This window comes from Aquibium sp. A9E412 (genome assembly GCF_030398335.1).
Lineage (GTDB): Bacteria > Pseudomonadota > Alphaproteobacteria > Rhizobiales > Rhizobiaceae > A9E412.
The window spans coordinates 55,494-109,674 of record NZ_JAOAOP010000006.1 but is presented as its reverse complement, the minus strand read 5'-3'; the positions used below and the strand labels follow the sequence as shown (position 1 = coordinate 109,674).

At 71.8% G+C, this 54,181-nt stretch carries 55 protein-coding genes (1 of these 55 running past the window's edge); 26 read left to right on the top strand and 29 right to left on the bottom strand.

Translation table 11 applies throughout. From position 1 onward, the window contains the following. The 4 genes from N1F89_RS04850 to N1F89_RS04835 form a co-directional block, all read left to right on the top strand. A partial coding sequence (locus N1F89_RS04850) for an ABC transporter permease subunit (RefSeq protein WP_290082043.1) occupies nt 1–179 on the top strand: 179 nt, incomplete at its 5' end. Then, nucleotides 176–1,045 carry an ABC transporter permease gene (locus N1F89_RS04845; RefSeq protein WP_290082038.1) on the top strand — a complete coding sequence of 290 codons (870 nt, stop codon included), beginning with the start codon at nt 176–178 and terminating at the stop codon, nt 1,043–1,045. The genes N1F89_RS04850 and N1F89_RS04845, both read left to right, overlap by 4 nt. Then, the gene (locus N1F89_RS04840) at nt 1,042–2,022 is read left to right on the top strand and encodes an ABC transporter ATP-binding protein (RefSeq protein WP_290082035.1); all 981 of its coding nucleotides are present in this window, start codon (nt 1,042–1,044) and stop codon (nt 2,020–2,022) included. The genes N1F89_RS04845 and N1F89_RS04840 overlap by 4 nt, the downstream gene beginning before the upstream one ends. Continuing rightward, nucleotides 2,019–2,996 (top strand): oligopeptide/dipeptide ABC transporter ATP-binding protein, encoded by a 978-nt coding sequence (locus N1F89_RS04835; RefSeq protein WP_290082032.1) that lies wholly within the window; start codon nt 2,019–2,021, stop codon nt 2,994–2,996. The genes N1F89_RS04840 and N1F89_RS04835 overlap by 4 nt, the downstream gene beginning before the upstream one ends. A gap of 22 nt (nt 2,997–3,018) precedes the next feature. Here N1F89_RS04835 and N1F89_RS04830 read toward each other — a convergent pair whose 3' ends face one another. From N1F89_RS04830 to N1F89_RS04795, 8 genes are all read right to left on the bottom strand, one after another. Next, the gene (locus N1F89_RS04830; protein WP_290082028.1) at nt 3,019–3,963 is read right to left on the bottom strand and encodes an ABC transporter permease; all 945 of its coding nucleotides are present in this window, start codon (nt 3,961–3,963) and stop codon (nt 3,019–3,021) included. Between the two features lie 2 nt (nt 3,964–3,965). After that, the gene (locus tag N1F89_RS04825) at nt 3,966–5,054 is read right to left on the bottom strand and encodes an ABC transporter permease (RefSeq protein ID WP_290082026.1); all 1,089 of its coding nucleotides are present in this window, start codon (nt 5,052–5,054) and stop codon (nt 3,966–3,968) included. Then, nucleotides 5,054–6,598: an ABC transporter ATP-binding protein gene (locus tag N1F89_RS04820; protein ID WP_290082024.1), complete on the bottom strand. Its 1,545-nt coding sequence runs from the start codon at nt 6,596–6,598 to the stop codon at nt 5,054–5,056. The genes N1F89_RS04825 and N1F89_RS04820 overlap by 1 nt, the downstream gene beginning before the upstream one ends. Before the next feature lie 67 nt (nt 6,599–6,665). Continuing rightward, entirely contained in the window at nt 6,666–7,619 is a 954-nt protein-coding gene (locus N1F89_RS04815) for a BMP family protein (protein WP_290082022.1), read from the bottom strand. A gap of 49 nt (nt 7,620–7,668) precedes the next feature. Further along, on the bottom strand, nt 7,669–8,469 hold the full coding sequence (locus tag N1F89_RS04810) for a creatininase (RefSeq protein WP_290082019.1): 801 nt from the start codon (nt 8,467–8,469) through the stop codon (nt 7,669–7,671). After that, complete coding sequence (locus N1F89_RS04805) at nt 8,466–9,296, bottom strand: arylmalonate decarboxylase (protein WP_290082018.1); 831 nt, start codon at nt 9,294–9,296, stop codon at nt 8,466–8,468. The genes N1F89_RS04810 and N1F89_RS04805 overlap by 4 nt, the downstream gene beginning before the upstream one ends. 47 nt (nt 9,297–9,343) lie before the next feature. Then, on the bottom strand, nt 9,344–10,354 hold the full coding sequence (locus N1F89_RS04800) for a hypothetical protein (RefSeq protein ID WP_290082015.1): 1,011 nt from the start codon (nt 10,352–10,354) through the stop codon (nt 9,344–9,346). Nucleotides 10,355–10,491: 137 nt separating this feature from the next. Beyond that, complete coding sequence (locus N1F89_RS04795; protein ID WP_290082012.1) at nt 10,492–11,508, bottom strand: LysR family transcriptional regulator; 1,017 nt, start codon at nt 11,506–11,508, stop codon at nt 10,492–10,494. Between N1F89_RS04795 and N1F89_RS04790 the strand changes: the two genes are divergently transcribed. After that, nucleotides 11,507–12,712 carry a hydantoinase/carbamoylase family amidase gene (locus N1F89_RS04790; RefSeq protein ID WP_290082010.1) on the top strand — a complete coding sequence of 402 codons (1,206 nt, stop codon included), beginning with the start codon at nt 11,507–11,509 and terminating at the stop codon, nt 12,710–12,712. The two genes, N1F89_RS04795 and N1F89_RS04790, sit on opposite strands and share 2 nt — an antisense overlap. A gap of 237 nt (nt 12,713–12,949) precedes the next feature. Here the strand turns inward: N1F89_RS04790 and N1F89_RS04785 are convergent, their stop codons facing one another. Next, nucleotides 12,950–13,984 carry an aldo/keto reductase gene (locus N1F89_RS04785; protein ID WP_290082008.1) on the bottom strand — a complete coding sequence of 345 codons (1,035 nt, stop codon included), beginning with the start codon at nt 13,982–13,984 and terminating at the stop codon, nt 12,950–12,952. A gap of 259 nt (nt 13,985–14,243) precedes the next feature. On the opposite strand from N1F89_RS04785, the gene N1F89_RS04780 reads away from it, so the two are divergent. The 9 genes from N1F89_RS04780 to N1F89_RS04740 all read left to right on the top strand — a co-directional run bounded on the left by N1F89_RS04780 (nt 14,244) and on the right by N1F89_RS04740 (nt 22,990). Next, entirely contained in the window at nt 14,244–14,594 is a 351-nt protein-coding gene (locus tag N1F89_RS04780; protein WP_290082007.1) for an NADH-quinone oxidoreductase subunit A, read from the top strand. Beyond that, entirely contained in the window at nt 14,585–15,628 is a 1,044-nt protein-coding gene (locus N1F89_RS04775; RefSeq protein WP_290082006.1) for a hypothetical protein, read from the top strand. Before N1F89_RS04780 ends, N1F89_RS04775 begins: the two co-directional genes overlap by 10 nt. Beyond that, entirely contained in the window at nt 15,625–16,542 is a 918-nt protein-coding gene (locus tag N1F89_RS04770; RefSeq protein WP_290082004.1) for an NADH-quinone oxidoreductase subunit H, read from the top strand. Before N1F89_RS04775 ends, N1F89_RS04770 begins: the two co-directional genes overlap by 4 nt. Beyond that, nucleotides 16,539–17,165, top strand: coding sequence for an NADH-quinone oxidoreductase subunit J (locus tag N1F89_RS04765; protein ID WP_290082002.1), 627 nt, complete (start codon nt 16,539–16,541; stop codon nt 17,163–17,165). Before N1F89_RS04770 ends, N1F89_RS04765 begins: the two co-directional genes overlap by 4 nt. Continuing rightward, on the top strand, nt 17,162–17,467 hold the full coding sequence (gene nuoK / locus N1F89_RS04760; protein ID WP_290082000.1) for an NADH-quinone oxidoreductase subunit NuoK: 306 nt from the start codon (nt 17,162–17,164) through the stop codon (nt 17,465–17,467). The genes N1F89_RS04765 and nuoK overlap by 4 nt, the downstream gene beginning before the upstream one ends. After that, nucleotides 17,467–19,350, top strand: a complete 1,884-nt coding sequence (locus tag N1F89_RS04755; RefSeq protein ID WP_290081998.1) for a proton-conducting transporter membrane subunit — start codon at nt 17,467–17,469, stop codon at nt 19,348–19,350. Before nuoK ends, N1F89_RS04755 begins: the two co-directional genes overlap by 1 nt. Then, the gene (locus N1F89_RS04750) at nt 19,350–20,849 is read left to right on the top strand and encodes an NADH-quinone oxidoreductase subunit M (RefSeq protein WP_290081995.1); all 1,500 of its coding nucleotides are present in this window, start codon (nt 19,350–19,352) and stop codon (nt 20,847–20,849) included. Before N1F89_RS04755 ends, N1F89_RS04750 begins: the two co-directional genes overlap by 1 nt. A 1-nt stretch (nt 20,850) precedes the next feature. Next, a complete protein-coding gene (locus N1F89_RS04745; protein WP_290081993.1) occupies nt 20,851–22,254 on the top strand; it encodes an NADH-quinone oxidoreductase subunit N in 1,404 nt (467 codons plus the stop codon). A gap of 130 nt (nt 22,255–22,384) precedes the next feature. Further along, nucleotides 22,385–22,990 (top strand): DedA family protein, encoded by a 606-nt coding sequence (locus N1F89_RS04740; protein WP_290081991.1) that lies wholly within the window; start codon nt 22,385–22,387, stop codon nt 22,988–22,990. A gap of 146 nt (nt 22,991–23,136) precedes the next feature. Here the strand turns inward: N1F89_RS04740 and N1F89_RS04735 are convergent, their stop codons facing one another. The 13 genes from N1F89_RS04735 to N1F89_RS04675 all read right to left on the bottom strand — a co-directional run bounded on the left by N1F89_RS04735 (nt 23,137) and on the right by N1F89_RS04675 (nt 39,715). Then, nucleotides 23,137–23,580, bottom strand: a complete 444-nt coding sequence (locus tag N1F89_RS04735) for a hypothetical protein (protein ID WP_290081988.1) — start codon at nt 23,578–23,580, stop codon at nt 23,137–23,139. Between the two features lie 72 nt (nt 23,581–23,652). Then, nucleotides 23,653–24,525, bottom strand: a complete 873-nt coding sequence (locus tag N1F89_RS04730; RefSeq protein WP_290081985.1) for an SMP-30/gluconolactonase/LRE family protein — start codon at nt 24,523–24,525, stop codon at nt 23,653–23,655. Nucleotides 24,526–24,632: 107 nt separating this feature from the next. Continuing rightward, entirely contained in the window at nt 24,633–27,980 is a 3,348-nt protein-coding gene (locus N1F89_RS04725) for a caspase family protein (RefSeq protein ID WP_290081982.1), read from the bottom strand. 141 nt (nt 27,981–28,121) lie between these two features. Continuing rightward, entirely contained in the window at nt 28,122–29,786 is a 1,665-nt protein-coding gene (locus tag N1F89_RS04720; protein ID WP_290081979.1) for an alpha/beta fold hydrolase, read from the bottom strand. After that, nucleotides 29,783–31,063, bottom strand: a complete 1,281-nt coding sequence (locus N1F89_RS04715; RefSeq protein ID WP_290081977.1) for a TRAP transporter large permease — start codon at nt 31,061–31,063, stop codon at nt 29,783–29,785. The genes N1F89_RS04720 and N1F89_RS04715 overlap by 4 nt, the downstream gene beginning before the upstream one ends. A 4-nt stretch (nt 31,064–31,067) precedes the next feature. Continuing rightward, entirely contained in the window at nt 31,068–31,577 is a 510-nt protein-coding gene (locus N1F89_RS04710; protein ID WP_290081974.1) for a TRAP transporter small permease, read from the bottom strand. A gap of 4 nt (nt 31,578–31,581) precedes the next feature. Then, nucleotides 31,582–32,574, bottom strand: coding sequence for a TRAP transporter substrate-binding protein (locus N1F89_RS04705; RefSeq protein ID WP_290081972.1), 993 nt, complete (start codon nt 32,572–32,574; stop codon nt 31,582–31,584). 175 nt (nt 32,575–32,749) lie between these two features. Then, complete coding sequence (locus N1F89_RS04700; protein WP_290081969.1) at nt 32,750–34,180, bottom strand: amidohydrolase family protein; 1,431 nt, start codon at nt 34,178–34,180, stop codon at nt 32,750–32,752. A 162-nt stretch (nt 34,181–34,342) separates the two neighbouring features. Continuing rightward, nucleotides 34,343–35,500, bottom strand: a complete 1,158-nt coding sequence (locus N1F89_RS04695; protein ID WP_290081966.1) for a metal ABC transporter permease — start codon at nt 35,498–35,500, stop codon at nt 34,343–34,345. Further along, a complete protein-coding gene (locus tag N1F89_RS04690; protein ID WP_290081963.1) occupies nt 35,500–36,630 on the bottom strand; it encodes a metal ABC transporter permease in 1,131 nt (376 codons plus the stop codon). The genes N1F89_RS04695 and N1F89_RS04690 overlap by 1 nt, the downstream gene beginning before the upstream one ends. Before the next feature lie 2 nt (nt 36,631–36,632). Next, the gene (locus N1F89_RS04685) at nt 36,633–37,490 is read right to left on the bottom strand and encodes a metal ABC transporter ATP-binding protein (protein WP_290081960.1); all 858 of its coding nucleotides are present in this window, start codon (nt 37,488–37,490) and stop codon (nt 36,633–36,635) included. Nucleotides 37,491–37,522: 32 nt separating this feature from the next. Then, complete coding sequence (locus N1F89_RS04680; protein ID WP_290081957.1) at nt 37,523–38,512, bottom strand: zinc ABC transporter substrate-binding protein; 990 nt, start codon at nt 38,510–38,512, stop codon at nt 37,523–37,525. Between the two features lie 198 nt (nt 38,513–38,710). Then, nucleotides 38,711–39,715 carry a 2-dehydropantoate 2-reductase gene (locus N1F89_RS04675; protein ID WP_290081954.1) on the bottom strand — a complete coding sequence of 335 codons (1,005 nt, stop codon included), beginning with the start codon at nt 39,713–39,715 and terminating at the stop codon, nt 38,711–38,713. Nucleotides 39,716–39,881: 166 nt separating this feature from the next. On the opposite strand from N1F89_RS04675, the gene N1F89_RS04670 reads away from it, so the two are divergent. Beyond that, nucleotides 39,882–40,175: an HlyU family transcriptional regulator gene (locus N1F89_RS04670; protein ID WP_290081952.1), complete on the top strand. Its 294-nt coding sequence runs from the start codon at nt 39,882–39,884 to the stop codon at nt 40,173–40,175. Nucleotides 40,176–40,275: 100 nt separating this feature from the next. Here N1F89_RS04670 and N1F89_RS04665 read toward each other — a convergent pair whose 3' ends face one another. Next, the gene (locus N1F89_RS04665; RefSeq protein ID WP_290081950.1) at nt 40,276–40,743 is read right to left on the bottom strand and encodes a peptidylprolyl isomerase; all 468 of its coding nucleotides are present in this window, start codon (nt 40,741–40,743) and stop codon (nt 40,276–40,278) included. Nucleotides 40,744–41,009: 266 nt separating this feature from the next. Here N1F89_RS04665 and pyrC point away from each other — a divergent pair, with 266 nt between their 5' ends. From pyrC to N1F89_RS04635, 6 genes are all read left to right on the top strand, one after another. Beyond that, a complete protein-coding gene (gene pyrC, locus N1F89_RS04660; RefSeq protein ID WP_290081949.1) occupies nt 41,010–42,059 on the top strand; it encodes a dihydroorotase in 1,050 nt (349 codons plus the stop codon). 39 nt (nt 42,060–42,098) lie between these two features. Continuing rightward, nucleotides 42,099–42,806: an orotate phosphoribosyltransferase gene (locus N1F89_RS04655; protein WP_290081948.1), complete on the top strand. Its 708-nt coding sequence runs from the start codon at nt 42,099–42,101 to the stop codon at nt 42,804–42,806. 316 nt (nt 42,807–43,122) lie between these two features. Next, nucleotides 43,123–43,989, top strand: a complete 867-nt coding sequence (locus N1F89_RS04650) for an NAD(P)-dependent oxidoreductase (RefSeq protein WP_290081946.1) — start codon at nt 43,123–43,125, stop codon at nt 43,987–43,989. A gap of 130 nt (nt 43,990–44,119) precedes the next feature. Beyond that, nucleotides 44,120–45,226, top strand: a complete 1,107-nt coding sequence (gene nirK / locus N1F89_RS04645) for a copper-containing nitrite reductase (protein ID WP_290081943.1) — start codon at nt 44,120–44,122, stop codon at nt 45,224–45,226. 78 nt (nt 45,227–45,304) lie between these two features. After that, nucleotides 45,305–46,210, top strand: coding sequence for an SUMF1/EgtB/PvdO family nonheme iron enzyme (locus N1F89_RS04640; protein ID WP_290081942.1), 906 nt, complete (start codon nt 45,305–45,307; stop codon nt 46,208–46,210). 66 nt (nt 46,211–46,276) lie between these two features. Then, nucleotides 46,277–46,549, top strand: a complete 273-nt coding sequence (locus tag N1F89_RS04635; RefSeq protein WP_290081940.1) for a DUF6455 family protein — start codon at nt 46,277–46,279, stop codon at nt 46,547–46,549. A 45-nt stretch (nt 46,550–46,594) separates the two neighbouring features. Here N1F89_RS04635 and N1F89_RS04630 read toward each other — a convergent pair whose 3' ends face one another. Both N1F89_RS04630 and N1F89_RS04625 read right to left on the bottom strand, forming a co-directional pair. Beyond that, nucleotides 46,595–47,773, bottom strand: a complete 1,179-nt coding sequence (locus N1F89_RS04630; RefSeq protein ID WP_290081938.1) for an NnrS family protein — start codon at nt 47,771–47,773, stop codon at nt 46,595–46,597. A gap of 273 nt (nt 47,774–48,046) precedes the next feature. Continuing rightward, nucleotides 48,047–48,487, bottom strand: a complete 441-nt coding sequence (locus N1F89_RS04625; RefSeq protein ID WP_290081935.1) for a pseudoazurin — start codon at nt 48,485–48,487, stop codon at nt 48,047–48,049. Between the two features lie 150 nt (nt 48,488–48,637). Here N1F89_RS04625 and N1F89_RS04620 point away from each other — a divergent pair, with 150 nt between their 5' ends. After that, nucleotides 48,638–49,339, top strand: a complete 702-nt coding sequence (locus tag N1F89_RS04620) for a Crp/Fnr family transcriptional regulator (RefSeq protein WP_290081933.1) — start codon at nt 48,638–48,640, stop codon at nt 49,337–49,339. 160 nt (nt 49,340–49,499) lie between these two features. On the opposite strand, the gene N1F89_RS04615 is transcribed toward N1F89_RS04620, so the two are convergent. Further along, complete coding sequence (locus N1F89_RS04615; RefSeq protein ID WP_290081931.1) at nt 49,500–49,718, bottom strand: DUF1858 domain-containing protein; 219 nt, start codon at nt 49,716–49,718, stop codon at nt 49,500–49,502. 165 nt (nt 49,719–49,883) lie between these two features. On the opposite strand from N1F89_RS04615, the gene N1F89_RS04610 reads away from it, so the two are divergent. The 3 genes from N1F89_RS04610 to mntR all read left to right on the top strand — a co-directional run bounded on the left by N1F89_RS04610 (nt 49,884) and on the right by mntR (nt 51,502). Next, the gene (locus N1F89_RS04610) at nt 49,884–50,264 is read left to right on the top strand and encodes a hypothetical protein (protein ID WP_290081929.1); all 381 of its coding nucleotides are present in this window, start codon (nt 49,884–49,886) and stop codon (nt 50,262–50,264) included. 90 nt (nt 50,265–50,354) lie between these two features. Then, nucleotides 50,355–50,909, top strand: coding sequence for a copper chaperone PCu(A)C (locus tag N1F89_RS04605; RefSeq protein ID WP_290081927.1), 555 nt, complete (start codon nt 50,355–50,357; stop codon nt 50,907–50,909). A 125-nt stretch (nt 50,910–51,034) separates the two neighbouring features. Further along, a complete protein-coding gene (gene mntR, locus N1F89_RS04600) occupies nt 51,035–51,502 on the top strand; it encodes a manganese-binding transcriptional regulator MntR (protein WP_290081925.1) in 468 nt (155 codons plus the stop codon). Between the two features lie 44 nt (nt 51,503–51,546). Here the strand turns inward: mntR and N1F89_RS04595 are convergent, their stop codons facing one another. Next, nucleotides 51,547–51,969, bottom strand: a complete 423-nt coding sequence (locus tag N1F89_RS04595; protein WP_290081923.1) for a secondary thiamine-phosphate synthase enzyme YjbQ — start codon at nt 51,967–51,969, stop codon at nt 51,547–51,549. 68 nt (nt 51,970–52,037) lie between these two features. Beyond that, nucleotides 52,038–52,613, bottom strand: a complete 576-nt coding sequence (locus tag N1F89_RS04590; RefSeq protein ID WP_290081921.1) for a Uma2 family endonuclease — start codon at nt 52,611–52,613, stop codon at nt 52,038–52,040. Between the two features lie 170 nt (nt 52,614–52,783). Here N1F89_RS04590 and N1F89_RS04585 point away from each other — a divergent pair, with 170 nt between their 5' ends. Continuing rightward, entirely contained in the window at nt 52,784–53,179 is a 396-nt protein-coding gene (locus N1F89_RS04585) for a cupin domain-containing protein (protein WP_290081920.1), read from the top strand. Between the two features lie 87 nt (nt 53,180–53,266). On the opposite strand, the gene rpoD is transcribed toward N1F89_RS04585, so the two are convergent. Beyond that, nucleotides 53,267–54,181, bottom strand: partial view of an RNA polymerase sigma factor RpoD gene (gene rpoD, locus N1F89_RS04580; RefSeq protein WP_290081919.1) — the 3' portion only. Its footprint extends 1,092 nt past the window's final position; only the last 915 of its 2,007 coding nucleotides appear in the window; its start codon lies beyond the right edge, outside the window; the stop codon is at nt 53,267–53,269.

The window sequence follows — 54,181 nt, the reverse complement described above, 5'->3', positions numbered from 1 at the left end:
TCGAGACGGTGTTCAACTGGCCGGGCATGGGCCGGCTCGCCTTCGATTCCATCCTGCGGCGCGACTATCCGACGGTGATGGGCGTGCTGTTCTTCGCCGCGGCGATGGTGGTCGTCGCCAATCTGCTGACCGACCTGAGCTATCGCCTCGCCGACCCGAGGCTGAGGGGAAAATCATGACCGACCGCACGGCGCCGCAAGCCGAAAGCCCGGCGCGCGAGGCCTGGCGCATGTTCAGCCGCAACGTGCCGGCGCTGATCGGCCTGGCCATCCTCACCGCCATCGTGGCGATGACGCTCTACGGCCAGTTCGTCTATGCCGGCGACGCCTTCGAGATCGTCTGGGCGCCGCACGAGCCGCCCGGCGTGACGCCCGACTTCCCGCTCGGCACCGACTATCTGGGCCGCGACATCGTCGCCGGGCTGATGACCGGCGGCGGCCCGACGCTGGCGATCGGCGCGGCGGCCGCCGCGATCACCATGGTGATCGGCATCACGCTCGGCGCCTTCGCCGGCTACTACGGCGGCTGGGTCGACAACCTGCTGATGCGGCTGACCGAGTTCTTCCAGGTGCTGCCGGCGCTGCTGTTCGCCATGGTGCTGGTCACGCTGTTCTCGCCCTCGCTGGTCACCATCGCGCTGGCCATCGGCATCGTCTCCTGGCCGCAGACGGCGCGTCTGGCGCGCGCCGAGTTCCTCAAGATCCGCGAGCTCGAATACGTCACGGCGGCACGCGCCGTCGGTGCGCGCAACGGGCGCATCATCTGGAAGGTGATCCTGCCCAACGCCGCGCCGCCGCTGATCGTCTCGGCCACGCTGACGGTCGGCGTGGCGATCCTGTTCGAGGCGGGGCTCTCCTTCCTCGGCCTCGGCGATCCCAACACCATGTCCTGGGGCCTGATGATCGGCGCCAACCGCCAGTACATCCTCGATGCCTGGTGGCCGGTCACCTTTCCCGGCCTGATGATCTTCCTGACCGTCTTCGCCGTCTCGCTCGTCGGCGACGGCCTCAACGACGCGTTCAACCCGAAACTGAGAGGCCGATGAGCGCGCTTCTGGAAATCGACGACCTGAAGGTCACCTTCGACACGCGGCACGGTCCGGTCACCGCGCTCGATTCGGTATCGCTGCACGTGGCGGCCGGCGAGACGCTCGGCGTGGTCGGCGAATCGGGCTGCGGCAAGTCGATCACTGCGCTGTCGGTGGTGGGGCTGATCCCGTCGCCGCCCGGCCGCATCGCCGGCGGCTCGATCCGGCTCGCCGGAGAGGAGCTGGTCGGCGCCGCCCCGGCCCGCCTGCGCGCCCTGCGCGGCGCCGAGGCGGCGATGATCTTCCAGGAGCCGATGACCTCGCTCAATCCGGTCTTCACGGTCGGCGCGCAGATCGCCGAGGCGATCATGCTGCATCAGAAGGTCGGCCGCGACGAAGCGCTGCGCGAGGCGGTCGCCCTGCTCGAGCGCGTCGGCATCCCCTCGCCCGGGCAGCGCGCGTCCGACTACCCGCACCAGCTGTCCGGCGGCATGCGCCAGCGCGTCATGATCGCCATGGCGGTGAGCTGCCGGCCCAAGGTGCTGATCGCCGACGAGCCGACGACCGCGCTCGACGTCACCGTGCAGGCGCAGATCTTCGACCTGCTCAACGAGATCCAGCGCGACTTCGGCGCCGCCATCATCCTGATCACGCACGACATGGGGGCCATCGCCGAGATGGCCGACCGGGTGGCGGTGATGTATGCCGGGCGCGTCATCGAGGAGGGGACGGCCGACGACGTCCTCGATCACCCGCAGCACCCCTACACCAGCGGCCTGATCGCCTGCATTCCCGCCCTCGGCAAGGACGACGCCGCCGGCCGGCTGGAGGAGATTCCCGGCGTCGTGCCGCCGCTGCACCTGCTCGGCGACAGTTGCGCCTTCGCCGAGCGCTGCGCCCACCGCTTCGCGCGCTGCGACCGCGAGAAGCCGCGGCTCGTCGCGCACCGGCGCCATCCCGCAGCCTGCCATGCCGTCGCGGAGGGGCGGATATGAGCGCGCTGCTCGACGTCCGCGACCTGACGGTGCGCTTCGCGCTGCCGCGTCCGTCGCTGTTCGCCCCGCGACCGCATCTCGAGGCGGTGCGCGGCGTCTCGTTCCGGCTCGGCGCAGGCCGCGCGCTCGGCCTGGTCGGCGAAAGCGGCTCCGGCAAGACGACGACCGCCATGGCCACCATCCGGCTCGTTCCGGCCGCCGGCGGCAGCGTGCGCTTCGACGGCGACGACCTGCTGCAGCTCGCCCCCGAGGCGATGCGCCGGCGCCGGCGCGACCTGCAGCTCATCTTCCAGGACCCCTACTCCTCGCTCAACCCGCGCACCCGCGTCGAGGAGATCGTGCGCGAGCCGATGGAGCTGATGGAGATGGGCACGCCGCAGGAGCAGCGCGAGCGCGCCCGCGAGCTGTTCACCCTGGTCGGCCTGCGGCCCGACCAGCTCGCCCTCTTTCCGCACCAGTTCTCCGGCGGCCAGCGCCAGCGCATCTCGATCGCCCGGGCGCTGACCACCAATCCCAGGCTGCTGGTGTGCGACGAGCCGGTCTCCGCGCTCGACGTCGCCATCCAGGCGCAGATCCTCAACCTGCTGGCGCGGCTCAAGGACGAGTTCGGCCTCGCCTATCTGTTCATCAGCCACGACCTCGGCGTGGTGCGCCATGTCTGCGACGACGTCGCGGTGATGTATCTCGGCAAGATCGTCGAGATGGCGCCGCGCGCGCGGCTGTTCGACGCGCCGCAGCACCCCTACACGCAGGCGCTGCTGTCGGCCGCGCCGTCGCTCGCCAGGCGCAAGTCGCGCGGCTATGTGCGGCCGCTCAAGGTGAGCGGCGATCCGCCGAGCCCGATCGCCCCGCCGCCGGGCTGCGCCTTCGCCGAGCGCTGCCCGCGCGCCCGCGCCCCGTGCCGCAGCACCGAACCGCCGCTCGACCCGCTCGGCGACAGCCGCGTCGCCTGCCACTTCCCCGGCCCCGCCTAAGCGGAACCGCGCCGAACCACCCTCAGCGCATCTCCCGGTCGTAAGGCCGACCGACGGCGGCAGGCGGCTGCGCGCGGCCGATCAGTCCGACCAGGGCCATGATGCTGATCACGTAGGGCAGCGCAGCGAACACCTGGAAGGGCATATCCGGGCTCTGGAACTGCAGCCTGAGCTGGAAGGCGTCGAACAGGCCGAACAGCAGGCAGGCGAGCAGCGCCAGCACCGGGTTCCAGCGCCCCAGAACGATTGCCGCCAGGCCGATGAAGCCCTTGCCTGCGCTCATGTTGTCGGAAAACAGAAAGACTTGCGACAGAACGATGTACGCGCCGCCCAGGCTAGCGATCATCGAGCCGGCAACGATGACCCCGTAGCGCAGCGTGAAGACCGGGACGCCGGCCGCGTCCGCCGTCGCCGGGCTTTCGCCGACCGCGCGGATGCTGAGCCCTAGCCCGGTGCGAAACAGCACGATCTGGATCGCCGCGACGACGGCCAGCATCAGATAGAACAGAAGGTCCTGTGCGAACAGCACCGGCCCGATCACCGGAATGTCGGACAGGATCGGGATATCGATCGGCCGGAAGCCATCAAGCCGCAGGCTGTTGCCGCCGCCCTCGAAGGCGACCCGCGACATGAAGGAGGTGAAGCCGATGGCAAACAGGATGACGGCGATGCCGACGACGATCTGGTTGACCCGCAGCGTGACACCGAGCAGCGCGAGCCCCAGGCCGGACGCCGCGCCGAAGACGAGCGCGACCGCCACGCCTCCACCGGCCATGCCGGTCAGATGAGCACCGAGCGCGGCACCGAAGGCGCCGAGCAGGAGTTGACCTTCGAGCGCGATGTTGAAGACGCCGGCGCGCTCGCATAGAAGTCCGCCCATCGCGGCGAAGATCAGCGGCATCGACAGCCTGAGGCCGGTGGCCAGGAACTCGCCGAATTGCGCGGCATCGAAGACGAAATCGAACATCCCTACCCCTCGGCCGACTTGGCCGCCGTCTCGGGTACCGCAGCCGCCGGCGCGCCGGCCGGCGGTTTGCCGGCGGTGCGACCGGGACGGTAGCGGAACGCGAGCCCCACGGCGACGAACAGCACGATCAACCCCTGCAACGCCTCGACCATGGTGGTGTCGACGCCGACGGCGCGCTGCATCGCGCCCGCACCCGCCTGCAGCCCGGCCAGGAAAAAGGCGGCGACGATGGCGAGCAGCGGGCTGAGACTCGCCAGGAAGGCGACGATGATGCCCTGCAAGCCGTAGCCCGGGCTGAAATGGTCGAACAGCCGGTACTTCAGGCCGATCACCTCGAAGGTGCCGGCCAGGCCGGCCATCGCGCCGCCGATCGCGAAGGAGGTGAGGATCAGCCGCTTGACGTTGATGCCGGCGTAGCTCGCCGCGGCCGGATTGTGGCCGACCACGGTTATCGACTGGCCAAGGGTCGTGCGCCGGAGCACGATGCCGAGCACCACCGCGCAGGTGAGCGCGATAAGGATGCCGGCATGCGCTTCCGTGCGCGGCAGGAAGACCGGCAGCAGGACGTCATAGGGCACCTCGCGCGAGTAGGGATAGGGCGCGCCCGGCTCCATCAGCCAGACATGGATGACAGCGCCGACGAGGTAGATCGCCACGTAGGACAGAAGCAGCGACGTGATGATCTCGTTAATGCCACGATAGGCCTTGAGCAGCGCCGGGATCAGCGCCCACAGCGCACCGCCGAGCGCGCCCGACAGCACGATCAGCGGCAACCTGAGGGCGGCCGGCAGCGCTTCCGGCAGGTAGAGCGCGGCCACCGTGCCGGCCAGCGCACCGATGTAGATTTGCCCTTCGCCGCCGATGTTGAACAGCCCCGCCCTAAGCGGCACGATGACGGCGAGACCGGCGAGCAGCAACGGCGACATACGCACCAGCGTGCTGGCGAGCCCGTAGTAATCGAAGAAGGCTCCGGAAAACAGCGCGCCGTAGGCGGCCAACGGATCAGCCCCGGCCAGTACGACGAGAAAGGCGCCGACGACGAGCGCCGCGAGCACCGCCCACACGCCCTTGAACAGGAAGACCAGCCGCATCACGCCGCCTCGCCCTGCACGGTGCCGGCATGCCCCGCCATCATCAGGCCGAGGCGCTCCGCCTGGGCCGCTCCGCGCGGCATCTCGCCGACAATTCGACCTCGGAAGACGACGGCGACACGGTCGGCAACCTGGAGCAGGTCCTCGAGTTCGGTGGAGATGTAAAGGATGGCGCAGCCGCGCTCGCGGGCGGCCAGCAGCGTCTTCTGAACGAACTCGATGGCGCCGACGTCAAGCCCCTTGGTCGGTTGCGAAACAACGAGCACGTCGGGATCGGCGTCGATCTCGCGCGCCAGGATGATCTTCTGCTGGTTGCCGCCCGACAGGTCGCGCACGCGCTGGCTCAGGCTGCGCATGCGCACGTCGTAGCGCCGAGCGAGCCGCTCGGCATGGGCAGCGATAGCACCGAAACGCATCCAGCCGAGACGCGAGAATGGCGGGTGGCGGTAGCTGCGCAGCGCCATGTTGAAAGCGATGCTGCTGTCAAGGTCGAGCCCAGTGCGCTGCCGGTCCTCCGGTACGTAGCCGAGCCGGAAGCGGCGCCGGCGCCGATCCGGTGACACGCCGTCGAGCGACGTCCCACGGATGGCGATCGACCCGCCACGCACCGGGCAGAGTCCTGCAATCGCCTCGGCGAGCTCGCGCTGGCCGTTGCCGTCGACCCCGGCCAGGCCGACGATCTCGCCCGCACGCACGGCAAGCGACAGGCCGTCGACCGCCGTCACCCCGCGCGCGCCGATGACCTGAAGGTCTCGAAGCTCGAGCACCGTCTCGCCGACGTGCCCTTCGCCGGCACTGATGTCGACGACGATATCGCGGCCGACCATCAGCCGCGCCAGTGCGCGCTGGTCGGTCTCGCAGGTCTCCACGTCGGCGACCTTGCGGCCATGCCGCATGACGCTGACCCGATCGGCCATACCCATCACCTCGTCGAGCTTGTGGGTGATCAGCACGACCGTGCGGCCGCTCTGCTTGAGCTTGCGCAGCAATTCGAAGAACGGACCGACTTCGCTCGGAGTCAACACACTGGTCGGCTCGTCGAAGATCAGCAGGTCGGCCTCGCGGTAGAGCAGCTTGAGAATCTCGACACGTTGTTGGGCACCGACCGGCAGGTGCCAGAGCTGTTCGTGCGGGTCGATCTCGAAACCGAGCGTTTCGGCAAGTGCACGGATGCGTGCGCCGTGGCCGGCAAGGTCGAGACGCGCGCCCGGCAGGCCGAGGATGACGTTCTCCGTCACCGTCATCGTCGGCACCTGCTTGAAGTGCTGATGCACCATACCGATGCCGAGCGCCAGCGCCTGGCGCGGCGTGTTGATGCGCACCGTCTCGCCGCGCACGCGGATGCGCCCGCCGTCCGGCTGGTAGAGCCCGTAGATGATGTTCATCAGGGTCGACTTGCCGGCGCCGTTCTCGCCCAGGATGGCATGCACGGAGCCTTCCTCGACCGACAGGTCGACCGCATCGTTAGCCGTGAAGCCGCCGAAGCGCTTGGTGATTCCCTCAAGCGCCAGCCGTGGCGCCGGACGGTCGGCACGCCCGCTCATCGTCCCTCTCCTGCCAAGCTTGCCGGCACGGCCGGACACCGAGGTCCGGCCGGCCCAAAGCGGCGGTCTACTCGGCGCTCGGGTCGAGTTCGCCCGCCTGCATCTTCTCGACCGCGGCGGCCACCGCATCGCGCATCTCCTGCGAGGCCTCCGCGTTGAAGCCGCCGAGATAGCCGGCGTCGGTGCCGATGCCGAAGCGGTAGTCCCTGGGCTCGATCGCCTCGTTCTGTGCCAGCTCGACGGCCTGGTAGAGCGCACCACCGAAGTCGAGCACGGTCGACAGCAGGTTGACCTCGGGATACTCGCCCGACAGGTCGCGCACCACGCCGACGACGTGGACGTCGCGCTCCTCCGCCGCCTGCACGACGCCGAGGAACCCGGCGTCGAGATAAGGCAGCAGCACGTCGGCGCCCTGCGAGATCACGTTGAGGCTCGCCTCCTTGGCCTTGGCGATATCAGCCCAGTCGTTGGTGTAGGCGACGAGCACCTCGCCGTCCGGCCGCACCGCGTTGAAGCCGGCGCGGTAGCCTTCCACCACCTGCTCGAAGGCCGGCACCTGCTGCGCCGACAGTGCGGCAATCTTGCCTGTCTCGCTGCCGTGACCGGCTGCCAGCCCGAGCACGTAGCCGAACTGCTGGTTGTCGTAGTTGATCGTCGCCACACCATCCGTCGGCGCGCCGTTGAGCACAATCACGTCGATGTCGGGAAACTGCCGCGCCACGCGTTTGGCGGCGTCGGTGTACTCGGCGCCGGCGCCCACCACGACGTCGTAGCCGCGGCGCGCATAATCCGACATCACCTCGACCTGCGAGGGCTGCGGCACCTTCTCGGTATAGGCAATCTCCACGCCGAGCTCGTCACGGGCCCGGGTGAGGCCCTGATAGACGTTTTCGTTGAACGACTTGTCGGTGACGACTCCGGGCAGCACGACGGCGACCTTGAGCGCCTCGGCTAGCGCCGTACCCTGCATCACCGCCGCCACGCCGATGGCGGCCAGACCGATGGCCAGCTTGTTCTTCATGCCATGCTTCTCCCATTTTTGGCGGGCCCGGCGGACCCGTTGCCGCATCTCATTTGCCTGTACCGAACTCGGCGCTGACCGCGTCCGAGACCAGCTCGACGAACTCTTCGACGAGCAGCTTTCCCGCTTCCCGCGTCGCCGCCCGGCCCGACGACAGCGCACCGGAGGCCGGCACCCAATCGGGATTGGCCGGAAACACGTCGTAGGGCGGGAAGTCGGGGGTCGGCTCGTCGGCGATCTTCGAAAGATCGACGAGTTCAGGATGACAGTAGAGCATCATCGCGGTCTCCAGGATGCCGCCGTGCTCAAGGTCCAGACCAGGGAAATCGAGGCCCGCATAGACGCGCTCCATCGTCTCCGGCCGCATCTTCTCTGCGTAGAGCATCTTGAGGATTCGAAGGTCTTCGGCGCCGCGCAACGCGCTGTCGCGCTGCGCCCGGTAGCACGCCTCGTCGAGGAAGAACCGGTTCTCGAAATGGCCGTCGATCACCGCGATTCGCCGCGCGCCATGCCGGGAAAGCTCGCACAAGATATTGGCGAGCAGGCCGATCAGCACCTCGGCATCGAGGCTCGTGGTGCCGCAGCGGTGCGGTCCGCCGCCGGTGCGCACCTGCGAACGCGCGGCATAGGTGACCGGAGGCGCGACGATGCCGCCGAGGCGCTCGGCCGCGCGACGCGCCACGTAGCTCGCCATCATCCAGTCGGTGCCGAGCGGCAGGTGATAGCCGTGCTGTTCGACCGCACCGACCGGCACGAATACGACGGCGCCCTCATCGCGGATACGGCGCTGGTAAACGTCCCAGGTCAGCTCGGACATCATCACCGTGTCGCGGGTGGCCTGTTCACTCATGCCGCAGTGTCTCCTTCGTCCTGCAGATCACCGAGTCGTGCCACGGCAGCCCGATGCGCATCGCACCCCAGATGCATCAACTGGCCGAAGCCGGCCACCGCGTCGTCGATGCCGGCCAGGCGCAGGCAGTCCCACATCATCGCCTGATTGGACACGACGACCGGCTTGCCGAGTTCGTCCTCCAGCGCCTGTGCGATGTCGAGCGCTCGCAGCGCGCCGCAGCACACGAAGACCGCGTCGGCCTCGGGCTGGTCGACGGACCTGGCGTAGTGCTTGATGAAAGCCGGATCGACGGTGTCGATCTCCATGTTGGTGCGCAGGTTCATGCCCTGCAGCGCGACGATCTCGAAACCGTAGCCGGCAAGGAAGTCGAAGACGGTGCCGTTGACCTCGTCAATATAGGGCGTGGCGACGGCGATCCGCCTGGCGCCGAGCGCTGCCAGTCCGCGCACGACGCCGGTCATCACCGTGGTCGGCCGTGCGCCGGGACGCGCGGCGGCGAGCGTTCGTGCCACCGCCTTCTCGCCGATCACCATGGCGCCGCTGTTGCAGGTGTAGCACACCACGTCGAGCCGATCGTCCGGGAGCAAGAGCGCCGCACTGGCGCCAATGTCCGGCGCCATCGAGGCGAGGCTCTCGAGCGTCGCTACGTTGCTCATCGGCATGCGCGAGACATGCACGCCGACACCGTCGGGCGCCATGCGGAAGACGTCGTCCTCGACCGTCTGCTCCATCGCCAGCACGACGAAGCCGAGCTTTCCCTTCCAGTGGCGTCCGCGGTCGAACGCGACGTCGACGGGGCGGGAGCGGATTTCGGTGGCTGGCACGGTTGCCTCTCCGTTTCGCGTTGTCAGGCGACGGTCCGCCTGATGCCTCAGACGCGCACCAGCGGCTGGTGGGCACAGCGGAACGAGCCGCCCACCATGCAGGGAACACGATAGGGGATGCGGGTGACCTCGAAGCGGCGCTGCTTCAGCGCCTCGGCGATCGGATCGAGCGCCTCCTCCGACGGCACCACCACATGAGCGTCGTCGAGCACCAGGTTGTTGCAGGCCATATGTGCCTTGGCCATCGCCTTGGGCACGGCGACCACGTCCCAATCCTTCATGAAGTCCGGCAGACCATCCGGCAGCGCCTCGAGGCTCGCCACGGCAACGCCCTCGCGCGGTGTCATCAGAACGCAGTCGAGATGCGGGAACATCGGGTCGATCGGCACGGTCTCGACCGTGTAGTCGGAGCCGAGCATGTGCTGCAGCCAGCGTGCGCCTTCCGGATTGGAGCAGCCGCCGGAATGGCCGACCAGAACGCGCTTGCCGAGTACGAACACGTCGCCGCCCTCGAGGTATCCCCAGCCCGGACCTTCGTTGTAGTCATCGGCGCCGCTGTCGGGCTGCGCGAAGTAACGTGCGCCGCGGGTCATCGTGCCGGCCAGGATCTCGCGGATGGCGAAGCGCTGCCGCCGGTGGAACAGGCTGCGCGGCGCCAACTCGATAACGTTGTTGCCGATCGTCACGAAGGGATCGCGCATCCAGCCAGTCGACACGCCATGATCCTCGCCGCGCGGGTACTTGCGGTTCGCGGGGCTGATCTCGCCGGCCACCTGCACGCGCACGCCGAGGCTCTCCAGCAGGTCGATGGCGCCCTGGATCTGGCCGCTATACTCGGCGAACAGCTCGGGGTCCGCCTCCTTCACATCGCGCCCTTGGTTCTTCGCCCAGAATTCGCCGAAGGTTCCCTGCGCCCGCAGCTTCGCGTCAGACAAGAAGACCGGCAGCACCCAGGCGTCGGGTGAGCCGTAGACGCACTCCTTCAGGGGCGCCCATTCCGATTCCACATGGATGTCGTGAAGGGCGGGCTTCGCCTCGGCCGTCAGGGTGTCGTTCATGCGCTGTCTCGTGCCGCTTTCATTGCCGTAGTTACTCGTCCGTCACATTAGCCGCGGCCGGCAGCGGAAACAGGACAAGAGTCGCAAGCAAGCTTGCAGCGATGGCGAAGAATGTTGCGCGCCGGCGACGGCTGCCGTCAGCCGCGGAAGGCGTTCAGCAGCGCATCGATCGCCCGCCGGTTGGCGGCGTCGCGGCGGAACACGTAGAAGAACTGCACCGGCAGCGGCGTGCAGGGAGTGGCGATCTCCACGAGATCGGACTCGCCCACCGTGCGCACGAAATGCGCCGGCAGAAGCGCGCAGCCGATACCGGCCAGCGCCGCGGCGAGAATCGATTCCAGCGTACTGGCGCGAGCCACCACGTCGAGCTTGTAGCGCCATTCGAAGTCGTGAAAGGAATCGGTTCGGAAGTCGCGGGAAATGTAGGGAATGCCGGCACCGTCGCCGTCCGCCTGTTGGCACACTGCGCGGCGCGTCGCCTGCAGATGCGGCGAGCGGGCGCTCATGTAGAGCCGGTGCTCCTCGACGAAGGCCGGTGCGTATTCGAGCGGTGCCAGCCGCTCCGGCTGCGCCGTCACGCCGATATCGATGCGCCGCTCGCGCACCTGCACCTCGATCATCGGCGCGGCGTGCACGCTGACGTTGATCAGCATGTCGGGAAACAGTCGATGCATCTCGCGGATCGCCGCCACGATGCGCGCCTCGGGGTTTGTCACCACGTTGTCGATGATACCGAGGTTGAAGCCGCCGCCGAGCGTCTGCCGCGTCGTCTGGATCGTCTGCTCGAACGACTGCAGTTCGGAGAACAGCCGCACCGCCGCGCGATGCACGTCCTCGCCCTGCGGCGTCAACGTGAAGCCTGAGCGCCCGCGCCGGCACAGATGGATGCCGAGGCGCTTTTCCAACGCCGACAGGTCGCGGCTGACCGTCGAGAGGCTGAGGCCGAGCCTGTAGGCCGCCGCCGACACGCCGCCGCATTCCACCACCTTGAGAAAGATGCGCAGCTGGCGCAGGTCGTAGTTGGAAAGGGCGAAGCTGGCCAGGATCGGTCTCACTTGCAGGATCTCGCAAGTGAGATAATCACAGTTCGCCTTTCCCGGCAACGCGCGCGGCGCTAGCGTGCGGCCTCCCGCAACGATCAGGACCGATGCCATGGCCGCCATCGCGATCAGCCCCGAGCGCCTGCTCGCCGACCTCGACACCCTGCGCGGCATCGGCCGCCGCGGCACCGGCGTGGTGCGGCCCGCCTTCTCGCCGGCCGACCTGGAGGCGCGCGGCTGGCTTGCCGGGCGCATGCGCGAGGCCGGCCTCGCGGTGGCCGTCGATCGCATGGGCAACCTGTTCGGCCTGCCGCCGGGCGACGCGCCCTGCCTGCTCGTCGGCTCGCATTCCGACAGCCAGCCCGAGGGCGGCTGGCTCGACGGCGCCTACGGCGTGATCGCCGGGCTCGAGATCGCCCGGGCCAGCCTCGAAGGCGGCGGCCCGCCGGTCGCCGTCGTCTCCTTCCAGGACGAGGAGGGCCGCTTCTGCCCGCTCGCCGGCAGCCGCGTGTGGAGCGGCCGCATGCCGCTCGCCGAGGCCGAGGCGCTGGTCGACCTCGACGGCGTGCGGCTCGCCGATCTCGACCGCCTGCCGCCGGGCATCGACGCGCCGGCCGCCGTGCCGCACGGGCGCTTCCGTGCCTTTCTCGAGATGCACATCGAGCAGGGGCCGGTGCTCGACCGCAGCGGCGAGCGCATCGGCGTGGTGGAGAACATCTTCGGCATCTGCGGCGAGCGGCTCTCCTTCACCGGCGAGCAGAACCACGCCGGCACGACGCCGATGGCGCTGCGGCGCGACGCCTTTCAGGGGCTGGCGCGCTTCGCCACGCTGCTCGACGCGCGCTTTACCGCGCTCGCCGTGCCCTCGACCGTGTGGACGATCGGCCACGTCGCGGTGCATCCCAACGCGGTGTCGATCGTGCCGGGCCGGGTCGACTTCTCCGTGCAGTGGCGCGACGCCGACGCCGCGCGGCTCGCGGCGATGACGCAGGCGATGCGCGAGACCGCCGACGCGGTCGCCGCCGAGCGCGACCTGACGCTCGAGCGCTCGGGCTTCGTGACGATCCCGCCGAGCCGCTGCGAGCCATCGCTGGTCGCGGCGCTGGCCGACGCGGCCGAGGCGCTGGCACCCGGCGCCTGGCGGCGCATGCCGTCCGGCGCGCTGCACGACGCGGCCAACGTGTCAACGCTGATGCCGATGGCGATGCTCTTCGTGCCGTCGATCGGCGGCATCAGCCACAGCTTCGACGAGGACACCGACCGCGCCGACCTGGTGCTCGGCGCCCGGGTTCTGGCGCGCGCCGTCGCGGCGATCTGACGCCGCGCCGGCCGCGCGCGCCGGGCGCCGCGGCCAGAGCCGGCCGGCCTGGCGTGCGAGCGCGGACCGGCGCCGGCCCGGTGTCTCGACGCATCGGCGGACGGCGACCCGGCCGCCGCCGCGCCTATAGCGTTTCCAGGCGAAGTGGAAACCGGTTCGCCGTTCGGAAACGTGGGAAAACAATGAGTTAGAGCCGGTTTGCGATTCCGTGAAACGCAGAACGGCTCTAACGACGCGCTACCCCGCCTGGCCCGCCTCTTCGGCGAGCCGCACATGGCGGCCGTCGAACGGGTAGCGCGGGTCGAAATGCGCCGGCACCGGCGTGGCGCCCGGCGCGCACAGCCCCGACAGGAACGTCTCGTCCTCGCCGTCATAGGCCTCGCGCGCGGCCGCCAGATAGCCGTCGAGCTGCGCCGTCGACTTCGGCCCGATCAGCACGCTCGACACCTGCTGATTGGCGAGCACCCAGCGGATGGCGAGCCCGGACGGCGTACGCCCGCGCCGCTCGGCGTGGTCTGCCGCCTCGGCCGCCCGCGCCAGCGTCTCGGGCAGGAACTCGGTCTCCATGAGCCGCGCATCGCCGCGCGCCGCGCGCGAGCCTTCCGGCGTGCCGCCGCGGTACTTGCCCGTCAGCACGCCGCGGCCGAGCGGCGAATAGGGCACCACGCCGATGCCGAAATGCCGGCAGGCGGGAATCGTGTCGGCTTCCGCCACGCGGTTGAGCATGTGGTAGTAGGGCTGCGCCACGACCGGCCGCGCGACCCCCAGCCGGTCGGCCACGCGCACCATCTCGGCGATCTTCCACGGCCGGAAGTTGGAAAAGCCCCAGTGCCGGATCGCGCCGGCCGACAACAGCCCGCCGAGCGCGCCGATCACCTCGTCGAGCGGCGTGTGGTTGTCGTCGACATGCAGGTAGTAAAGGTCGATGCTGTCGGTCGCCAGCCGGTCGAGCGACATCGAGGCGGCGCGCTCGATCCACTCCGGCGACAGGCCGCCGGAGCCGGCGACGCCGGCGACCGGGTTGCCGACCTTGGTGGCGACGAAGACGTCCTGGCGCACCGGCTTCAAGAGCCGGCCGAGGATCGTTTCCGAGGCGCCGCCGGCATAGACGTCGGCGGTGTCGAAGAAATCGCCGCCGGCCGCCAGATAGGCCTCGACGATCCGCCCGGCCTCCGCCTCGTCGGTCTGGTCGCCGAACATCATCGTGCCGAGGCACAGCCGCGCCACGCGCGGTCCGTCCCGGTAAAGCGGCGTCTTGTGCAGGTCGCTCACAGTCTGTGCTCCGTCTTCGTCCGTTTCCGGGTTCATGCGCCGGATTGGCCGCCCAAGGCAAGACGGTGTCGCCCGCGCATGCACGCCGTGCGCGATCATGCGCGCGCGGCAAAACCGCAGCGGGTGCAGGAACGCCACGCTGGCTGGCGAGTTGACGAAAGGCTTTTGGCAAAACCCGGAAGCCGGCTTGACGTTCTAGCAACTGGAACCCTTAGCAGTCCTCGTCAAGCCGGACCGATCCGGCGGCGGAGGGACCCCGATGTCGGCGTTCTTGATCATCGCTTGCGTGGCCGTGGCCGCGGCCTTGCTCGCCTTCGCCGTCGAGCGCGCCGCGCTCGTCCGCCATGCCGTGTCGGGCGCGCCGCAGCAGGTGCCGCATCTCGGCGGCGGCGCGCCGCAGACGCACGCCTGGCAGCGCTATCACGCGCGCTACTACCCGATGACGCTGCTGTTCATCGCCTTCGAGATGGAGATGATGTTCATGTATCCGTGGGCCGTGGTCTACGTCGCCGAGGGCATCAAGGCGATGGCCGAGATGGGCATGTTCCTCGCCATCCTGTCGATCGGCATCGTCTATGGCTGGCGCGAGGGCGCCTTCCGATGGCAGTGAGCCGGCTGTCAAGCCTGGCCGCGGCCGCCCCGGCGCCGGTCTATGCCGCGATCGGCGAGGGCGCCGCGGCGGCGATCGAGGACCTGTTCCTCGACGCCCGGCTCGACCGCGCCGCCTCGCCGCGCCACGCCGCGCTGCTTCTGGTGTGCGGCCGTTTCCGCGACGACGACATCGCCGACCTGTGCCGGCTGCACGACCAGCTTCCGCATCCGCGCGCCACGCTGCGCTGGCGCGCCGAGGCGCTGCCGGGCTTCACGCCGGACGGCGTCGACCTGGCGCCGGACGCCGACGTGGCGGCGGCGCTGCACGCGGTCTACCGCGCGCTCGTCGCCGGTGCGCGGGCGAGCGAGCCCGCGCTGCTGCCCGACGAGCCGCCCAACCCGTGGCGCGGCCGCGGCGACCACGGCCAGGGCGGCGAGGGCATGATGGGCGGCGTGCCCTACGGCCGGCCCATGGCGATGACCGACGACGACCTGCGCGACGGCCTGGCGCTCGACGCCTATGCCGCGCCGTTCGGCCCGTTCCTGTCGGCGTTCCCGCCCGGCCTGCGCCTCGACCTGACGCTGCAGGGCGACGTCATCCAGAAGCTCGCCGTCGCCCGCCCGCCCTTTGACCAGCCGCTCGAGGCCGCCCATCCGCTGCGCCTGGCCGCGCGCATGCTGCTGCCGCTCGGCCTGCCGGGCCTCGCCGAACGCATGCTGCGGCGCGCCGCCGGGCTTGCGCCCGGCACGCCGGCCGCCGTTGCCGATCTGGCGCGGGCGCTGCGCTGGCGCGGCGCCCGCGCCGCCCTACCGCCCGGCCTCGGCCGCATCCCCGGCGGCGGCGACGTGCGCACCCGGCTCGACGGCCTGCTCGCCGCCGCCGGCCGCGGCGAGGCGGCACCGGCACCGGGCGCGCCGATGGCATTGTCGGAGCTGCTCGTCGGCCGCGAATGGGCCGAGGCGATGCTCGTGCTGGCGAGCCTCGAGCCGGGCTGGCTGCGGCGCGCCTGCCGCGCCGACATGCCGCACGCGCCTTCCGAGGACGCCGCATGACGAGCGCCCTCGCCGCCATCGCCCTGCTCTTCGCGCTGCTCGTCCTCGGTGCGCTCGCCGCCGCGCTGGCCGACGGCGCGGCGGCGGCGCTGGCGCGCGGCCGGCCGGCCGGCGCAGCACTCGCCGTGCCGCTGCGCCGCGCCGCCTTCCTGCTGCACCAGCAGGCCGTGACGACGGAGCGGCCGGACCGGCTCAATTGGCTGCTGGCGCCGGTGTTCTATGTCGTTCTGGCCGCCGTCGGCCTGTCGGTGGTGCCGTTCTCGGCGGATCTGGTGGCGCTCGACCTGGAGACCGGCATCGTGCTGTGGGGCGCCTGCGAATCGCTCGTCGTCGTGGTCGTCTTCCTGCACGGCTGGTCGGCCAACGCGCCCTTCGCCATGATCGGCGCCTATCGCTACGTGGCGATCGGCCTGCCGGCCATGCTGGTCAGCATGTTCGTGCTGATCGCCGCCGCCCTGCCGGCCGAATCGCTGGCGCTGACGGCGGTCGTGGAATCGCAGCGCGGGCTGTGGAACGTGCTGCGCCAGCCGCTCGGCCTGCCGCTGTTCCTGGTGCTCGGCCTGTCGCTCACGCTGCGCGGCCCGTTCGACTATGCCGACCCCTACGATCTCGCCGGCGGCACCTCGGCGGAGGTCTCCGGGCCGCAGCGCGCCGCCTGGCAGGTCGCCCGGCTCACCATGCTGGTGGCGTTCTCGGCGATGGCGGCGACGGTCTTCCTCGGCGGCTATCTCGGACCGGTGCTGCCGGGGCCGGCGTGGCTGGCGCTCAAGACAGCGCTCGTGCTGGCGCTCGTCGTGGCGGCCGGCCAGGCCTTCGCCCGGCTGCCGCCCTCGCGCATGCTGAGCGCGCTGTGGCTGGTGCTCATGCCGCTCGCCTTTCTCGGCCTGGTGATCGCGGGGGTGGAGGCGCTGTGACGATCCTCACCGACATCGTCTTCGTCCTCCTGTCGGGCTTCGCGCTGTGGACGGGCTGGCGCGTCTTCCGCACCGATTCCATGGTGCGCTGCGCCTTCCTGTTGATGCTGTCGTTCATCGCCGTCGGCCTGATGATGCTGCTGATGGCCGCCGTCTACATCGGCGTCGCCACGGTCTTCATGATGGCCGTGGAGATGATGGTGATGGCGCTGTTCATGGTGATGTTCATGATGAACCCGGCCGGCCTCAACCCGATGTGGATGGTCCACCAGCACCGCCTGTCGGTCGCCGCGGGGGTGGTCGCCTTCGCCGGGCTGACGGCGGCCGTCCTGGCGAGCACGCTGCCGGCCGAGCCGCTGCCGCCGGGCAGGCCGGTGGTGCGCGACCTCGGCACGGAGCTGCTCGGCCCCTCGATGCTGATCTTCGAGACCGCCGGCGTGACGCTGCTCGCCACCATGGTGGCGACCGTCATCCTGTCGTCCCGGCGCGGCCGCTTCGGCGACGCCATGGAAGGCGCCTGCCCGCCCGGCCTGGAGCCCGGCGGCGCACCGGCCGGCCGTGCGGAGAGCGAGTCCGGCGGCGGCCATCACCATCACCACCATCACCACGGAGACCATGGATGACCCTCGTCAGCGTGCTCGTCGTCGCCTCCGGCCTGATCGGCATCGGCCTTTACGGCGCGCTGTCGCAGCAGTCCTTCGTCATGCTGATGATGGGGCTGGAGCTGATGCTCAACGGCGTGCTTCTGGCGGTGATCGGCTTCTGGGCCTTCAGTCTCGGCGGCATGCCGGAGGGCCAGCTTCTCGCCATCCTGGTGATGGCGGTGATGGCCGTCGAGATGGCCGTCGGCTTCGCCCTCGTGGTCGCGGTCTACCGCAAGCGGCAGGCCGACATGACCGAGGGCCTCGACCTGTTGAAGAACTGATGCTCTGGCTTCTCGCCCTCCTGCCGGCCGCCGGCGGCGCGGCGCTCTGGGCCAGCGGCGTGCGTGCGCGCCGCCCGCTCGGCCTTGCCGCCGCCCTCGTGCTCGCCGCCACGGCCGCGCTCGCCGGCCTCGCCGCGGCCGGCGGCTGGACCGGCGCGGTCGCCTGGAGCGGGACGCTGCAACTGACGGCGGCGCTGCCGCCGATGGCCGCCGCCGTGGCGCTCACCGTGCCTGTGGTGGCGCTCGCCATCGCCGTCCATGCCGCCGCGCACGAGGCGGCCGACGGGCTGGCGCGGCTCGTCGGCCTGCTGCTCGTCTTCGTCGGCGGCATGCAGCTCGTGGTGATCGCCGGCGACCTGCTGACGCTGTTGATCGGCTGGGAGATCATCGGCGCCTGCTCCTGGGCGCTGATCGGCCACCACTGGCGCGAGGAGGCGGCGCCGGCCGCCGGCCGCTACGCCTTCGTCGCCACCCGGCTCGGCGATCTCGGCATGTTCGTCGCCGCCATGGCCGCCTATGCCGGCGCCGGCGCCTTCTCCTATGCCGCGCTTTCCGGGCTGCCCTCGCCCTATCTCGAGGTCTGCGCCTTCGGCCTGGTGCTGTCGGCGGCCGCCAAGTCGGGCCAGGTGCCGTTCTCGCCGTGGCTGTTCCGCGCCATGGCCGGGCCGACCTCGGTGTCGGCGCTGCTGCACGCCGCCGCCCTGGTCGCCGCCGGCGCCTACATCCTGGCGCGGCTGGAGCCGACGCTGGCCGCCGCCGGCGCCGCCCCCGCCGTGCTCGCCATCGGCCTCCTCACCGCGCTCGCCGGCGGCGTCGTCGGCCTGTTGCAGATGCACGGCAAGAAGCTGCTCGCCGCCTCGACCTCGGCCCATTACGGGCTGATGTTCGTCGCCGTCGGCGCCGGCTATCCCGGCGTCGCCATCCTGCATCTGATCGCCCATGCCGGCTTCAAGGCGACGCTCTTTCTCGCCGTCGGCATCGCCGGCGAGAGGGCCGGCAGCTTCGACCTCGACCGCATGGGCTACGGCCGGGCACTGCCCCTGGTCGCCGCCGCCTCGGCGCTCGGAGCGCTGGCCCTGGCCGGCGTGCCGCCGCTCGGCGGCGCCTGGACCAAGGAGAAGGTGGTCGCCGCCGCCGGCCATGCCGCGCCCTGGCTCGCCGTGGCGACGATCCTCGCCGGCGGCCTCAGCGCCGCCTATGCGGCCAAGCTGCAGTTCCTCGCCTTCGGCCGGCACGGCCCGGCCGCCGCCGATCGCCCGGCCGCGGGCGAACGGGCGGGCCTCGCGCTGCTCGCCGCGCTGACGCTGGCACTGTCGCTCTTGTGGCTGCCGCCGGTGAACCGCTGGGCCGCTGCCGCCCTCGGTGCCGAGCTGCCGCCCGGCAAGGCGTGGGAGCTGGTCGCCTCGCTCGCCATCATCGCGCTCGGTGTGTTCGCCGGCTGGGCCTTCGCCCGGCGCGGCGCCAGCGCGCCCGGCGCGGCCGACTGGCTCGGCCTGCCGGCCCTGATCGACCGCACGGCGGGCGCCGGCGTGCCGGCGCTGGCACGCGCCGCCGCCCGCCTCGACGACCGGCTGTTCGACGCCCTGCCGCGCCTTGCCGGCCGCGCCGGGCAGCGCATCGCCGCCGGCCTGGCCGAGGCCGACGGCCGCGCCGTCGATGCCGGCGTGCGCGGCACGGCGCGTCTGTCGGAGCGCCTGGCACGCGCCGGCGACCGCTTCGGCGAGGCGGCGAGCGACGGCCTCGTCACCGTGCCGGCCGCACTCGCCGGGCAGGCCGGCCGCGCCGCCCGCCGGCTGCAGACCGGCATGTCCCACCACTACTACGCACTCGGCGCCGCGGGCCTCGCGGCGATGATCCTCGTGCTCGTTCTCGGAGGCCTGTGATGCTCACCCTCGCCATCCTCGCGCCGCTCGCCGGCGCCCTCGGCCTGGCGCTGTGGCGCGAGACGGGCGAGACGGCCGCGCGCACCGCCGCGGCCGCCGTCGCCGCCCTGCCGCTGGCGCTGCTGGCGCTCGTCTGGCTCGGCTTCGACACCGCGCCCGGCGCGCCGACCTTCCAGGCCGTCGAGGAGCTGCCCTGGATTCCCAGCCTCGACGTCGCCTGGCGGCTCGGCGTCGACGGCGTGTCGCTGCCGATCGCGGCGATGTCGGCGCTGCTGTTCCTCGGCGCCATCCTGTGGCCGGTCGAGACGGACGGCCGCGCCCGGCAGTACTTCGCCTGGCTGCTGTTCCTGGAGGGCGTCTCGCTCGGCCTGTTCCTGGTGCTCGACCTGCTGCTGTTCTACGTCTTCTTCGACCTGTCGCTGGTCGGCATGTACTTCCTGATCGGCCGCTGGGGCCACGGCGCCGCGCAGCAGGCGGCGCTCAAGTTCTTCGTCTACACGCTGGCCGGCTCGCTCGCCATCCTGCTCGGCATCCTCGGCCTGGTGCTGGCCGGCGCGGGGCCGCTCTCCTTCGACATGCGCGTGCTGATCGAGCGCCAGCCGCTCGAAGGCGCCGGCATCGCCGCACCGCTGGTGCTGCTCGCCTTCGTCGTCGGCTTCGCCGTCAAGACGCCGCTGGTGCCGGTGCACACCTGGCTGCCGCCGGCCCATGTCGACGCGCCAGGACCGGCCTCGGCCATCCTCGCCGGCGTGCTCCTGAAGATGGGCGGCTACGGGCTGATCCGCATCCCGCTGTCGATGATGCAGGAGACCTTCGCCCGCTACGCGCTGGCGATCGGCGTCCTGGCGCTGGTCTCCATCCTGTGGGGCGCGCTCGTCGCGCTCGCCCAGACCAATCTCAAGCGCCGCATCGCCTACACCTCGGTCAACCACATGGGCTACACCGTGCTCGGCATCGCCACCGCCGGCGCGCTGACGGCCGGCGCCGGCCAGGAGGCGGCCCGCCAGCTCGCGCTGACCGGCGCCGTGGTCGAGATGGTGGCGCACGGCCTCATCACCGGCGCGCTGTTCCTGATCGCCGGCGGCTTCTGGACGCGCACGCAGGACTACGACCTCGACGGCTATGGCGGTCTGGCCGGCCGGGCGCCGAAGCTCGCCGCCGCCACCATGCTCGCCGCCTTCGCCAGCTTCGGCCTGCCGGCGCTGGCCGGCTTCGTCGCCGAGTTCCAGATCTTCGCCGGCACCTTCGCGGTGTTCCCGTGGCTCGCCGCCATCGGCGTCGTCGGCCTGCTCGTCACCGCCGCGCTGTTCCTGCGCATGATCCAGAAGCTGTTCTTCGGCCCGCTGCCCGAAACGCACCGCGACTTCGCCGATCTCGGCCGGCGCGAGAGCCTGGTGATGGTCGGCCTGCTGTTCTTCGTGGTGCTGATCGGCGTGTGGCCGACCTGGCTGCTCGCCGTCATCGACCACGGCGCGGCGGTCATCGTGGCGGGGCGCTGACATGCCGCTCGGCGACGTCGCGCCGGAGATCGCGCTGCTGCTGACGGCGGTGGCGATCCTGCTCGCCGCCGGCTTCGCCCCGCGCGCCTGGCAATGGCTTGGCGCGCCGGCCGCGCTCGCCGGCATCGCGCTCGCCGCCACGCTGCTTGCCGGCCAGGTCGGCATGCGCACACTGACCTTTTCCGGCGTCTGGGCGATCGACGGCGCCAGCGTGTGGGCGCGCATGCTGATCCTCGGCGCCACGGCCGTCGCCGTGGTGATGACGCCGCCCTGGCTGAGGACCGACCGCCGGCACGGCGAATATTACGCGATCCTGCTCCTGTCGGCGCTCGGCGCGATGGCGCTGGCGGCCGCCGCCGACCTGCTGCAACTGCTCATCGCCGTGCTTCTGTCCTCGGTGACCGGCTACACGCTGGCCGCCTACCACCGCGACTGGGGCCCCTCGGTCGAGGCCGGCATGAAGTACTTCCTGATCGGCGCCTTCGCCAACGCCATCCTGGCGATCGGCGTGGCGCTGATGGTCGGCACGCTGCAGGCCACCGGCTTCGCCGAGATCGCCGGCGCCGCGCCCGGCGCGCTGTCGCCGCTGGCGCTCACCGGCCTCGCCCTGACGGTGGCCGGCGTCGCCTTCAAGCTCGGCGCCGTGCCCTTCCACAGCTGGATGCCGGACGTCGCCGAGGGCGCGCCGGCGCCGGCCGCCGCCTTTCTCACCGTGGTGCCGAAGATCGGCGCGGCGGTGCTGCTTCTGCGGCTGGTCGACCTGTTTCCCGCCGACATGGCGGCGATCCGCCCGCTGGTCGCGCTGCTCGCCGTCGCCACCATGACGCTCGGCAACGCCGCCGCGCTGTGGCAGGACGACGTGCGCCGCATGCTCGGCTGGTCCTCGGTCTCGCAGTCGGGCTACGCGCTGATGGCGGTCTGTGTCGTCGGGCGCGCTGACGAGGCGGCCGCCGCCCTGCTCGTCTTCCTGCTCGGCTACGCGGTCGCCAACCTGGCCGCCTTCGCCGTGGTCACCCATCTGCGCGGCCGCACCGCGCGCGCCGACTATGCCGGGCTGGCCGGCGAGCGGCCGCTCGCCGCGCTGGTCCTGGTGACGAGCTTCCTGTCGCTGGTCGGCATTCCGCCGCTCGCCGGCTTCATCGGCAAGCTGGCGCTGTTCGCCGTCACCATCGAGGGCGGCTATGCCTGGCTCGCCGTCGTCGCCGTTCTCAACACGGTGCTGTCGCTCTATTACTATCTGCGCGTGCTCGGGCCGGCCTATTTCGCCGCCGCGCCGGGGCGCGTGGCCACGCTCGGCCGCTGGACGCTGGTCGCCATGGCCGCCTCGGGCGCGCTGGTCGCCGGCTTCGGCCTTGCCGCCGAGGCGAGCTTCGCGGCGCTGTCGGGCATCCGCCTGGCGCCCTGAGGTCCGCCGTCTGAGCGGCACCGGGCGCGGAACGCCGGGCCCGGCCGGCCGTTGACCGGCAGGCCGGCGCGCCGGGCGCGCGCACGAGCAGTTGCAGGAGAGCCGAACCGTGGAAGCGTTCGTTCAAAGCATGATGCAGACACTCGGCGTGTTCGGCATCGCGCTGCTGATGTTCTTGGAGAACATCTTCCCGCCGATGCCCTCCGAGCTCATCATGCCGCTGGCCGGCTATCGCTCGACCCAGGGCGACATGTCGATCGTCGCGGTGATCGTGTCGGGCAGCATCGGCTCGCTGCTCGGCGTCGTGCCGTGGTATTACGCCGGCCGCTGGCTCGGCAAGGCGCGCACCAAGCGCTTCGCCGAGCGGCACGGCCGCTGGCTCACCCTGTCGCCGGCCGACGTCGAGCTGGCCGACCGCTGGTTCAAGGACAAGGGGCCGCTGGCGGTGCTGTTCGGCCGCCTGGTGCCGACCGTGCGCACGCTGATCTCGGTGCCCGCCGGCATCGCCTGCATGCCGCTGCCCCGCTTCCTGGTCTATTCGGCGATCGGCACGGCGATCTGGACCTCGGCGCTGGCGCTCGCCGGCTACCTGCTCGGCCAGGCCTACGAGACCGTGTCGGCCTATGTCGGGCCGGTGTCGAACGTCGTGCTGGTGCTGATCGCCGTCTACTACGTCTACCGCGTCGTCACCTTCGACCCCAACCACGGCGAGGACCGGCTGCAGCGCCAGCGCTGAGGCAGGGCAACCGGCGCCGCAAACCGCGGCACGGCCGAACGCTGGCGGCGCCCCGGTCCGGCCGCCTTGAGCCTGTCGCCACCGCCGCGCGAACGGGCGCCGACGGCGCCCGTCCGCGATCGCCGGCCGGCCCGCGCGCGTGCGGCTCAGTCGCCGACCTTCTCGCCCGACGGCTGCACCAGGTACCACTCGCCGCCGAAGCTCTCGATGTCCTGGCCCTGCGGCGCGTCGGCGCCCTGGTCGCGCGCGAAGTGGTAGAGCGGCCAGCCATTGTAGGTGACCACCTGCTCGCCCTCGTGGTCGAGCGTGCCGAGCATCGCCGCGTCGACGCCCTCGCCCGCCTGCGGCTCGCCCTGCGTGGTGTAGAGCGGCCAGGCACCGAGACAGGCCTCGCTGGTGCAGGTCACGCGCGCCTGTTCGGCGCCGTCGGGCTTGTCGGTGGTGAACAGATAGAGCGCGCGGCCGTCGGCGTCGGCCAGATGGCTGCCATGCGCCTCGCTCTCGGCCACGGTGACGGTCGCCCCGTCCTGCGCCAGCGCCGGCGCGGCGGCAAGCGCCGCGATCGCTGCGGTCAACAGATATGCCTTCATCGTGCAATCCTCCGAAGGGGGTGAAGCAGGCGAAACGGCGACGGCGCGGCAGCGGTTCCGCGCGCCCTGCGCTCAGCCGGCGAACGGCGCGTCGGCGAGCCCGCGCACGCCCGGACGGCAGGCGAACAGGCTGCCCGACAGCGGCTCGGCGGCGATCTGCGCGGCGCTCGCGCCCTGTCGCGAGGTGGTGATGAACAGGGTGTCGAGGCCGGCGCCGCCGAAGGCGCAGCAGGTGGGCCGTTCGACCGGCACGGCGATCTCGGCGTCGATGCGCCCGTCGGGCGCGATGCGCACGACGCGCCGGCCCTGCCAGGCGGCGCTCCACACGCCGCCCTCGGCATCGACGCAGGCGCCGTCGGGCACGCCCGCCTCCGACCGCAGGTCGGCGAACAGGCGCGCGCCGCCGAGGGCGCCCGTCGCCGGGTCGTAGTGGTAGGCGCGAATCGTGCGCTGCGGCGAATCGGCGAAGAACATCGTGCGCCCGTCGGCGCTGAAACAGGTCGAGTTGGCGCAGGCGACGCCCGCGATCAGCGTCGTCACCGTGCCGTCGGGGTCGAGCCGCACGACGCTCGAGCTGGCCGCCCCGGTGACCTCGTTCATGCCACCGGCGACGAACCGCCCCTGCCGGTCGGTGCGTCCGTCGTTGAGGCGCGTGTCGGGGTTCTCGGGCTCGAAGGGGGCGACGGTCTCGAGCGCCTCGGTGGCCGGATCGAACAGCGCGAACCGGTCGGCCAGCGCCAGCACGAAGCCGCCGGTCGCGCGCGGCGCGAAGCAGCACACCCGGTCGGGCATGGCGATGCTGTCGCTGCGGCCGGCCTCCGGATCGAGCCACCACAGCCGGCGGCCGTCGATGTCGGTCCACCAGACCCGGCCGTCCGCCGGGTTCCACAGGATGCCCTCGCCATGCGCGTTGCGGCAGTCGAGCGCCAGGTCGGCGATGGTCATGCGTCTCCTCCTGCTGCCGCCGGGCAAGCCTGCCCGACGGCGCCCCACCTGTCGCATTGGGCGCGTTTGCGGACGGCGAACCGGTTTCCACCTCGCCTGAAAACGCGTCAGAACAGCGGGAAGTCGCCGATCGCCTCGTTGCGGGCGAACCACGGCGTCTGCCGGCCGCCGGTGGTCGCCACGACGCGCCGCTTGAGCCCGCGGAACAGCTCGGAGGCTTCCAGCAGGCCGTCGCCGTCCGCATCGGTGTCCGCGCGCGCCGGGCCGAGCACGGTGACCAGCGCGTCGGTGAAGACGCCGCCGGACACGCGGCTCGTCTCCAGCGACTGCTCGCGCCCCTTCGACGCCGCGAACACCGAAACGCCCGACGGCACCTCGGCCAGCAGCCGGCCGACCGCCGCATCGTTGGTGGCGAACAGGCCACGCCCGGCGAGCCCCGAGTGGCAGGCGTCGAGAAAGACGGTGACCCGCGCCCGGCTTTCAACAACGAGAGCGGCGATGCGCTCCCAGCCGAGCGCCGTTTGCGCCAGCGCGTCGGTGCGCGTGTCCTTCAGCGCCAGGTAGAACCGGCCGGCCGCATCCTGCAGGCCGTGCCCGGCGAAGAACAGCATCAGGTCGGTGTCCGGGCCGCTGTCGGCGACGGCGCGGGCGATCGCCTGCAGCACCGCCTCGCGCGAGGCCTCCGCATCGCCGAGCACCGTCGTCGACACCGCGTCATAGAGCGGCGAGCCCGCCGCCGCCGCCGCGGCGAAGCGCCGTGCGTCCGACGCGGCATAGGCGAGCGCGCCGAGCCGCGGGTCGTCGTAGCCGTCGACGCCGACGGCGATCACCGCGAGCCGCCGGCCGCCGGCCGCCGGCAGGTCGCGCCCGAGCGGCAGGCTCGACAGGCCGCCGCTGTCGCGCGCCACCACGGTGATCGCGCGTGCGCCGGGCCGCCGTGCGACGCGCGCCGTCAGGCCGCGGCCGCCGTCGGCCGCCAGCGTGTCGGTGAGGAGCCCGTCCTGATAGACGCTGACGGCGGCGAGCGGCCGTCCGCTCGTCTGCGTCAGCGACAGGGCGAGCGCATCGTCCTGCGGCCGCACCGTCACCGCGACGACCGGCGGCGCGTCGAGCGCCACGGGCTCGGCCGCGAAGCGCCGCGCCAGCACCGCGTCGGCGAGCCGCGGCCGGCGCAGCAGCGCCTCGAACTGGCGCATGGCGTAGCGTCCCGCCACGCCGGGCAGCCGCACCGAGACCTGCTCGGCCCCCTCGTAGGTCGCGTCGAAGAAGCCCTCGTCGGTCCACACCACGACCTCGTCGTCGCTGTAGGCGCCGTGCAGCATGGGCGCGGCCTGCGCCACCCAGTTGGCCGGATCGCGGCCGCCGGGCGGCGGCGGCAGCGGCTGCCCGCCGGTATAGGTGCCCGGCGCGCCGGCAAGGTCGTGCAGCGCGAAGGTGCCGTCGGAATTGAGCTGCACCAGCGTGCGCCCGTCGGGCGTCAGCGACACGCCGGCGAGCGCGCTCGCCCCGGCGAGGCCGAACAGGCTGGCGCGCAGGCGCCATTCGGCGAGGTCGAACACGGCGGCCGCGCGCGCGGCGTCCGACCACACCAGCAGATAGCGCCCGTGCGCCAGGCCGAGCTCGAACGGACAGCCGGCGAGGCTGGTCTCGCAGGCGGTGCCGAAGGCGCGCATCGGCGCAGCCAGGTGGCCTTGCAGGTTGAAGACGCGGCCGGGCCGCGCGGTGTCGTGCACGAACAGCGTGCCGTCGATGTTGCCGCCCGAGCCGCCGTAGCAGTTGCCGTTGAAGACGGTGACCGTGCGGTCGGCCGAGCGGTGCTGCCAGGCGGTCGGTCCGCTGAGGCCGAGATGCACCATCACCCCCTGCCCGTCCTCGGCCGGCGCCGCGACGCCGCACACGAAATGCGCGGTCAGCGCCAGCCGCACCGCCGGGTCCTCGGCAAAGCCGTGCACCGGCGCCTCGGTCTCGCCCAGATCCGCGATGCCGCCGACCACCGGAAAGGCTTCCGGCGCGACCGGCGCGAAGGCCGCCACGCGGTCGACCGGGATGCCGAACTCCGCCAGCCGCCGGCGCATGCGGTCGGTTGTGTCGGCGCTGCGCGCGGCCAGGCCGACCGCGCCGCGCGGCGTGGCCGCCGCCGTGTCGGCCGCGCTTGCCGGTGCGGCCGCCGCCTCCTGCCACGCCGGTGCGGCATAGGCGGCGTGCGCGGCCGCCACGTGCGGCGCGCGGTCGCCGCCGGACTCGGTCTCGCCGGCGCCGGGCAGCACGGTGAAGCGGAGCCCCTCGACGAGCGGGAAGGCCTGCGGCTCGGCCGGCGGCACCACGGCCGCGACGCGCACGGCGAAATCCCACAGGCTGCGGTCGCGCCCGTCGAACGGGCTGAAGGTCTCGGCGCCGCCGATCGCGGCCGCTTCCTGCTGGAAGGCGTCGAAGCCGTCGTCGCCGGCCTGTCCGGTGAGGAACAGGCCGTTCTCCAGATCGATCGCCAGGGCGGCGTGCTCGAGCGCCGTGCAGGCGTTGCACGAGGGGAAGCTGACGAAGGTGCGCGCGTCCTCGCCCAGCGCCGGGCGCACGCCGATGCCGCCGGAGCTGCCGTAGCCGAGCACCAGGAAGCTGTCGGCCCCGGCCCAGGCGATCTCGAAGACCAGATCCGGGTCGAGCTCGGTGATGCGCGCGATCAGCGCGCCATCGACCGCGTCGACGAGCTCGACGCCGCCCTCGCCATAGGCGGTGACGAAGCGGCCGCCGGGCGAGAAGCGCGGCTCGCTGCCGTTGCGCTCGGCCAGTGTCAGCCCGCTCTGCGCGTCGACGAGCTGCCAGGCGCCGTCATGCACGGCGATCCGCCGCGCGCCGTCGGGGCCGGCGAGCACGGCCAGCGGCTCGCTGAGATCGAACGGGTCGGCGACGCGGATGCGCGGCCGGCCGGGCGTGACCTGAAGCGTGCGCTGCCAGCGGTTCTGCACGATGGCGCCGCAGCCGGTCGCCGTCACCAGCGCCGCCTCGACGCCGAGCGGCCCGGCGACCAGCGGCACGAAGGCGAAACCGCCGTCCGGCCCCGCCTCGGCCGATTGCAGCGGCACCACGGCGCGTGTCCGCTCGGCCCCGAAGGCGAGGCCGAAGGGCGCCTCGGCGCCGGGCATCAGCCCGTAATGGCCGCCGCCGGCAAGCCGCACCGGCCGGTCGAAGGCGAGCATCAGGTAGCTCGCCATCCGCGCCTCCGGCGCGCCGCGGCGCCACGTCACCGGCACCCGCTCGCCGGCGCGCACCGGACCCTGCGGCACGGCGATGGCATGGTCCGGCGCGATGCGCGCCATCTCCGTCTCGATCCAGCCGCAGAACGCCTCGTCGAGCGCGGTGCCGCGCCAGGCCTGCGGCGTCTCGGCCGCCGCCGGCCGGGCGGCGAGCGATAGAAATCCGGCCAGGAGCACGGCCAGCAGAAGCTGCGGTCTCGGCATCGCGTATGCCCCGTCATGCGGCGCGGCGGCGGCGCGCGGCACGGGCCGGCCGCCTCAGCCGGGCGCAAGGATGCGCCGGCCCGGCGGCGAGATCAAGGTCGGCCGGCACCGCGCACAGCGCGGCAGACCGGTCCGCCCGCCTCAGCCGGCGAGCCAGGCGCCGATCGCCTCGGCCTCCGCCTCGATGGACGGCTCCGCCGTCACGACCCGGGCGCCGCCGCCCAGCGCGGCTTCCGCCCGCGCGGCGAGCGCGCGGCCGATCGCGTCGCCGTCGGCCACGACGAGGCCGGCCACCGGCACCGTCGGCGGTTCGAGCGCGGCCTCCGCGGCGGCCAGCGCGAGGGTGCGGTAGGCCTGCGGGTCTTCCGCCATCGCCACCACCTTGTGCGTCAGCACCGCCGGGTCGAGCCGCCGCTCGCCCCAGCGGATGGCCGCGCGCGAGCGCTCGAACCACGGCCAGTAGAGCTCGCCGTCGCGCGCCCGGTACCAGGCGCGGGTGAGATGGGTGCCCTCGTCGTCGGGCAGCAGCGGCGGCGCATAGGCCTCGGCGAAGCCGGACCGCCCGTGCAGCGGAAAGGCCGGCCGCACCAGAACGACGCGGCCGCGATGGCCAAGCCGCGCGGAAAGCCGCAGCGCCAGGCCGGCGGCGAGCCCGCGCGCCACGAGTGTGGCGTCGGGCGCCAGCGCCCCGTCGAGACCGGCGGCGAGCGCGGCCACGAGGTCGTCGGCGGTCGCCCCCGCCGGCAGCGGCGCCGACGGGCCGATGCCCGGCAGGTCGGGCATCGCCACCTCGCCATGCCCGGCGAGCGCGCGGCCGAGCGGCGCCTCGATGACGCTGCTGCCCGGCACGTCGTGCAGCAGGAGCACGCGGGCCGGCCCGTCGCCGGTGCGCCGCAGCCGCATGTCGCCGACGCCGCACGCCGCCATCCGCGACCATGGCAGGCCGGCGCGCGGCGCCGGCGGCACGGCCGGCGGCGCGTCCTCCAGGTCGGCGGCCTCGCCGAGATAGGCCTCGATGCGCGCCGCCCAGGTCTCGACGTCGTAATCGTGCGGCTCGACGCGGATCGACGGGCCGAGCGGCGGCAGGCGTTCGAGATGCGGGTAGAGCAGGTCGTCGCGCCGCGCCATGATGAGAGCCGGCCAGGCGACGGCGCCGAGCGCCGCCTCCGGCCGGTAGCGGAAGGCGCTGGCATAGCCGACCCGCCAGCGGTCCATCACCTTGAGCAGGTCCATCGCCGTGCCGTGCAGCTGGCGCGCCGGCGGCATCGACAGATCGTTGCGGTTTTCCGGCACCGGGCCGTCGTTCCACGGGAAGAACAGGTAGTTCTCGCGCATGCGCGCCCACAGGCCGGGCAGGTGCAGCCCGTCCCACAGCGGCATCAGCGGCTGCAGGTAGCCGGCCAGGAAACGGCGCCGCTCGGCCTCGCTGAAGACGGGAAAGCCGTCGAAGATGGCGCGCGACAGGCGGCCGGGATGGCGCCGCCCCATCTCGAGCGCGATCAGGCCGCCGGTGTGCCGGCCATAGGCCGCGCAGCGGGCGATGCCGAGCGCGTCGAGCGTGGCGGCCAGCGCATCGGCGAAGTCGGCGATCTCCGGCTGTTCGGGCGCCAGCGGCTCGCTCTCGCCGTAGCCCGGCATGTCGAGGGCGATGGCGGTGAAGCGGCGCGCCAGCCGCTCGACCAGCGGCGCCTGCTCGACGGAGGATTTCGGGCAGGCATGCAGCAGCACGACGGGCGGCCCCGAGCCGGCCCGCCGGTAGTGCACCTGACGGCCGCCGACGGTGACGAAGTGGCGCTGATGGCTCACCCGCCCGCCCCCATCAGCCGGTCGGGCACATAGGTGACGAGCTCGGGCAGGAAGACCAGCATCAGCACCACCACGAGCATGGCGGAGACGAAGGGCCAGACCTCGACGTCGCGCACCGCCACGCCGCCGACCGCGCCGGAGATGTAGAGCTGGATGCCGACCGGCGGCGTCACCGTGCCGATCAGCAGCGTGACCATGACGATCAGCGCGAGCTGCAGCTCGTCGAGACCGAAGGCGCCGACCAGCGGCATGAACACCGGCACGAAGATGATCATCGCCGCCAGCCCCTCGACGATCAGGCCAATCAGCAGCAGCATGACGACGATCAGCAAGAGCAGCATCGTCGGCGACGGGTCGAACCAGCCCAGCACGTCGACGATCATGTTGCCGAAGCCGTGCAGCGACAAAAGGAAGGCGAAGACCGAGGCCGAGGCGAGGATGACCATCGGCAGCGCCGTCATCTCCACCGCATGGGCGCAGACGCCGAGCAGGCTGCGCACCGTCAGGTCGCGGTAGACGAACAGGCCGACGCCGATGCCGTAGAGGCAGGCGACGACGCCGGCCTCGGTCGGCGTGTAGAAGCCGGTGAAGATGCCGCCGAGCAGGATGACGGGCGCCAGCAGCGCCGGCAGCGCGGCGAGCGTGACGCGCACACGCGCGCGCATCGGCACGCGTTCGGAGCGCGGATAGCCGCGCCGCTTGGCCATGAAATGCACCAGCACCATCAGCGCCAGCCCGATCAGCAGGCCGGGCACGATGCCGGCCAGGAACAGCCGGCCGATCGACATCTCGGTGATCGTCGCATAGATCACCATGCCGATGCTCGGCGGGATGATCGGGCCGATGGTGCTGGAGGCCGCGGTGATGCCGGCGGCGAAGCCGGGATCGTAGCCCTCCTTCTTCATCGCCGGGATCAGCATCGAGCCGATCGCCGCGGTGTCGGCCGAAGCCGAGCCGGAAATGCCGGAAAAGAAGATGCTAGCGAGCACGTTGACCTGCGCGGTGCCGCCCGGCCGGTGGCCGACGAAGGCGCGCGACACCTCGATCAGCCGCCGCGTCAGCCCCGCCTGGTTCATGATGACGCCGGCCAGGATGAAGAACGGCACGGCGAGCAGCGGGAAGGAGTTGAGCGAATCGACCATGCGCTGGGCGGCGATGATGCCCGGCAGGCCGATATAGAACAGGTTGACGACGCTGGCGCACAGCATGGCGATCGCCACCGGCGCACCGATGAGCAGCAGCGCGAGAAACACGCCGAAGAGCAGCGCGAGCTCCATGCGGTCAGGGCCTTCGTGTGCGGTCGGTGGGCGGCACGGCGCGCAGGTGGCCGAGCTGCCAGACGAGCACCAGGACGACGAGCGTCAGGCACAGCGGCACCGAGAGATAGAGCATCGCCTGCGGCGCACCCGGCAGGCTGTAGAACGAGGCGTTGCGCTTGTTCCAGGCGATCTGCCAGCCGAACCAGGCGACCGAGCCGAAGGTGAAGATGCCGGCCAGCCGGCCGACGAGCAGCGACAGCCGCTCCGCGGCCGGGCCGAAGCGGTCGATGACGAAGGTCACGCGGATGTGGCTGTTGCGCAGCGTGGCGGCGACGACGCCGAGATAGACGGCCCACACGAACAGGTAGCGTCCGAGCTCCTCCGTCCAGGCGAGCGGCGCGTTGAAGAAGGTGCGCAGGATGACCTGGAGCGCGACCAGGAAGGTCGCGAACCCCAGGAGCGTGGCCGAGGCGGTGTCCGTCAGGGCAAGCCCGAGGGACCGCCGCGGCCGCTCGTCGTCGTCGTGCCCCACGGGCCTACTCGGTGGCGAGCAGGATTTCGAGAAGCGCGTCGGAGCCCGGATGCATCTCCGACAGCTCGCTCCACAGCGGCTTCATCGCCGCCTGCCACTCGGCCGGGTCTTCCGGGTCCACCACGGCCATGCCGAGCTCTTCCATCTTGTCGTAGGCCGCCGCGGCGTTGGGCTCCAGAATGGTGGTGTTGACCCAGATGCCGGCCTCGTCGCCGGCCTCGGCGATCGCCGTCTGGTGCGCCTCCGACAGGCCGGCCATCGTGTTCTTGTTCATCACGATGCCCATGGCGGCGAACATCTGGTTGGTCTTGACCAGCGACTCCGTCACCTCGTTGAACTTCATGTCGAGCGCGGCGAAGGCCGGCGAATCGAGCCCTTCCACGACGCCGGTCTGCAGCGACAGGTAGATCTCGCCCCAGGTGATCGGCGTCGGCTTGGCGCCCATCAGCTCGTACATGCGGATCCAGGTGTGCGATTCGGCCGAGCGCATGTTGACGCCCTGCATGTCCTCGAGCCGGGTGATCGGCTCGCCGCGGAAGATCAGGTCGCGGAAGCCGACCTCGAGCCAGCCGACGATCTGCGCGTTGGAGTTCTCCATCACGCCCTGCCGGATGCGCTCGCCGAACTCGCCGCGCAGCGCGTTGCGCGCGTGCTCCCAGGAGCGGAAGGCGAAGGGATACGACGTCACGGTGATCGGACCGTAGTAGGAGTCCATGTGGCCGAGCGAGGTGATGGTGGCGTCGACGCCGCCATTGTTGAGCAGGTCGAACAGCTCGCGCTCCTGGCCGAGCTGCGCGCCGGGAATGATCTGCACCTCGACCTCGCCGCCGGTCTTCTCGGCGACCAGCTCGGCGAACTTGTTGGCCGTCTGGTCGATCATGCCGCCGACGGCGTGATGGTGGCCCATGCGGATCGTTTCCTTCGCCGCCGCCGGGAGCACCGCGAGCGCGGTGCCGAGAATGACGGAGACGGCCAGAAGACTGCTGCGGCGCATCATGGATCGGTCCTTCCCATTGTTCGTTAGATCTATTTTTGTCCGGACTTTGCGAGAAACCCGGTTCCCCAACGGTCGGAGGTTCGTGCGACCTCCGTCTCATTGGCCATGAGTTTATTATTTGTCCGGACTTTTGTAAAGCGAACCGTCGCGCCGCCGACCGGCCGGCGCGCCGGCCTCACGCGTGCGCGTCGAACCACCGTTCGGCCTCGAGACGCTCCCAGATGCGCTCCATCACGCGGCCGGCGCGGGCGCGCAGCCGGTCCTCGTCCTCGGGCAGGAAGCGGCCGTCGAGCAGCTTGAAGCGGCCGTCGATCACGACGTGGCGCACCGCCGTCCCGTTGGCGTAAAGCAGGTTGTTGAGCGGCTCGGGCGGCAGCGCGCCGCTGCCGACCAGCGGGCCGCTGACGTCGACGGCGGCGAAGTCGGCGCAGGCGCCGACCGACAGCCGGCCGAGATCGGGCCGGCCGAGCCCGTCGGCCAGCACCCGGGTGGCCGAGGCCACGGCGTCGTCTGCGGTGGGCGCGCGCACCGCGGCATGGCCCGCCGCCTGCCTGGCCGCCGCGCGCACGCGGCCCTTGATGACGGCGAGCTTGAGGTTTTCCAGCATGTCGTTGGAATGGGTGTCGAGGCCGATGCCGGCCGGCACGCCGGCAAACAGCGCCTCGGGATAGGGCTGCGTGCTGACGCCCGCCCCGCCGGCCGACGGGCAGTGCACATAGGTGACGCCGCGCGCGCGCAGCAGGTCGGCATCGGCCGCCCAGTCGACGGCCGTCATGTGCGCGCCGAACACCGGGCCGTGGCCGAACAGCCCGTGCTCCTCCAGAAAGCGCACCGGCGAGCGGCCCCACAGCCGCTCCACCGCCTCGCGCTCGGTGACGCGCTGGGCGATGTGGATGTGCAGGCCGCCGCCGATCTCGGCGACCGCCGCGCGCAGCGCCTCGAGCGTCTCCGGCGTCTGGGTGTCGGTCGCGTGCGCGGCCATCATCGGCCGCATCAGCGCATCGCTGCCCGTCTCGCGGGCGAAGTCGCGGCCGGCCTCGATGCCGGCGACGATCTCGGGAATGGCGTCGATCAGCACCCGGTCGTTCGCGCGGAACCAGATCGCCGCCAGCCGCTCGCTGCCCGGCACCATGACGGCGGGAAAGCCGCGCACCCCCCAGCGCCGCGCCACCCGCACATAGGCGCGCGCCTGGTCGAGCGTCAGCGACATCTCGAGCTGCGCAGTGCAGCCCGAGCGCACCATCTCGGCGAGGTTGGCCGCCGTCAGCGTGTCGAGGTCGTCGGCGTCGAGGCCGCCGAGCAGCTCGAGCGGGCGCATGTAGGGCCGCCCCTTCTCGATCACGCCGCGCGTCGGCAGCCCGGCGATGACGTGGGTGTGGCCGCTGATCAGGCCGGGCAGCACGAGATGGGCGCGCGCGTCGAGCCGCGGCAGGGCGAGCGTCGAATCGTGCGGACGGATCGCCTCGATGCGCCCGTTGCGCACGATCATGCTCATGTCGCGCGACAGCTCGGGGCCGGCCCGGTCCTCGTGCAGCAGCCAGCCGCAGTCCACGACATAGGTGCCGGCGGTCGTCAGATAGGGCGGATGAGAAGGACCAGCCGGCATCGATACGCGAACTCGGTTTACGGGCGTGCGGGCCGGATTAAGGCGGCGGCGACCGGCGCTGTCAAGCGAGCGCCGGCCCGGGAGCGGCCCTGGCCGGCCGCAATTCCCGCTTGAGTTGCAAGCACTTGGCGCCGCCGGCAGCGCGGCCGGCCGGCGCCGCGCTCAGCTCCGCGCGGCGCTCTCGCCGCCTTCCAGGCGCCACGGCTCGAGGATCTCGCGCGCCACCGCGCGGCCCTTCGGCGTCAGCCGCAGCAGCTCGCCGTCGCGCACGATGTGGCCGCGGTCGAGGCTGCGCACCAGCACGCGGCGCGCCCGCGCGGCGTCCCAGCGCAGATGCTCGCCGAGCGCCCGCGCGACGTTCTCCTCGTCCTGCTCGTCGCCGCCCTCGTGGTTGTAGAGATGCACGGCGAGCGTGCGGCATTCGTTGGCGAGCGCCTGGCCGCGCCGCCGCATGCGCTGGGCGATCAGCCCGTAGCGCGGCCCGAACAGGAAGGCGAGCGCCAGGAAGACGCCGGTCATCACCGCCATCATGCCGCCGATCGACACGTCGAGGAGCACGGCGAGAAAATAGCCGGCGGCGCTCGACGCGGTGGCGATCAGCGCGGCGTAGACGATCATCAGCCACAGCCGGTCGGTCAGCAGATAGGCCGCCGACGGCGGCACGATGACGAAGGCGATGAACAGCACCGCGCCGACCGCGTCGAAGGCGGCCACCGCGGTGGCGCTGGTCAGAAGCAGCAGGCCGTAGAACAGCGCCACCGGCGCGAAGCCGAGCGCGGTGGCGAGCGCGGCGTCGAAGGTGGCGAGCTTCAGCTCCTTGTAGAACAGCACCACGAAGGCCAGGTTGACCAGCGTCATCGCCCCCATCCAGACGAGCGACTGCGGCACTGCCAGGCCGCCGAGCGTGACGGTGTCGAGCCACACGAAGCCGATCTCGCCGAGCAGCACCATATGCGCGTCGATGTGCACGTCGCGGGCATAGAGGTTGAGCAGCAGCACGCCGATCGAGAACAGCACCGGGAAGACCAGGCCGATCGCCGCGTCGGCCTTGACCCGCCGCGTGCCGGCCAGAAGCTCGGTGAGGAAGACGGTGAGCACGCCGGTCAGCGCCGCGCCGACGATCTGCACCGGGCCGCTCTGCTGGCGGGTGACGAGCCACACCACGACGATGCCGAAGACGATCGAGTGGCTGATCGCGTCGGACAGCATCGACTGGGTGCGCAGCACCAGGAAGGTGCCGACCAGCGAGGCGGCGATGCCGACCAGCGCGCCGGTCGTCACGATCATCAGCGGCACGTTGGAAAACAGCGCCTCGAGCATCACGCGCGCTCCTCGTCGAGCCGGCCGAGCACGCGCTCGGCCTCGGCCACGCCGGCCGGCGTCAGCCGCCAGTGCACCGCCTCCTGCGGCATGTGGCGCACCGGCGCCACCAGCCCGCGCGCGGCCAGCCGGGCGAGCGCGCGGCGCGTGTGCAGCCCGTGATAGGTGTCGAGCGAGCCCTGCTCGGAGCGGTAGCCGGCCGCGCCGTGGTGGGCGGCCAGCCGGTAGAGCGTCGTCAGCACCTGCTGGCTCTTCAGGTTGCGCGCCGCGCGGCGGTGGCGCACCGCCTCCCACAGCAGGCCGCGGCCGGGCGCGACGAGCAGCGACACCAGCACCAGCGCCGACACCGCCAGCACGATCAGCGGTCCGGTGGCGAGCCCGCGGTTGAGCGCGCTGACCAGCGCGCCGAACACGCCGGCCGCCATGCCGATCAGCGCCGACAGCACGACCATGCTCTCCAGCCGGCCGGTCCACTGCCGCGCGGCGACCGCCGGCGCGATCACCATCGCCGCCATCAGCACCACGCCGACCATCTGCAGGCCGACGACGACGGCAAGCGCGATCATCACCGTCAGCACCACCTCGAGCGCCAGCACCGGCAGGCCGAGCGAGGCGGCGAAGACGGGATCGAAGGTGACCAGCTTGAGCTCCTTCCACAGCGCGGCGACCAGCGCCACGGCGACCAGCGTGATGCCGCCCATCACCCAAAGGTCGCCGCGCAGGATCGCCGCCGCCTGGCCGAACAGGAAGGAATCGAGGCCGCCCTGCGCGGCGTTGCCGAGCCGCTGGATGTAGGTCAGGAGCACGATGCCGACGGCGAAGAACAGGCTGAGCGCGATGCCGAGCGCGGCATCGGTCTTCAGCCGGCTGTTGCGGGTCAGCGCCAGCACGACCAGCGCGGCGAGCGCGCCGGTGGCCAGCGCGCCGGTCAGGATGGCGCCGAGATCGCGCGCCCCGGCGACGATGAAGCCGAGACAGACCCCCGGCAGCGCGGCGTGCGAAAGCGTGTCGCCGAGCAGGCTCTGCTTGCGCAGCACGGCGAAGCAGCCGAGCACGCCGCTGATGATGCCGAGCAGCGCGGCGCCGATGGCGACGTTCTGGATGGTGTAGTCGCCGAGAAAGGCGAGCATCGTCAGCGCCGCCCGTCGAGCGGCAGCACGGCGGCGCCGCGGCCCTGCCCGTCGCCGTCCTTGTCCTCGGCGGCCGCGCCCGCGCCGCCGCCCTCGTCGGCCAGGAAGGCCTCGCGCTCGAGCAGCGCGATCTGCCCGCCATAGGCCTGGCGCAGGTTCTTCGCCGTGTAGACGTCGCCCACCGTGCCCTGCGCCACCACCCGCACGTTCAAAAGCACCAGCCAGTCGAAATAGCTGCGCACGGTCTGCAGGTCGTGATGCACCACGATCAGCGTCTTGCCCTGGTCGCGCAGGCGCCGCAGGATGGCGACGATGGCGCGCTCGGTGGTGGCGTCGACGCCGGCCATCGGCTCGTCGAGAAAGTAGACGTCGGCCTGCTGCACCAATGCGCGGGCGAGGAAGACGCGCTGCTGCTGGCCGCCGGAGAGCTGGCTGATCTGGCGGCCGGCGAAGTCCTGCATGCCGACCATGGCGAGCGCCTCCATCGCCTCGGCGCGCTCGCGCCGGCCGGGCCGGCGCAGCCAGCCGAGATGGCCGTAGAGCCCCATGGTGACGACGTCGAGCGCGGTGGTGGGAAAGTCCCAGTCGACGGTCGAGCGCTGCGGCACGTAGCCGACGCGGCGGCGCTGCTGCTTGTAGGGGCGGCCGAACAGGGTGACGTGGCCGGCCGCCGGCTTGACCAGCCCGAGCACGGCCTTGATGAGCGTGCTCTTGCCGGCGCCGTTCGGCCCGACGATCGCCGCCATCACGCCGGGCGGCACGTCGAGGTCGATGTCCCACAGCACCGGCTTGCCCTGATAGGCGACGGTCAGGTCCTCGACGTGCAGCGCCAGGCCCGGCTCGTGCAGCGGCTGATCCATGGCGGCGTCTCCCGTCGGCCGTGCGGCGCGGCTCATTCGCCGGTGCCGGCGGCCGCGACGTCCCAGGTCTCGGCCCAGTCGGCGAGCGCGGCCGGCAGCGCCGGCGGCGTGCCGCCGAGCGCGGCGACGATCGCCCGGGTGTTCTCGTAGATCATGCCGATATAGGTGCCGCCGGCCGTGCCCTCGGCGCCCATGGCGTCGGAATAGAGCTCGCCGCCGATCGTCACCGTGTGGCCGCGCTCGCGCGCGGCGTCGATCACCGCCTGGATGGTGCGCGGATTGATGGTGCTCTCGATGAACACCGCCGGCACCTGCCGCTCGGCGACCAGCGCGGCCATCTCGCGGATGTCGGCCACGCCGGCCTCCGATTCGGTGCTGATGCCCTGGATGCCGGCGACCTCGATGCCGTAGGCGCGGCCGTAATAGTTGAACGCGTCGTGCGCGGTGACCAGGATGCGCTGGCCCTCGGGGATGGTGGCGATCGCCTGGCCGGCCCAGGCATCGAGCGCGGCGAGCTGTTCTCCGTAGGCCTCGGCGCGCGCGGCCGCCGCCTCGGCGCAGTCCGGCCGCAGCTTGCCGATCTCCGCGGCGATCGTCGGCGCGATGCGGGCCCACAGGCTGGCGTCCATCCACAGATGCGGGTCGATGCCGTAGATGTCCTGCACCGTGATCAGCTGACCGGGGTCGATCGAGGACGGCGCCAGCGCCACGGTCGGCTTCATCTCGGAAAAGCGGCCCAGCACGGCGCCGAGCTGGCCCTCGAGCGAATAGCCCGAATAGAGGATCAGGTCGGCGGTCTGGAAGCTGCGCACGTCGCCGGCGCTCGCCTGGTAGAGATGCGGATCGACGCCCGGCCCCATGATCGCGGTGACCGACACGCAGGCGCCGCCGACGTTGCGCGCCACGTCGGCGATCATGCCGACCGTCGCCACGACGTCGAGCGGGTCGTCCTCGGCGACCGCCGGCGCGGCGGTGAAGACGAGCGAGGCCGAGACCGCCAGCGGAGCAAGCCATCTGTTCATTTCATAGCCCTTCGTGAATTTGGTTGCCGGCATCATAGAATGTAGCCTTTGCTATATTGTGCCGGACAGTCCGCCGTCAAGAGGCCGGGCGGCGGCTCGCCGCGCCGCCCGGCCCCCATCCCGGCTCCGCCGCATGCGGCCGGCCCCGGCGGCCCAGCGGCCCGGCGGCCGCGCGTCGAGCCCGCCGGCATCGCAACGCTAGCCGAGCACCGCCCGTTCGAGCTCCGCCGCGCTCCAGGCGCGCCGGCCGCCGGCCTCGGCCGCGCGCACCAGCGCCACGATGCGCCGGTTCACCGGTGCGTCGCGGCCGTGCCGTTCGGCCAGCGCGACGATCTCGCCGTTCAGCCGGTCGATCTCGCTCGCACGGCCGGCGGCGAAATCGTCGGCCATCGAGGAGCGCGCCGCCGGGTCGACCTTCTGCAGCCGGAGCCCGACGGTGTTGAACAGCGCGTCGGGCAGCCGCACGAAGGGCGCGAGCAGGCCGGGCGGCAGCGGCCCGACCTTCGCCGGGCGGATGCCGGCGGCCTCCAGCACGGCCAGCGCCTCCGCGATGCTCGCCGCCAGCACCCGGCGGTAGCCGCGCGCGGAGAGCTCGGCGCGAAGCGGCTTGCCCGACAGCGCGTTGACGGCGTTGTTGAGGTTGAGGAGCAGCTTGCCCCAAGCGAAGGCGAGCATGTCGTCGCGCAGCACCGGGCAGCCCGGCCGGCCGGCCAGCCGCGCGGCGAGCGCCTGCGTGGCGGGATGGCGCTCGACGGCCAGGACACCGGCCGTCGCCTTGTGCCAGCGGGCGCCGTCATGGGCGACGTTGAAGGTCACCGAGCCGCGCAGCACCGCGCGGCCGGGCAGATGCGCGGCGAGGATGTCGCGGTTGGCGATGCCGTTCTGCAGCGTCAGCACCGGGGCGGCGGCCGGCGCATGGGCGGCGATCGCCGCGGCCGCCTCCGCCGTCGCCGCGCTCTTGACCGCCACCACCACCAGCGTCGCGTCGGCCAGCGCCCGCGCATCGGTGGCGACGGCGATCCGCTCCGGCGCCAGCAGGATCGCGCCGCCGGCCTGCCCCGTCAGCCGCATGCCCTGCGCGGCCACCGCCGCGGCCACGCGCGGCCGGCCGATCAGCACCGCGTCGACACCGGCATGGCGCCACAGCCCGCCGAGATAGCCGCCGACGGCACCGGCGCCGAGGATTGCGATGCGCTCTGCCATGGCCCGTGTCCCGTCCGCCGCCCGCGTCCGCGGCGGGCGGCAAGCCGGCCGCGCCGCAGCGCGATGCGGCGCATCATAGGCCGACCGCGGCGCCGCCGTCATGCGGCGCGGCGCGATTCCCCTCGCCGCCGCGATGCGCTAGGGTCGGGCGAACAGGAGAATGCGCATGTCGTTTCTGAAACGCCTTTTCGGCGGCTCGGCGGGCGGGTCGGGCACCGGCGAACCGCAGCAGGTCGGCGACGCCGTCGAGCACAAGGGCTTCACCATCCGCGCCACGCCCTACAGCGAGGGCGGCCAGTACCAGACCTGCGGCGTCGTCTCCAGGGAGGTCGACGGCGCCGTCAGGGAGCATCGCTTCGTGCGCGCCGACCGCTTTCCCTCGATCGACGACGCGGCCGCCCAGGCGCTGCGCAAGGGCCGCCAGCTCGTCGACGAGCAGGGCGAGGCGCTGTTCGGCTGACGGCCGACCGGCAGGCGCACGCCAGCGCGGCGGCGCCGGGCGCCACCGCGCGCGAAACCGCCGGCGGTGCGGCCCGCCGGCGCCGCGGCTGCGCGGCCGGTCAGCTCTGCGCGGTCTCCGGCGGCGGCGTGCCTTCGCTGGCGACCACCTCGACCACCTCGACGTCGAACACGAGGTCGCGGCCGGCCAGCGGGTGGTTGGCGTCGACGGTCACGGACTCGTCGTCGAAATCGGTCACGGTGAGCGCGATCTGGCGGCCGTCCTGGGTGTTGGCGTGCAGCCGCGCGCCGACCGACAGCTCGATGGTGTCGGGAATGGCCGAGCGCGGAATGGCCTGCACCTGCGCCTCGTCGCGCGGCCCGTAGGCCTGGTCGGCGGGCACGGTGACCGAGCTCTGCTCGCCCACCGTCATGCCCTCGACGTGGTTGTCGAGGCCCGGGATGATCTGGCCGGCGCCGACCTGGAACTCCAGCGGCTCGCGGCCGGCGGAGGAATCGAACTCGGTGCCGTCGGCGAGCTTTCCGGTGTAATGAATGCGTACGACGTCGCCGCTCTTGACTTCGGTCATGGACTTTTCCGGTCTTTAGGCGTGAGAAGATCGTGGCGCGGCCTTCGACCCTGCGGTCATGTCTGGCCCTCGTGCGCCGGCGATTGTGCCGCGTCCTTTCGCGCGTCCTGCGATCGGCGGCCCTGAGCAGACGAATCCTAGCGCATCGACCCCAAATGTAAACCGTTGCGGCCCGTCTGCGGCCCGGTCCGGCGCTCGGCGGTGGAGATCGCGTCGATTGGCCTTGCATGCCGGCGGCGAGGCTGTATTGCTCGCGCGCGACAGCCATGACCACGCTCACCATCCGCAAGCCCGACGACTGGCACCTGCATCTGCGCGACGGCGCGGTGCTCCAGGCCGTCCTGCCGCATACGGCGGCGCATTTCGCGCGCGCCATCGTGATGCCCAACCTGGTGCCGCCGGTCGTCACGGTGGCCGACGCGCTCGCCTATCGCGGCCGCATCGCCGCCGCCCTGCCGGCCGGCAGCGGCTTCACGCCGCTGATGACGCTCTACCTGACGGAGGCGACCGACCCGGCCGACGTAGCGGCCGGCTTCGCCGACGGCACGGTGACGGCGGTCAAGCTCTACCCGGCCGGCGCCACCACCAACTCCGACAGCGGCGTGCGCGACATCGACCGCGCCATGCCGGTGCTCGAGCGCATGGCGCAGATCGGCATGCCGCTGCTGGTGCACGGCGAGGTGGTCGACCCGGCCGTCGACATCTTCGACCGCGAGGCGGTGTTCATCGAGCGCGTCCTGGCGCCGCTGCGCGACCGCCTGCCCGAGCTGCGCATCGTCATGGAGCACGTGACGACGGCCGACGGCGTCGCCTATGTGCGGTCGCAGGAGACCGGCCTGGCGGCGACGCTGACGCCGCACCATTTGATGATCAACCGCAACGCCATCCTCGCCGGCGGCATCCGCCCGCACTACTACTGCCTGCCGGTCGCCAAGCGCGAGACGCACCGGCTGGCGCTGCGCGACGCGGCGACCTCGGGCGACCGGCGCTTCTTCCTCGGCACCGATTCGGCGCCGCATCTCGACCGGCTGAAGGAAACCGCCTGCGGCTGCGCCGGCATCTTCAACGCGCCCAACACGCTGGCCTGCCTGGCGCAGGTCTTCGAGGACGACGGCGCGCTCGACCGCCTCGAGGCCTTCGTCGCCGAGAACGGCCCGGCCTTCTACCGCCTGCCGCGCAACGAGGGGCATGTGAGGCTGCAGCGCAGCGAAGCGCCGGTCGACTTTCCCGTTGCGGTCGACACCGCCGACGGACCGGTGACGGTCTTCCAGCCGCCCGCGCCGGTCCACTGGCGCGTCGTCGCCGCGTCGGCCTGACGCGGCTCCCCCAGCACCCAGCACGAGGACCCGACCCGCATGTTCGCCAACGGCTTTCCCGACCGGACGCTGATCGCCAGGACGACGGCGAGCATGCTGCTCGAGATCGAGGCGGTGCATTTCAACGCCGATGCGCCCTTCACCTTCACCTCGGGGCTGGCGAGCCCGGTCTACATCGACTGCCGCAAGCTGATCTCGTTTCCGCGCGTGCGCGCCGCCGTCAGCGATTTCGCCGCCTCGGTGGTGCTGCGCGACGCCGGCTTCGAGCGCTTCGACGTCGTGGCCGGCGGCGAGACGGCCGGCATCCCCTTCGCCGCCTGGCTCGCCGAGCGGCTCGCCCTGCCGATGGTCTATGTGCGCAAGAAGCCCAAGGGCTTCGGCCGCGACGCGCAGATCGAGGGCCACCTGCCCGACGGCGCCCGGGTGCTGCTGGTCGAGGACCTGACGACCGACGGCGGCAGCAAGCTCAAGTTCGCCGAGGCGCTCGGCAAGGCCGGCGCGCGCGTCACCGACACCTTCGCGGTGTTCTACTACGACATCTTTCCCGACACGCCGGAGCGGCTGGCCAGGGCCGGCATGCGGCTGCACCGCCTGACCACCTGGTGGGACATCCTGGCGCTGTGCCGCGAGGAGGCGCATCTCGACGCCGCCACGCTCGACGCGGTCGAGGCCTTCCTGAAGGACCCGCTCGCCTGGTCGGCCGCGCATGGCGGCATCGCCGAGCTGCCCGCCGCGAAGGCCGACTGAGACCCATCGCCCCTTGCCAGCCGGCGCCAGCCGGGCGAGGATCGCCGCCGCGCGCCTGGACCCGTTCCGCCTTTCCGATCGGCAGACCGGTTCCGACGCGTTGTTTTTGGCGCGTTTGCGGGCGGCGAACCGGTAACCACTTCGCCTGGAAACGCTCTGACGGATTGTTTCGGCGCGTTTCCGGACGGCGAACCGGTAACCACTTCGCCTGGAAACGCTCTGACGGATTGTTTCGGCGCGTTTCCGGACGGCGAACCGGTACCCACTTCGCCTGGAAACGCTGTGAAGCGCAGGCAAGCGAACGGGAGGCGCGGCGATGTCGCTCAAGGGCAACACGGTCTTCATCTCCGGCGGCAGCCGCGGCATCGGCCTGGCGATCGCCGTGCGCGCGGCACGCGACGGCGCCAACGTGACGATCGCCGCCAAGACCGCCGAGCCGCACCCCAGGCTGCCGGGCACCATCCACACGGCGGCGAGCGAGATCGAGCGGGCCGGCGGCAACGCGCTGCCGGTTCTGTGCGACATCCGCAGCGAGGAGCAGGTCGTCGAGGCGGTCGAGGCGACGGTCGAGGCGTTCGGCGGCATCGACGTGTGCATCAACAACGCCAGCGCCATCCATCTGACGGGCACGCTCGACACCGAGATGAAGCGCTACGACCTGATGCACCAGATCAACACGCGCGGCACCTTCCTGGTGTCGAAGACGTGCATCCCGCATCTCAAGAAGGCGCAGAACCCGCACATCCTCAACCTGGCGCCGCCGCTCGACATGCAGGCCAAGTGGTTCAAGAACCACGTCGCCTACACCATGGCCAAGTTCGGCATGTCGATGTGCACGCTCGGCATGAGCGCGGAGTTCGCGCGCGACGGCATCGCCGTCAACTCGCTGTGGCCGCTGACGGCGATCGACACGGCGGCGGTGCGCAACCTGCTCGGCGGCGAGACGATGGCGCGCGTCAGCCGCTCGCCGCAGATCATGGCCGACGCCGCGCACGCCATCCTCACGCGGCCGGCGCGCGAATGCACCGGCAACTTCTTCATCGACGAGATGGTGCTGCGCGAGGCGGGCGTGAACGACTTCTCGCCCTACGCGCCGGGCGTCGAGGGGCCGCTCGCGGGCGATTTCTTCGTGCCCGATTCGGTGCTGGCGAAGACCGACACCAAGCTGCAGGGCATGGGCTGAGCGCCAACCGTCGCGCGGCCGGCCGATCCGGCGCGCCTTTGCGCGCAAAGTTGTGAAAGCGCAAAGAAGGAGGCCGCCGCGGCGCGTAGCTTGCCGTCATCGACAATCGATGACGACAAGGAGAACCGAAATGGTCACGCGACGCGAAGCCATGATGAGCGCCGGCCTGGCCGCGCTGGTCGCGGCCCTTCCCGCCATGCCGGCGAGCGCGCAGCAGGCGGCCGAGATCGCGGCGCTGCCGCGCGAGAAGGTCAAGCTCGTGCCGCCGCCCTTCGTCCACGCGCACGACCAGGTCGCCCGCGGCGGGCCGAAGGTCGTCGAGTTCACGATGACGATCCAGGAAAAGCCGATGGTGATCGACGACATCGGCACCACCGTGCATGCGATGACCTATGACGGCTCGGTTCCCGGCCCGCTGATGGTCGTCCACGAGGGCGACTATGTCGAGCTGACGCTGGTCAACCCGGCGAGCAACGAGCTGCCGCACAACATCGACTTCCACGCCGCGACCGGCGCGCTGGGCGGCGGCGAGCTGACCCTCATCAATCCCGGCGAGCAGGTGACGCTGCGCTTCAAGGCGACCCGCTCCGGCACCTTCGTCTACCACTGCGCGCCCGGCGGACCGATGATCCCGTGGCACGTGGTCTCCGGCATGAGCGGCGCGATCATGATCCTGCCGCGCGACGGGCTCAAGGACGAGACCGGCAAGCCGGTGCGCTACGACCGCGTCTACTACGTCGGCGAGAACGACTTCTACGTGCCGCGCGACGCCGACGGCAACTTCAAGAGCTACGCCTCGCTCGGCGAATCCTATGCCGACACGATGGAGGTGATGCGCGGCCTGGTGCCCACGCACGTGGTCTTCAACGGCGCGGTCGGCGCGCTGACCGGCGACAACGCGCTCAAGTCCGCGGTCGGCGAGACGGTGCTGATCGTCCACTCGCAGGCCAACCGCGACAGCCGCCCGCACCTGATCGGCGGCCATGGCGACCATGTGTGGGAGGAAGGCAAGTTCGCCAACCCGCCGGCCAAGGATCTGGAGACCTGGTTCATCCGCGGCGGCTCCGCGGGGGCGGCGCTCTACACCTTCCTGCAGCCGGGCATCTACGCCTACGTCAACCACAACCTCATCGAGGCGGTGGAGCTCGGCGCGACGGCGCACTTCGTGGTCGACGGCGAGTGGAACGAGGACCTGATGTCCCAGGTCGAGGCGCCGAGGCCGATCGCCACCAACTGAGGCGCGGTCTCCCCCAGGCGAGCGCCCGCGGCCCGGCAGCCCCCATGCCGGGCCGCTTTTCCTTCCAGGGAGCTTGGCATGAACACGACCTCCATCCTCCTGAGCGGCGCGGCGGCGGCCGCCATGGCCGCCGCGCTCGCCGGCGGCCTCGTGCTGGCGGTGCCGGAGCGGCCGGCCGGCGACGCCGCGGCGGTGCCGCCGGCCGAGACGGTGCGCATCGCGCCCGGCACGCTGCTCTTCCCCGAGCCCGGCGCCTTCCTGCGCGACGGCCGGCCGGTCGCCCAGCCGCGCCGCAGCTTGCGGCTCGCCGCCCCGCTCGAGATCATGCGCCACCAGGTCAGCGTCGGCGCCTACCGCCGCTGCGTGGCCGCCGGCGCCTGCAGCCCGGCCGACCTGCCGCGCGATGCCGCGCCGGACCTGCCGGTCACCGGCGTCAGCCACATCGACGCGGAGGCCTATGCCGCGTGGTACTCGCGCCAGACCGGCCGGACCTGGCGCCTGCCGAGCGCGGCGGAATGGGCGCACGCCGCCGGAACCCGCTTCGTCGGCGACCTGTGGGACGGGGCCGGCGACGCCGACAACCCGGCCTCGGCCTGGCTCGCCCGCTACCGCGCCGAGGGAACGACCGGCGCGCCGGCCGCGCCGCCGCAGCCGCGCGGCCGCTTCGGCGCCAACGAGAAGGGCGTCGTCGATCTGGCCGGCAATGTCTGGGAATGGACCTCGACCTGCTACCGGCGCGTCACGCTCGTCGGCGAAGCCGAAACCCGGGCCACGCTCGAGAACTGCGGTGTGCGCATCGCCGAGGGCCGGCACCGCGCCTACATGTCGCGCTTCATCCGCGACGGCAAGAGCGGCGGCTGCGCCGTCGGCACGCCGCCCGAGCATCTCGGCTTCCGGCTCGTGCGCGAGCCCGGCCCGCTGGCGCGGTTCGCCCTGCTGTGGGGCCGGCTGACCGGCGCGCAGGCCGAAGAGCCGGCGGTTTGATCCAGCGCAACGTCGCCGCCGGCCGCCCGACGCTAGGATGGCCGGTGGCAAACAGGAGGACCGCCCGTGAGCACGCTGACACGCCGGATCGAGGACCACGCCCGCAAGATGGGCGCCATGATGGAGCGCTGCGGGGTCGACGCGGCGATGCTCGCCAACGACCGCCTGGGCCTGACCCTGGCGCAGGCCTCGCGCGCCTGCCTGGCCTGCCGCGCGGAGGCGGCCTGCACGGACTGGCTCGCCGCCAGCGCGGGCACCACGGTGGACGCCGCGCCGGACTTCTGCCCGAACGCGGCGCGGTTCGATTTCCTCAGGAACGAGAGCGCGCTGTCGCGCTGAGCCGGTCGCCGGGCCCGGCGCCGTTCCGCGTCGCGGGCCGGCCGGTCAGACGGCCCTTTCGCGGCGCGGCGACACCAGCGCGCCGCCGAAGGCGAGCGCGAAGCCGGCAAACGCCGCCCCCCAGGCCGTGCCGGCCAGATGCATGAGCCACGGCTCGGGCACGAAGGCCGCCGTCACCCGGGCGAGCCCGGCCAGAAGGATCGCAGCGAAGATGGCGCGCGCGGCCGGTCCGGCGGCAAGCGCCTGGCCGGTGTGGCCGAGCGTGGCGCGCACCATCACCGCAAGCGTCATGGCGCCGATCGCGCCGGCGAGCGCGTGGACGCCGGCCGCGCGCGGCGCGACCTGCGGCAGCGCGATCGACAGCGCCAGCAGCGCCAGCCCCAGCGGCACGAAGGCATAGGCGGCATGCAGGATGGCGACCAGCGGATCGCGCCCGGTGCGGTGTCCCGCCCAGCGCGCCAGGCGCAGCGCCTGCACCAGCGCTGCGGCGGCCAGCAGCGCGGCCGAGACCGCATGATCCGGCGCCACCGTCCAGGCGCCGAGGCCGCCGACGGTGAGCGCGATCGCCGCCACGTCGAAGCGGCCGAAGGGAACCGGCAGTCGGCCCGGATTCTCGCGCACCAGCCAGTTGCGCGTGAAGCTCGGCACGATGCGCCCGCCGATCACCGCGAGCAGCACCACGGCGGCCGACAGGCCGAGCCGCGGCGCCATGTCGGCAACGCCGTAACGCCGCACCTCGAGGTGGAACAGCACGTTGGCGGCGAGCAGCACGGCGAGCGGCAGCAGCACCTTGAGGTTGCGCCAGTTGCGCCCGGCGACGATCTCGCGCGCCGCGGCGGCCACCAGTGCCGCCAGGAAGGCGCTGTCGACGACGGCCGTCGCGAGCCAGCCGAGCGGCGCGGCGAAGACGATGGCGCCGCGTCCGGCGGCCCATAGAAGCACCAGCGCCAGCAGCGGCAGGCCGCGCACCGGCAGCCGGCCCGTCCAGTTGGGGATCGCCGTCAGCAGGAACCCCGCGATCACGGCGGTGAGGTAGCCGAACAGCATCTCGTGCACATGCCAGTCGACCGGCAGGAAGACGCCGGGAGCCGGCGCGACGCCGAAATGGACGGGCAGCCACAGAAGGATGGCCAGCCCGGCATAGGCCGAGCCGGCCAGGAAGAACGGCCGGAAGCCGTAGGACAGGATGGCGGGACCGGCGGCGCGGCGGGAGGTATCGGACATCGCGGGGCCTTTCATGGTCGCGTGCGAAGGACCGGCGGACCGCCCGTGGCGGCCCGGGCGAACGGGAAAGGGGCAGCCGGGCGGACCCCTCGTCCGCCCGCCCGGCGCCCCCCTTGCCGCATCATTGCCGCATCGCGCGGCGCGGCTGCGGCAACCGCGCCGCGATGGCGCTGCAAAGCCGCCTGCCGCTCGTCGAACCGCAGGTCGGCGACGCCCCCTGTCTTGCTGCGTTTCCCGGACGGCGAAGCGGTGGCCGCTTCGCCCGCAAACGCTTCAGTTCTGCGCCACCTCGCGACCGAACAGGTCGGCGAACACGGTCTTGGCCTTGCCGGGATGCTTGACCGCTTCGGCGGCGTCGGCATTGACAGGCTCGCCGACGGCGATCAGCGCGACCATGCCCATGGCATAGTGCGGCGCGCATTTGACGCCGTAGACGCCTTCGGCGTCGACGGTGACGACCACCTCCTCGTTGAACTTGCCCTTGAAGGTCTCGCCGCCGTCGGGGACCATGCCCTTGATGGTCTCGGCGTTATGGCCCTTGTCGGTCGGCACGAAGCGCACCGTGTCGCCGGGCGCGGCGCGCACGAAGTCGGGCTCGAACACCATGACGCCCTTTTCGCCCTTGTTGAGCATCTTGATGACGTGCTCCTCGGCCTGGGCGGCTCCGGCGAAGGCGATCATGGCGCCGGCAGCTAGCAGAAGAAGGCGTTTCATCGTCGTGTCCTTTCCTGTTCGACGGTTGCGGCGTGAGCCGTTGGCCCTTGCATAGAGCGATGCGCGGCGGGGGAGTTTGCGGTCGCGCAAACTCGCGTTAGAAACCGCCCTTGCGACCGGCCAACGCCGGCCGCCCGCAAGGAGACGCGCATGGCCGCACTCGACCCGTCGCTGATCCGCGACCTGCCCCCGTTTGCCGGCATGGCGACGGAGGAACTGGCCGACCTGCTGCAGCGGGCGCGGGCGCTGCGTCAGCCGCGCGGCGCGACCGTGTTCGAGCAGGACGGCGAGGCGCACTCCTTCTTCGTGCTGCTCGACGGCCACATCCGCGTGGTGCGCACCACGCCGGAGGGCCAGCAGGTCACGGTGCGCTACATCAGCGAGGGCGAGATCTTCGGCATCGCCGCCGCGCTCGGCCGCACCACCTATCCGGCGACAGCCATCGCCGCGGCCGACTGCGTCATCCTGGCCTGGCCGACGGCGCAGTGGGCCGAGCTGTCGACCCGCCACCCCGCGCTCGGCGCCAACACCTACAAGACCGTGGGCGGCCGGCTGCAGGACGCGCACACGCGCGTTGTGGAGATGTCGACCGAGCAGGTCGAGCAGCGCGTCGCGCACGCGCTGCTGCGGCTCGTCAACCAGACCGGGCGGCGCACCGAGGACGGCATCGAGATCGACTTCCCGATCACCCGCCAGGACATCGCCGAGATGACCGGCGCGACGCTGCACACGGTCAGCCGGCTCCTGTCGGCATGGGAAAGCCGCGGCCTCGTGTCGAGCGGACGCCGCCGCGTCGTCGTGGTCGACCCGCACCGGCTGATGCTGATCGCCGAGAGCCGCGAGCGCGAGTAGAGCGTTTCCAGGCGAAGTGGAAACCGGATCGCCGTCCGCAAACGCGTCAAGACAACGATTTGCAGACGGTCTGCGATTCGGTGAAAGCAGGACGGCGCGACGCCATTCCGCTGTTGTCGGCCGCGCAGCCGGAATCGCGATCCGGAAGCCGATGGCCCGTTCAGGCCGCTTCCTTGGCGATCGCCTCCAGGAGTTCCGCGGCGAAGGCGTCCTCGTCGATGCCGTGCTCGCGGCAGGCGTCGACGATGGTGTGGAACGGCGTGATCGGGCAGCCGATGCACAGCATGCGGTGGCGGATCATCACCGCCACCGTGGCGGGCCAGCGCCGCATGATCGTCTCGAGCGGCATGTCGGGGTCGATGTGGCGCGGCTGTCTCACGGCGGTTCTGGCCTCGTCTGTGCGAAGCCCGATTGATGCCGCAGCAGACCGCCGGCGTCTTTGTGCTTGCGCAACTTCAAGCGGCGTCGCCGGCCGGTGCGACAGGGCGCGCGCTTCCGCTGCCGCCGGCAACGGCCTAGACTCGCGGCGAACAGGAGACCACATGTGAGACGAGCCGCAGGCATGGTGCGCAGACTGGCGGGCTTCCTCGCGGCCGTCTTCGTCGTGGCGCAACTGGTCGGTGCGACGGCCGGTGCGGCCGCACCGGCCGGCCCGCTGCTCGATGCCTTCGGCAATCCGCTGTGCCTCGACGGCTCCGGCCGCGGCGCGGGCGACGGCGCACCGCAGCCACACGCCGACTGCTGCCAGGCGGGCTGCTGCGTGGCCGGCTGCAGCGCGCCCCTTGCCGCCGACGGCGCCACCGCTGCCGCCGCATGGCCGCCGGCCGCGCGCCTCGCGCTGCCGGCGCCAGCCCGCCGTGTCGTGCGCGACCGGAGGCCGGAGCACGACCCGGCCCTGCCGCGCCCGCCGCCCGGCCGGGCCTGAGCGCACGCAACCGCTTCACGCAATTCCTGGACGACGCGGCCCCGCGCGCATGCCGAGACGGCACCGCCGGCCGCAGACGGAGACGATCCCATGACACCGATTCCCACGACCACCCTGTCCACGATCACGCCCGCGCGCGCTTCGGCCCGGCGCGGCCTCTCGCGCGCGCTCGGCGCCCTGGCGCTCCTCGCCGCGGCGGCCGCACCGCTGTCGGCCGAGGAGCTGCGGCTCGGCGACCTCGTCATCGAGGCGCCGTGGGTGCGCGCCACGCCGGAGGGCGCCCGGGTGGCCGCCGGCTATCTCGTCGTGCGCAACACCGGCGCGGCGGCCGACCGGCTGGTCGGCGCCTCGGCCGAGATCGCCGGACGCACGGAAATCCACACGATGGCCGTCGACGACAAGGGCGTGATGACCATGCGTCCGGTCGAGGACGGCATCGCGATCGCGCCTGGCGAGAGCGTGGCGCTCAAGCCCGGCTCCTACCACCTGATGCTGATGGACCTCGCCGCGCCGGCGGTGGCCGGCGAGAGCGTCGCCGGCAGCCTCACCTTCGAGACGGCAGGCACCCTCGAGCTCACCTTCCCGGTGCGCGCGATGGGCGGCATGGGCGGCATGGGCGGCTCGAACGGCGCCGCGCACGACTGAGCGCGGGGCACGCGGCCGGGCACGATGCCCGGTCGCGTCTCAACGTTTGACATGTTTCTTAGCCGACGGCATACAGTTTTCGCGATGGAAAAATGTTCGACCGCGACGAGCCGGGAGCGAAGGACATGAGCCGACCGGCGCGCAAGCCCGACGACCAGACCGTGCTGATCGACGCGGAAAGCCACGCCGCCGGCTTCCGCAAGGCGCGCAAGGCGCGCAGCACCGAGCTGACCGAGGACTATGTCGAGCTGATCGCCGACTTCATCGACGCCTATGGCGAGGCGCGCCAGGTCGACGTGGCGCGCCGTCTCGGCGTCGCCCAGCCGACGGTGGCCAAGATGCTGAAGCGGCTGGCCGAGGACGGGCTGATCGTGCGCCGGCCCTATCGCGGCATCTTCCTGACCGACGCCGGCCGGGCGCTGGCCGAGCGCTCGCGCCGCCGTCACCAGATCGTCGAGGCCTTCCTGCGCGCGCTCGGCGTCAGCGAGGCGACGGCGCTGCGCGACGCCGAGGGCATCGAGCACCATGTCAGCAGCGAGACGCTGGCCGCCTTCGAGCGCTTCGTGAAGGCCGGCGGCGACACGCCGCGCTGAGCCCGCGCTCCGTCTTCTGGAAGCGGTTTCCGCGTCGCCCCGCCCTACCCCGCCAGATGCAGCACCACCTCGCGGCGGTGCGGCCGCGTGCGGTGCTCGAACAGGTAGAGCCCCTGCCAGATGCCGAGCAGCGGCCGGCCGCCGGCCACCGGGATCGACAGCGAAACGGCCGTCAGCGCCGCCTTGATGTGTGCGGGCATGTCGTCGGGGCCTTCCGCGCGGTGCGTCAGCCAGCCCATCGCCGCGTCGTCGGCCGGCGGCACGAGACGGCGGAAGAAGGCGTCGAGGTCGCGCCGCACGTCGGGATCGGCGTTCTCCTGGATGAGGAGAGAGCACGAGGTGTGGCGCACGAAGACCGTCAGCAGGCCCTCCTCGGCGCCGGCCTGGCGCACGAAGCCGAGCGCCCGGTCGGTGAACTCGTAGAGCCCCGGCCCGTCGGTCGCGATGGTCAGGCGGTCGATCGTCATGCATGCTCCGATGGCCGGTGAGGCGTCCGCGCAAGGCGAACCGGTGTCCACTTCGCCTGGAAGCACTTTTAGCGTGCCGGGTACCCGGACAGGTCGAGCGCGACATCGGCCGAGCGCTTTGCGGTCAGCGTGGCGTCGAAGCCGTGCGTCTCGACGCTGCGGTAGCGGCCGTCGGCGGGATCGCGGTGCACCGTCGCCTTCAGGTCGTTGACGTCGAACACCCACAGCTCGCCGATGGCGAACTCGGCATAGAGCCGCGCCTTGCGGCCGAGATCGTAGGCGAGCGAGGAATCGGCGATCTCGATGGCGAGCAGGCAGGTCCCGGGCGACAGGCTCTCGAGCCCGCCTTCGGCCGGATAGACGACGAAATCCGGCTCCAGGAAAGTGTCCTCGGACAGGTAGAACGTCGTCTCGGGAATGGTCTTGAGGTGGTCCGGCAGGCCGCGGACCAACTGCTCCATGACCCACTGCTTGAACCGCTCGTGGCGGATGCCCTTCGGCGACATGGGCACGATCTCCCCGCCGATCAGCTCGAAGCGCTCGTCATGACCGATGATGCCGGCCTCGACCATGCGCAGCACGTCCTTCACGGTGAAGGCGCGGCGCGCGAGCCCGTCGGCGGCGTGGGTGACGCGGATGGTCATGGAAAAAAGATAGCAGCGCGCCGGATGGCTGTCACGCGACCGGTCGCCGAGTGGTTGCAGGCGCCGGCCTCCATGCGTGCGGCCCGGTCTTGACCTGAATCATTGTCGTGCCGGCCCGCCCAGGCCAGATGCCCGGGCAAGCAACGGACCACGATCCACGGAGAGACGCCATGAAGGGCTTTGTCGACGACATCGAGAAACTGACCGAGGACAACGGCGACTTCCGCCGCGAGCTCTACACCGGCCGCTACCTGCAGCTCGTCCTGATGACGCTGCAGCCGGGCGACGAGATCGGCGCCGAGGTGCACGAGGATCGCGACCAGTTCTTCCGCATCGAGGAAGGTGCCGGCGAGGTGACCATCGACGGCGTCGCCACGCCGGTGCACGCCGACAGCGGCATCGTCGTGCCGGCCGGGGCGCGCCACAACGTGGTCAACACGGGCAGCGAGCCGCTGCGGCTCTACACGCTCTACGGCCCGCCCGAGCATGTCGAGGGCACCGTGCACGCGACCAAGGCGGACGCCGACGCCGCGCACGAGCACTTCGACGGCCGCACGACCGAGTAGCGCCGGCGCACAAGGGAAAGGCCCGGCGGGAGCGAACCGGCCGGGCCTTCTCGTTTCGATGGATGCCGGGCCGGGCCCGCGCCGCGCTCAGCTGTCGAGGAAGCTCCTGAGCTTGCGCGAGCGGCTCGGATGCTTGAGCTTCCTGAGCGCCTTGGCCTCGATCTGGCGGATGCGCTCGCGGGTGACGGAGAACTGCTGGCCGACCTCCTCGAGCGTGTGGTCGGTGTTCATGCCGATGCCGAAGCGCATGCGCAGCACGCGCTCCTCGCGCGGCGTCAGCGAGGCGAGCACGCGGGTGGTCGTCTCGCGCAGGTTGGCCTGGATCGCCGCGTCGATCGGCAGCACCGCCGCCTTGTCCTCGATGAAGTCGCCGAGATGGCTGTCCTCCTCGTCGCCGACCGGCGTCTCGAGCGAGATCGGCTCCTTGGCGATCTTCAGCACCTTGCGCACCTTTTCCAGCGGCATGGCGAGCTTTTCCGACAGCTCCTCCGGCGTCGGCTCGCGGCCGATCTCGTGCAGCATCTGGCGCGAGGTGCGCACGATCTTGTTGATCGTCTCGATCATGTGCACCGGGATGCGGATGGTGCGCGCCTGGTCGGCGATCGAGCGGGTGATCGCCTGCCGGATCCACCACGTCGCGTAGGTCGAGAACTTGTAGCCGCGGCGATACTCGAACTTGTCGACCGCCTTCATCAGGCCGATGTTGCCTTCCTGGATGAGATCCAGGAACTGCAGCCCGCGGTTGGTGTACTTCTTGGCGATCGAGATGACGAGGCGCAGATTGGCCTCGACCATCTCCTTCTTGGCGATCGCCGCCTCGCGCTCGCCCTTCTGCACCTGGTTGACGATCTTGCGGAACTCGCCGATCGAGATCGCCGTCTCGGTCGCCAGGTTCTGGATCTCGGCACGCAGCTCGCCGATGCGGGCGGCCTCGTTGCCGGTGAAGCCCTTCCAGCCGGAACCGGGAAGCTGGCCGACGCGCTCGGCCCAGTTGGGGTCGAG

Excerpts from the sequence above, each read along its gene's own strand:
- N1F89_RS04845 (WP_290082038.1), top strand. The coding sequence starts at position 176 with ATGACCGACCGCACGGCGCCGCAAGCCGAAAGCCCGGCGCGCGAGGCC.
- N1F89_RS04840 (WP_290082035.1), top strand. The coding sequence starts at position 1,042 with ATGAGCGCGCTTCTGGAAATCGACGACCTGAAGGTCACCTTCGACACG.
- N1F89_RS04835 (WP_290082032.1), top strand. The coding sequence starts at position 2,019 with ATGAGCGCGCTGCTCGACGTCCGCGACCTGACGGTGCGCTTCGCGCTG.
- N1F89_RS04830 (WP_290082028.1), bottom strand. The coding sequence starts at position 3,963 with ATGTTCGATTTCGTCTTCGATGCCGCGCAATTCGGCGAGTTCCTGGCC.
- N1F89_RS04825 (WP_290082026.1), bottom strand. The coding sequence starts at position 5,054 with ATGCGGCTGGTCTTCCTGTTCAAGGGCGTGTGGGCGGTGCTCGCGGCG.
- N1F89_RS04820 (WP_290082024.1), bottom strand. The coding sequence starts at position 6,598 with ATGAGCGGGCGTGCCGACCGTCCGGCGCCACGGCTGGCGCTTGAGGGA.
- N1F89_RS04815 (WP_290082022.1), bottom strand. The coding sequence starts at position 7,619 with ATGAAGAACAAGCTGGCCATCGGTCTGGCCGCCATCGGCGTGGCGGCG.
- N1F89_RS04810 (WP_290082019.1), bottom strand. The coding sequence starts at position 8,469 with ATGAGTGAACAGGCCACCCGCGACACGGTGATGATGTCCGAGCTGACC.
- N1F89_RS04800 (WP_290082015.1), bottom strand. The coding sequence starts at position 10,354 with ATGAACGACACCCTGACGGCCGAGGCGAAGCCCGCCCTTCACGACATC.
- N1F89_RS04790 (WP_290082010.1), top strand. The coding sequence starts at position 11,507 with ATGGCCGCCATCGCGATCAGCCCCGAGCGCCTGCTCGCCGACCTCGAC.
- N1F89_RS04795 (WP_290082012.1), bottom strand. The coding sequence starts at position 11,508 with ATGGCATCGGTCCTGATCGTTGCGGGAGGCCGCACGCTAGCGCCGCGC.
- N1F89_RS04780 (WP_290082007.1), top strand. The coding sequence starts at position 14,244 with ATGTCGGCGTTCTTGATCATCGCTTGCGTGGCCGTGGCCGCGGCCTTG.
- N1F89_RS04775 (WP_290082006.1), top strand. The coding sequence starts at position 14,585 with ATGGCAGTGAGCCGGCTGTCAAGCCTGGCCGCGGCCGCCCCGGCGCCG.
- N1F89_RS04770 (WP_290082004.1), top strand. The coding sequence starts at position 15,625 with ATGACGAGCGCCCTCGCCGCCATCGCCCTGCTCTTCGCGCTGCTCGTC.
- nuoK (WP_290082000.1), top strand. The coding sequence starts at position 17,162 with ATGACCCTCGTCAGCGTGCTCGTCGTCGCCTCCGGCCTGATCGGCATC.
- N1F89_RS04755 (WP_290081998.1), top strand. The coding sequence starts at position 17,467 with ATGCTCTGGCTTCTCGCCCTCCTGCCGGCCGCCGGCGGCGCGGCGCTC.
- N1F89_RS04750 (WP_290081995.1), top strand. The coding sequence starts at position 19,350 with ATGCTCACCCTCGCCATCCTCGCGCCGCTCGCCGGCGCCCTCGGCCTG.
- N1F89_RS04745 (WP_290081993.1), top strand. The coding sequence starts at position 20,851 with ATGCCGCTCGGCGACGTCGCGCCGGAGATCGCGCTGCTGCTGACGGCG.
- N1F89_RS04740 (WP_290081991.1), top strand. The coding sequence starts at position 22,385 with ATGATGCAGACACTCGGCGTGTTCGGCATCGCGCTGCTGATGTTCTTG.
- N1F89_RS04735 (WP_290081988.1), bottom strand. The coding sequence starts at position 23,580 with ATGAAGGCATATCTGTTGACCGCAGCGATCGCGGCGCTTGCCGCCGCG.
- N1F89_RS04730 (WP_290081985.1), bottom strand. The coding sequence starts at position 24,525 with ATGACCATCGCCGACCTGGCGCTCGACTGCCGCAACGCGCATGGCGAG.
- N1F89_RS04725 (WP_290081982.1), bottom strand. The coding sequence starts at position 27,980 with ATGCCGAGACCGCAGCTTCTGCTGGCCGTGCTCCTGGCCGGATTTCTA.
- N1F89_RS04715 (WP_290081977.1), bottom strand. The coding sequence starts at position 31,063 with ATGGAGCTCGCGCTGCTCTTCGGCGTGTTTCTCGCGCTGCTGCTCATC.
- N1F89_RS04705 (WP_290081972.1), bottom strand. The coding sequence starts at position 32,574 with ATGATGCGCCGCAGCAGTCTTCTGGCCGTCTCCGTCATTCTCGGCACC.
- N1F89_RS04700 (WP_290081969.1), bottom strand. The coding sequence starts at position 34,180 with ATGCCGGCTGGTCCTTCTCATCCGCCCTATCTGACGACCGCCGGCACC.
- N1F89_RS04695 (WP_290081966.1), bottom strand. The coding sequence starts at position 35,500 with ATGCTCGAGGCGCTGTTTTCCAACGTGCCGCTGATGATCGTGACGACC.
- N1F89_RS04690 (WP_290081963.1), bottom strand. The coding sequence starts at position 36,630 with ATGCTCGCCTTTCTCGGCGACTACACCATCCAGAACGTCGCCATCGGC.
- N1F89_RS04685 (WP_290081960.1), bottom strand. The coding sequence starts at position 37,490 with ATGGATCAGCCGCTGCACGAGCCGGGCCTGGCGCTGCACGTCGAGGAC.
- N1F89_RS04680 (WP_290081957.1), bottom strand. The coding sequence starts at position 38,512 with ATGAACAGATGGCTTGCTCCGCTGGCGGTCTCGGCCTCGCTCGTCTTC.
- N1F89_RS04675 (WP_290081954.1), bottom strand. The coding sequence starts at position 39,715 with ATGGCAGAGCGCATCGCAATCCTCGGCGCCGGTGCCGTCGGCGGCTAT.
- N1F89_RS04670 (WP_290081952.1), top strand. The coding sequence starts at position 39,882 with ATGTCGTTTCTGAAACGCCTTTTCGGCGGCTCGGCGGGCGGGTCGGGC.
- N1F89_RS04665 (WP_290081950.1), bottom strand. The coding sequence starts at position 40,743 with ATGACCGAAGTCAAGAGCGGCGACGTCGTACGCATTCATTACACCGGA.
- pyrC (WP_290081949.1), top strand. The coding sequence starts at position 41,010 with ATGACCACGCTCACCATCCGCAAGCCCGACGACTGGCACCTGCATCTG.
- N1F89_RS04655 (WP_290081948.1), top strand. The coding sequence starts at position 42,099 with ATGTTCGCCAACGGCTTTCCCGACCGGACGCTGATCGCCAGGACGACG.
- N1F89_RS04650 (WP_290081946.1), top strand. The coding sequence starts at position 43,123 with ATGTCGCTCAAGGGCAACACGGTCTTCATCTCCGGCGGCAGCCGCGGC.
- nirK (WP_290081943.1), top strand. The coding sequence starts at position 44,120 with ATGGTCACGCGACGCGAAGCCATGATGAGCGCCGGCCTGGCCGCGCTG.
- N1F89_RS04640 (WP_290081942.1), top strand. The coding sequence starts at position 45,305 with ATGAACACGACCTCCATCCTCCTGAGCGGCGCGGCGGCGGCCGCCATG.
- N1F89_RS04630 (WP_290081938.1), bottom strand. The coding sequence starts at position 47,773 with ATGTCCGATACCTCCCGCCGCGCCGCCGGTCCCGCCATCCTGTCCTAC.
- N1F89_RS04625 (WP_290081935.1), bottom strand. The coding sequence starts at position 48,487 with ATGAAACGCCTTCTTCTGCTAGCTGCCGGCGCCATGATCGCCTTCGCC.
- N1F89_RS04620 (WP_290081933.1), top strand. The coding sequence starts at position 48,638 with ATGGCCGCACTCGACCCGTCGCTGATCCGCGACCTGCCCCCGTTTGCC.
- N1F89_RS04605 (WP_290081927.1), top strand. The coding sequence starts at position 50,355 with ATGACACCGATTCCCACGACCACCCTGTCCACGATCACGCCCGCGCGC.
- mntR (WP_290081925.1), top strand. The coding sequence starts at position 51,035 with ATGAGCCGACCGGCGCGCAAGCCCGACGACCAGACCGTGCTGATCGAC.
- N1F89_RS04595 (WP_290081923.1), bottom strand. The coding sequence starts at position 51,969 with ATGACGATCGACCGCCTGACCATCGCGACCGACGGGCCGGGGCTCTAC.
- N1F89_RS04590 (WP_290081921.1), bottom strand. The coding sequence starts at position 52,613 with ATGACCATCCGCGTCACCCACGCCGCCGACGGGCTCGCGCGCCGCGCC.
- N1F89_RS04585 (WP_290081920.1), top strand. The coding sequence starts at position 52,784 with ATGAAGGGCTTTGTCGACGACATCGAGAAACTGACCGAGGACAACGGC.